At 62.0% G+C, this 57,671-nt stretch carries 51 protein-coding genes and 1 pseudogene (1 of these 52 running past the window's edge); 21 read left to right on the plus strand and 31 right to left on the minus strand.

The genetic code is table 11. The features are described 5' to 3' along the window. Window positions 1-114 precede the first annotated feature (114 nt). Both leuD and BX592_RS25945 read left to right on the plus strand, forming a co-directional pair. A complete protein-coding gene (gene leuD, locus BX592_RS25940) occupies window positions 115-768 on the plus strand; it encodes a 3-isopropylmalate dehydratase small subunit (protein WP_134196024.1) in 654 nt (217 codons plus the stop codon). Window positions 769-885: 117 nt separating this feature from the next. Further along, window positions 886-2,202, plus strand: a complete 1,317-nt coding sequence (locus BX592_RS25945) for an MFS transporter (protein ID WP_134196026.1) — start codon at window positions 886-888, stop codon at window positions 2,200-2,202. Here the strand turns inward: BX592_RS25945 and BX592_RS25950 are convergent, their stop codons facing one another. Together BX592_RS25950 and BX592_RS25955 are read right to left on the minus strand one after the other, a co-directional pair. Continuing rightward, complete coding sequence (locus BX592_RS25950; RefSeq protein ID WP_134196176.1) at window positions 2,203-2,661, minus strand: cupin domain-containing protein; 459 nt, start codon at window positions 2,659-2,661, stop codon at window positions 2,203-2,205. It abuts the gene before it with no gap. Window positions 2,662-2,670: 9 nt separating this feature from the next. Beyond that, a complete protein-coding gene (locus tag BX592_RS25955) occupies window positions 2,671-3,552 on the minus strand; it encodes a methyltransferase domain-containing protein (RefSeq protein ID WP_166676468.1) in 882 nt (293 codons plus the stop codon). Window positions 3,553-3,974: 422 nt separating this feature from the next. Between BX592_RS25955 and BX592_RS25960 the strand changes: the two genes are divergently transcribed. Together BX592_RS25960 and BX592_RS25965 are read left to right on the plus strand one after the other, a co-directional pair. Further along, window positions 3,975-4,994, plus strand: coding sequence for a GlxA family transcriptional regulator (locus tag BX592_RS25960; RefSeq protein WP_134196030.1), 1,020 nt, complete (start codon window positions 3,975-3,977; stop codon window positions 4,992-4,994). Between the two features lie 61 nt (window positions 4,995-5,055). Beyond that, complete coding sequence (locus BX592_RS25965) at window positions 5,056-5,688, plus strand: HD domain-containing protein (RefSeq protein ID WP_134196032.1); 633 nt, start codon at window positions 5,056-5,058, stop codon at window positions 5,686-5,688. Window positions 5,689-5,808: 120 nt separating this feature from the next. Here the strand turns inward: BX592_RS25965 and BX592_RS25970 are convergent. Further along, window positions 5,809-7,020 (minus strand): annotated as a pseudogene (locus BX592_RS25970) (glycosyltransferase family 4 protein); the annotation flags it as partial. Between the two features lie 457 nt (window positions 7,021-7,477). Here BX592_RS25970 and gmd point away from each other — a divergent pair. From gmd to BX592_RS25985, 3 genes are read left to right on the plus strand one after another with little or no spacing between them, the layout of a single operon-like run. Beyond that, on the plus strand, window positions 7,478-8,590 hold the full coding sequence (gmd, locus tag BX592_RS25975; RefSeq protein WP_134196036.1) for a GDP-mannose 4,6-dehydratase: 1,113 nt from the start codon (window positions 7,478-7,480) through the stop codon (window positions 8,588-8,590). A 4-nt stretch (window positions 8,591-8,594) separates the two neighbouring features. Next, window positions 8,595-9,572 (plus strand): GDP-L-fucose synthase, encoded by a 978-nt coding sequence (fcl, locus tag BX592_RS25980; RefSeq protein ID WP_134196038.1) that lies wholly within the window; start codon window positions 8,595-8,597, stop codon window positions 9,570-9,572. Continuing rightward, window positions 9,569-10,246: a putative colanic acid biosynthesis acetyltransferase gene (locus BX592_RS25985; protein ID WP_243849733.1), complete on the plus strand. Its 678-nt coding sequence runs from the start codon at window positions 9,569-9,571 to the stop codon at window positions 10,244-10,246. Before fcl ends, BX592_RS25985 begins: the two co-directional genes overlap by 4 nt. 7 nt (window positions 10,247-10,253) lie before the next feature. Here the strand turns inward: BX592_RS25985 and BX592_RS34920 are convergent, their stop codons facing one another. The 14 genes from BX592_RS34920 to BX592_RS26055 form a co-directional block, all read right to left on the minus strand. Next, on the minus strand, window positions 10,254-10,811 hold the full coding sequence (locus BX592_RS34920) for a hypothetical protein (RefSeq protein ID WP_134196040.1): 558 nt from the start codon (window positions 10,809-10,811) through the stop codon (window positions 10,254-10,256). Continuing rightward, entirely contained in the window at window positions 10,811-12,139 is a 1,329-nt protein-coding gene (locus tag BX592_RS25995; RefSeq protein ID WP_166676469.1) for a glycosyltransferase, read from the minus strand. Before BX592_RS25995 ends, BX592_RS34920 begins: the two co-directional genes overlap by 1 nt. Beyond that, on the minus strand, window positions 12,136-13,272 hold the full coding sequence (locus BX592_RS26000) for a glycosyltransferase (RefSeq protein ID WP_134196043.1): 1,137 nt from the start codon (window positions 13,270-13,272) through the stop codon (window positions 12,136-12,138). The genes BX592_RS25995 and BX592_RS26000 overlap by 4 nt, the downstream gene beginning before the upstream one ends. Next, window positions 13,269-13,784 (minus strand): acyltransferase, encoded by a 516-nt coding sequence (locus tag BX592_RS26005; RefSeq protein ID WP_134196046.1) that lies wholly within the window; start codon window positions 13,782-13,784, stop codon window positions 13,269-13,271. The genes BX592_RS26000 and BX592_RS26005 overlap by 4 nt, the downstream gene beginning before the upstream one ends. Further along, window positions 13,781-14,977 (minus strand): glycosyltransferase family protein, encoded by a 1,197-nt coding sequence (locus tag BX592_RS26010; protein ID WP_134196048.1) that lies wholly within the window; start codon window positions 14,975-14,977, stop codon window positions 13,781-13,783. The genes BX592_RS26005 and BX592_RS26010 overlap by 4 nt, the downstream gene beginning before the upstream one ends. 55 nt (window positions 14,978-15,032) lie before the next feature. Continuing rightward, entirely contained in the window at window positions 15,033-16,256 is a 1,224-nt protein-coding gene (locus BX592_RS26015) for a hypothetical protein (RefSeq protein ID WP_134196050.1), read from the minus strand. A 34-nt stretch (window positions 16,257-16,290) separates the two neighbouring features. Beyond that, window positions 16,291-17,247, minus strand: coding sequence for a glycosyltransferase family 2 protein (locus BX592_RS26020; protein WP_166676470.1), 957 nt, complete (start codon window positions 17,245-17,247; stop codon window positions 16,291-16,293). A gap of 17 nt (window positions 17,248-17,264) precedes the next feature. Further along, window positions 17,265-18,707 (minus strand): lipopolysaccharide biosynthesis protein, encoded by a 1,443-nt coding sequence (locus BX592_RS26025; protein WP_134196052.1) that lies wholly within the window; start codon window positions 18,705-18,707, stop codon window positions 17,265-17,267. A gap of 7 nt (window positions 18,708-18,714) precedes the next feature. After that, entirely contained in the window at window positions 18,715-20,685 is a 1,971-nt protein-coding gene (locus tag BX592_RS26030; protein ID WP_134196054.1) for an acyltransferase family protein, read from the minus strand. A gap of 75 nt (window positions 20,686-20,760) precedes the next feature. Then, entirely contained in the window at window positions 20,761-22,854 is a 2,094-nt protein-coding gene (locus BX592_RS26035) for a right-handed parallel beta-helix repeat-containing protein (RefSeq protein ID WP_134196056.1), read from the minus strand. 2 nt (window positions 22,855-22,856) lie between these two features. After that, the gene (locus tag BX592_RS26040) at window positions 22,857-25,145 is read right to left on the minus strand and encodes a polysaccharide biosynthesis tyrosine autokinase (RefSeq protein ID WP_134196058.1); all 2,289 of its coding nucleotides are present in this window, start codon (window positions 25,143-25,145) and stop codon (window positions 22,857-22,859) included. A 178-nt stretch (window positions 25,146-25,323) separates the two neighbouring features. Continuing rightward, a complete protein-coding gene (locus BX592_RS26045) occupies window positions 25,324-26,586 on the minus strand; it encodes a polysaccharide biosynthesis/export family protein (RefSeq protein WP_134196060.1) in 1,263 nt (420 codons plus the stop codon). 66 nt (window positions 26,587-26,652) lie between these two features. After that, the gene (locus BX592_RS26050; protein ID WP_134196062.1) at window positions 26,653-27,711 is read right to left on the minus strand and encodes a helix-turn-helix domain-containing protein; all 1,059 of its coding nucleotides are present in this window, start codon (window positions 27,709-27,711) and stop codon (window positions 26,653-26,655) included. Window positions 27,712-27,771: 60 nt separating this feature from the next. Continuing rightward, window positions 27,772-28,185: a GFA family protein gene (locus BX592_RS26055; protein WP_134196064.1), complete on the minus strand. Its 414-nt coding sequence runs from the start codon at window positions 28,183-28,185 to the stop codon at window positions 27,772-27,774. Window positions 28,186-28,542: 357 nt separating this feature from the next. On the opposite strand from BX592_RS26055, the gene BX592_RS26060 reads away from it, so the two are divergent. Together BX592_RS26060 and BX592_RS26065 are read left to right on the plus strand one after the other, a co-directional pair. Beyond that, window positions 28,543-29,823 carry a glycosyltransferase WbuB gene (locus tag BX592_RS26060; RefSeq protein WP_134196066.1) on the plus strand — a complete coding sequence of 427 codons (1,281 nt, stop codon included), beginning with the start codon at window positions 28,543-28,545 and terminating at the stop codon, window positions 29,821-29,823. Between the two features lie 122 nt (window positions 29,824-29,945). Beyond that, the gene (locus tag BX592_RS26065) at window positions 29,946-30,413 is read left to right on the plus strand and encodes a GDP-mannose mannosyl hydrolase (RefSeq protein WP_243849734.1); all 468 of its coding nucleotides are present in this window, start codon (window positions 29,946-29,948) and stop codon (window positions 30,411-30,413) included. Window positions 30,414-30,745: 332 nt separating this feature from the next. Here the strand turns inward: BX592_RS26065 and BX592_RS26070 are convergent, their stop codons facing one another. Next, window positions 30,746-31,636, minus strand: a complete 891-nt coding sequence (locus BX592_RS26070) for a LysR substrate-binding domain-containing protein (protein ID WP_134196070.1) — start codon at window positions 31,634-31,636, stop codon at window positions 30,746-30,748. 375 nt (window positions 31,637-32,011) lie between these two features. Here BX592_RS26070 and gstA point away from each other — a divergent pair, with 375 nt between their 5' ends. From gstA to BX592_RS26085, 3 genes are all read left to right on the plus strand, one after another. Next, window positions 32,012-32,632 carry a glutathione transferase GstA gene (gstA, locus tag BX592_RS26075; protein WP_134196072.1) on the plus strand — a complete coding sequence of 207 codons (621 nt, stop codon included), beginning with the start codon at window positions 32,012-32,014 and terminating at the stop codon, window positions 32,630-32,632. Between the two features lie 23 nt (window positions 32,633-32,655). Next, a complete protein-coding gene (locus tag BX592_RS26080; protein ID WP_134196074.1) occupies window positions 32,656-33,138 on the plus strand; it encodes a cupin domain-containing protein in 483 nt (160 codons plus the stop codon). Window positions 33,139-33,279: 141 nt separating this feature from the next. Beyond that, window positions 33,280-33,570: a hypothetical protein gene (locus tag BX592_RS26085; RefSeq protein WP_134196076.1), complete on the plus strand. Its 291-nt coding sequence runs from the start codon at window positions 33,280-33,282 to the stop codon at window positions 33,568-33,570. Between the two features lie 64 nt (window positions 33,571-33,634). On the opposite strand, the gene BX592_RS26090 is transcribed toward BX592_RS26085, so the two are convergent. The 3 genes from BX592_RS26090 to BX592_RS26100 form a co-directional block, all read right to left on the minus strand. Then, on the minus strand, window positions 33,635-34,123 hold the full coding sequence (locus tag BX592_RS26090) for an NUDIX domain-containing protein (protein ID WP_134196078.1): 489 nt from the start codon (window positions 34,121-34,123) through the stop codon (window positions 33,635-33,637). Between the two features lie 152 nt (window positions 34,124-34,275). After that, on the minus strand, window positions 34,276-35,193 hold the full coding sequence (locus tag BX592_RS26095; protein WP_134196080.1) for an MBL fold metallo-hydrolase: 918 nt from the start codon (window positions 35,191-35,193) through the stop codon (window positions 34,276-34,278). A gap of 106 nt (window positions 35,194-35,299) precedes the next feature. Next, complete coding sequence (locus BX592_RS26100; RefSeq protein WP_134196082.1) at window positions 35,300-35,512, minus strand: hypothetical protein; 213 nt, start codon at window positions 35,510-35,512, stop codon at window positions 35,300-35,302. Window positions 35,513-35,576: 64 nt separating this feature from the next. Between BX592_RS26100 and BX592_RS26105 the strand changes: the two genes are divergently transcribed. Beyond that, complete coding sequence (locus BX592_RS26105; protein WP_134196084.1) at window positions 35,577-35,939, plus strand: hypothetical protein; 363 nt, start codon at window positions 35,577-35,579, stop codon at window positions 35,937-35,939. Window positions 35,940-36,091: 152 nt separating this feature from the next. On the opposite strand, the gene BX592_RS26110 is transcribed toward BX592_RS26105, so the two are convergent. Then, a complete protein-coding gene (locus BX592_RS26110; protein ID WP_134196086.1) occupies window positions 36,092-37,024 on the minus strand; it encodes an MBL fold metallo-hydrolase in 933 nt (310 codons plus the stop codon). A gap of 879 nt (window positions 37,025-37,903) precedes the next feature. Here BX592_RS26110 and BX592_RS26115 point away from each other — a divergent pair. Then, window positions 37,904-38,692 (plus strand): N-acetylmuramidase domain-containing protein, encoded by a 789-nt coding sequence (locus BX592_RS26115; RefSeq protein WP_134196087.1) that lies wholly within the window; start codon window positions 37,904-37,906, stop codon window positions 38,690-38,692. Between the two features lie 223 nt (window positions 38,693-38,915). On the opposite strand, the gene BX592_RS26120 is transcribed toward BX592_RS26115, so the two are convergent. Further along, window positions 38,916-39,971: an alpha/beta hydrolase gene (locus BX592_RS26120; protein ID WP_134196089.1), complete on the minus strand. Its 1,056-nt coding sequence runs from the start codon at window positions 39,969-39,971 to the stop codon at window positions 38,916-38,918. 215 nt (window positions 39,972-40,186) lie between these two features. Between BX592_RS26120 and BX592_RS26125 the strand changes: the two genes are divergently transcribed. Next, the gene (locus BX592_RS26125) at window positions 40,187-41,173 is read left to right on the plus strand and encodes an arsenic resistance protein (protein ID WP_134196182.1); all 987 of its coding nucleotides are present in this window, start codon (window positions 40,187-40,189) and stop codon (window positions 41,171-41,173) included. A 30-nt stretch (window positions 41,174-41,203) separates the two neighbouring features. Here the strand turns inward: BX592_RS26125 and BX592_RS26130 are convergent, their stop codons facing one another. Beyond that, window positions 41,204-43,579: a DNA polymerase II gene (locus tag BX592_RS26130; protein ID WP_134196091.1), complete on the minus strand. Its 2,376-nt coding sequence runs from the start codon at window positions 43,577-43,579 to the stop codon at window positions 41,204-41,206. Between the two features lie 268 nt (window positions 43,580-43,847). Here BX592_RS26130 and BX592_RS26135 point away from each other — a divergent pair, with 268 nt between their 5' ends. Beyond that, the gene (locus BX592_RS26135; protein ID WP_134196093.1) at window positions 43,848-44,618 is read left to right on the plus strand and encodes a short-chain dehydrogenase/reductase; all 771 of its coding nucleotides are present in this window, start codon (window positions 43,848-43,850) and stop codon (window positions 44,616-44,618) included. Window positions 44,619-44,777: 159 nt separating this feature from the next. Here BX592_RS26135 and BX592_RS26140 read toward each other — a convergent pair whose 3' ends face one another. The 3 genes from BX592_RS26140 to BX592_RS26150 form a co-directional block, all read right to left on the minus strand. Further along, entirely contained in the window at window positions 44,778-45,254 is a 477-nt protein-coding gene (locus tag BX592_RS26140; protein ID WP_134196095.1) for a c-type cytochrome, read from the minus strand. Between the two features lie 25 nt (window positions 45,255-45,279). Next, window positions 45,280-47,076 carry an FAD-dependent oxidoreductase gene (locus BX592_RS26145; protein WP_208327978.1) on the minus strand — a complete coding sequence of 599 codons (1,797 nt, stop codon included), beginning with the start codon at window positions 47,074-47,076 and terminating at the stop codon, window positions 45,280-45,282. A 164-nt stretch (window positions 47,077-47,240) separates the two neighbouring features. Beyond that, window positions 47,241-47,930: a haloacid dehalogenase type II gene (locus tag BX592_RS26150; RefSeq protein ID WP_134196097.1), complete on the minus strand. Its 690-nt coding sequence runs from the start codon at window positions 47,928-47,930 to the stop codon at window positions 47,241-47,243. 519 nt (window positions 47,931-48,449) lie between these two features. On the opposite strand from BX592_RS26150, the gene BX592_RS26155 reads away from it, so the two are divergent. Beyond that, window positions 48,450-50,102 (plus strand): sigma-54 interaction domain-containing protein, encoded by a 1,653-nt coding sequence (locus tag BX592_RS26155; protein ID WP_134196099.1) that lies wholly within the window; start codon window positions 48,450-48,452, stop codon window positions 50,100-50,102. Between the two features lie 31 nt (window positions 50,103-50,133). Here the strand turns inward: BX592_RS26155 and BX592_RS26160 are convergent, their stop codons facing one another. Beyond that, window positions 50,134-52,248: a protein-disulfide reductase DsbD family protein gene (locus BX592_RS26160; protein WP_134196101.1), complete on the minus strand. Its 2,115-nt coding sequence runs from the start codon at window positions 52,246-52,248 to the stop codon at window positions 50,134-50,136. Window positions 52,249-52,300: 52 nt separating this feature from the next. Continuing rightward, window positions 52,301-52,993, minus strand: a complete 693-nt coding sequence (locus BX592_RS26165) for a DUF1223 domain-containing protein (protein WP_208327979.1) — start codon at window positions 52,991-52,993, stop codon at window positions 52,301-52,303. Window positions 52,994-53,454: 461 nt separating this feature from the next. On the opposite strand from BX592_RS26165, the gene BX592_RS26170 reads away from it, so the two are divergent. After that, window positions 53,455-54,054, plus strand: coding sequence for a cytochrome b/b6 domain-containing protein (locus BX592_RS26170; protein WP_134196188.1), 600 nt, complete (start codon window positions 53,455-53,457; stop codon window positions 54,052-54,054). Window positions 54,055-54,082: 28 nt separating this feature from the next. After that, entirely contained in the window at window positions 54,083-54,859 is a 777-nt protein-coding gene (locus BX592_RS26175; protein WP_134196103.1) for a molybdopterin-dependent oxidoreductase, read from the plus strand. 52 nt (window positions 54,860-54,911) lie between these two features. Here the strand turns inward: BX592_RS26175 and BX592_RS35280 are convergent, their stop codons facing one another. Beyond that, a complete protein-coding gene (locus BX592_RS35280) occupies window positions 54,912-55,352 on the minus strand; it encodes a hypothetical protein (protein ID WP_208327980.1) in 441 nt (146 codons plus the stop codon). A 332-nt stretch (window positions 55,353-55,684) separates the two neighbouring features. Here BX592_RS35280 and BX592_RS26185 point away from each other — a divergent pair, with 332 nt between their 5' ends. Together BX592_RS26185 and BX592_RS26190 are read left to right on the plus strand one after the other, a co-directional pair. Further along, window positions 55,685-56,884 (plus strand): porin, encoded by a 1,200-nt coding sequence (locus BX592_RS26185; protein WP_134196105.1) that lies wholly within the window; start codon window positions 55,685-55,687, stop codon window positions 56,882-56,884. A gap of 227 nt (window positions 56,885-57,111) precedes the next feature. Continuing rightward, window positions 57,112-57,417, plus strand: coding sequence for a hypothetical protein (locus tag BX592_RS26190; RefSeq protein ID WP_134196107.1), 306 nt, complete (start codon window positions 57,112-57,114; stop codon window positions 57,415-57,417). Between the two features lie 70 nt (window positions 57,418-57,487). Here BX592_RS26190 and BX592_RS26195 read toward each other — a convergent pair whose 3' ends face one another. Then, window positions 57,488-57,671: the 3' end of an efflux RND transporter permease subunit gene (locus BX592_RS26195; protein ID WP_134196109.1), read on the minus strand. Its footprint extends 2,906 nt past the window's final position; only the last 184 of its 3,090 coding nucleotides appear in the window; the start codon falls outside the window, past its right edge — the gene reads right to left on this strand; it ends in the stop codon at window positions 57,488-57,490.

Raw genomic sequence — 57,671 nt, forward strand, 5'->3', positions numbered from 1 at the left:
CGCCAGGGTGCGGGCGGTCGCACCCACCTCGTGAGTCCCGCGATGGCTGCCGCGGCTGCCATCGAAGGTCATTTCGTCGATATTCGCAAGCTGGGATAAAAGGCACAAAGCGTCATGGATAAATTCACTGTACACACCGGCCTCGTCGCACCGCTCGATCGCGAAAACGTCGATACGGATGCGATGATCCCGAAGCAGTTTCTGAAGTCGATCAAGCGCACCGGATTCGGTCCGAATGCATTCGACGAGTGGCGATATCTCGACCGCGGGGAACCGGGCATGGACCACTCGAAGCGCCCGCTGAACCAGGACTTCGTGCTGAACCAGCCGCGCTATCAGGGCGCGTCGATTCTGCTCGCACGCCAGAACTTCGGCTGCGGCAGCTCGCGCGAGCACGCGCCGTGGGCGTTGCAGCAGTACGGCTTTCGCGCGCTGATCGCGCCGAGCTTCGCCGATATCTTCTATAACAACTGCTTCAAGAACGGTCTGTTGCCGATCGTGCTGACCGAACAGCAGGTCGATCATCTGTTCAACGAAACCCACGCATTCAACGGTTTTCAGCTGACCATCGATCTCGACGCGCAGGTCGTGCGTAAGACCGACTGTAGCGCCGAATACGCGTTCGAAGTCGATGCGTTTCGCAAATACCGTCTGCTGAACGGTTTCGACGATATCGGCCTCACGCTGCGCCAGGCGGACAAGATTCGCCAGTTCGAAGCGGAACGGCTCACAAAGCAGCCTTGGCTGAATAACCGGCTGGTGCGTTAAGCCACCCGGATCACGCGATGCCGGTGTTATCGCCGGCCGAAACAGATCCGGCAGCCGGCGACTTGTCTCTCGACGGGTCGCCGGCCAAGCGATGGTGCGCACATTGGAGACGCCCAGATGGCCTCGAACACGACAATACCTGCGAAGGACCTGGCAAAGCAGCGCTGGTTAATCATCCTTCCAGCGGTCTTCGTGATGTACATGATCTCGTTCTTCGACAGGGTCAATGTCGGCATGGCACTGCCGTACATCGCGAAGGAATTCACACTAAACCCCGTGCAAGCGGGTTGGATTGGCGGCGCATTTGCGTGGGGTTACATCGTCACCCAGATGCTGGCCGGTTATCTCGCGCTCCGGCTCGGCCCGCGCCGGCTGATCGGTATCTGCCTGATCCTGTTTGGCAGCCTTTCGATGCTAACGGGTCTCGCCCGCAACTTTCAGGAACTACTCGCGATCCGCTTTGTTCTCGGTCTGACAGAAGGCCCGATCTATGCGGCTTCGTCGATGTTACTGGCCCAGTGGTTCATCAAGTCGGAACGCGGACGCGCTTTTGGTATCTCCAACCTTAGCGTCGCAGCCGGCGGGTTCCTCGCGGGACCGATTTCCGCCGCGGTGCTCGCGCATCACGACTGGCGCGTGATGATGATTGTCGAGGGGCTACCGGCATGGATATTCTGCGCCGTGTGGTTCTATGCGATCCCGCAACGGCTCGATGCCGCGCGCTGGTTGTCGACCGAAGATCGCGAAACGATCGAATATCACATCGCTGAAGAACAGGCTGCGCACAAGGACAAAAACGTCGACTCATGGCTGACGATCTTCATTGAACCGTTTGTCTGGGTACTGGTGCTGGGCTTTGCATGTAGCCAGGTGATCCTGTACGGCCTGACCCTGTGGCTTCCCACCATCTTCAAGGCAACCGATCAGATTAGCGGCATGATGATCGGTGTGCTGTCAGGCGCGCCGTTCATCATGTCGATGCTCGGCATCTACTACATCACGAACCGGTCGGACAAACATAACCAGGAACGCCGTTGGCACGCTGCGATCCCGATGATCGTATCGGGCGTGCTCCTGATCGTTCTTGCGCTTACAGCGACTCACCTGCTCTACCTGCAAATCGCGCTGATACTGGCCATCGGATTCTTGCTGAAGATGCCGACGCCGCTGATCTCGTCTTATCTGACGGAAATTTTGCCGCTCAGAAAGGCCGTGCCCGCGGTTGGCGTGGTGATCGGCGGCGGCAGCTTTCTGGGCCAGCTCCTTGGCCCATTGCTGGTCGGATACACAAAGTCGATGTCGACCAGCTTCGGACCTTCGTTCATCGCACTCGGCGTGGCCGGCATTTGCGGCGGCGCGGTCCTGCTCGCCGCGCGCCGCGGCGGCAATTCCGAACCGACCTTCCCGTCGACCGGTTTGGCAGAGGAGCCGTGACTAGTGTTCCAGCGGCTGTTTAACAGGCTCGTGTCCCGACGTCACCGCGAATATCAGCAGCTTGGCCGGTTCGCTTTTGCTAGCGTTGCGCGACACGACATGGTGTGCGCCGACAGGTTCATACCATGCGTCACCGGCACGGTAAATCTTCACCGGACCACCCTCGAGTTGCGACTCCACACTGCCTTCCAGAACGTACGCGAAGATTGAGCCCGGATGCTTGTGCGGACTCGAAGACTGACCCGGCTCATACGTGACAGTGGCGATAAGCACGGCCTTTCCGGGTGCCTCCGGAATCGCCTGCTGCGTCACCGGTGCAACCTTTTCCTTGTCCACTGCTTGCGCCATTGCATGTCGCGGAGCCGTCAGCGCTAGCAGGCCTAGCGCTATAGCGGCGAGAGAAAGGGCGCCACGGCCCGCCAAACGAGGTTTGCTCAATGGGTTGATTCGCGTTGTCATCATGTCGTCTCACTTGATCAGATTCTGCGCCGAGTCGTCACATTCTCGCGACTCGGTTCGGCGCCCGATATTCGTATAGAAGTTGCACGAAGCAAAAAATTCATTGCGCGCGGACGCGCGTTCGAGCTTGTCCGCGTAATCGTTTGCATCCGGATAGGACATCACGCCCGACTTCGGCAGCAGCGTACGGAATGTCGGCACACTGGACGCCCAGAAATCCGCCCGGCCGATATCGGCCGCCACATACGCGCGAGACCATTCGAGGCGAAAGCCGGTCTGTGTGAGCAACTGCGGCATCAAACGCATCACGCGTCCCTGCACATGCCCTGACACGCCGAGCAGTCGATCCGTTTCCGCTCCGCCATCCGGTGCGTCCGTCGCAAACGTGAGCGACTCGAAGTCGCCATCGAACACAACGATCCGGCCGCCGGGTCGAAGCAGGCGATACGCTTCGTGAAGCACCGCGGCCGGATCGACCACATGGCTCAGCAGTGTGTGCATGATGACCACGTCGAAGCGGCCTTGCGGCTCGACAATCGAATGCGCGTCGCCGACCAGAAAGTCGATCCTGTCGGCAACGCCTTCATCCGATGCAAGGCACCGCGCGACTTCAATCAGACGCGGACTGATATCGATTGCCGTGATGCGCCCTTTAACATCGCACCGCTTCGTCAGCGCTCTCGCGATGACGCCCGTGCCGCAGCCCAGATCCAGAATGGATTCGTTGCGGCTCAACAGCAGCGCGTCCATGTAGTGGCCGATGACCTGCGCGAAGAAGACGTGTCTTCCGCGCGCTTCCAGTCTTTCCGAGATCGCGCCAAGCGATTCCTCGTCGGCGTCGAAGGTGCGAGCGAAAACGTCTTTTCCTTCGAACTGTGTCTGTGTAACCATGATCTTCCGCTGAAAACAAAAAGAGAGCCGGGATTCCGATAACGGTTTTTCCCTGACATAGAGGATAGGGACGTTCAATGCCCTATCAAACGTCAGATATGCGGTCAATTCATGACATGCCGCTTCGTAAGCGATTCGATGACACCCCACCGTCGTCAGCGTTGGCGACGGTGCCGGCATGTCCTGAAATCATCGCAATTACGTCATGTCGGCGAGAGTTCGCGACAGATATGCTTTCGGCATCGCCAATGCTCGCCTGACTGACCAACCTTCCCAAGCCGTGCCGAACTCATCACCTCAGCCGTAAAGCAGGAACGAAAGCGCTTTGTCGCTTTACGCTGTGTACAAAGAACAATTGCTGTAGAGCAACACGTATATGCCACAGAAACAATCGATTTTTTGCAGTAACCCGGGAAAGGCCCATGCATAAAATTGGCCTCGTCGTCTTTCCCGATTTTTATCTGATGGGATTCTCGGCTATCACGGCATTCGAACTCGCAAACTTCGTCCTCGGCGAAACGGCGTACGACGTTACGGTCCTCTCCGAGGCCGGAGGATTGGTAACGGCGTCTGCCGGTGTGCGTGTCGAGTCACAGCCGCTCGGCGACGAAGTTTTCGACACGGTCATGTTTGCTTCAGGAGCAGCAACCGATACGGCCACGCCTGCTCTCAAGGACTTCATCAAGCGGTCCGTGCGGACTTCGCGGAGAATCGCCGCCCCGTGTACGGGCGCATTTCTGCTGGCCCATGCCGGCGTGCTTGACGGCCGTTGCGCCACGACTCACTGGCGCTTTGCGCGGGACCTGCAACGCCAGTTCCCGCAGATAACCGTCGCGGAAGACAGGATTTTTATCGTCGACGGTTCGATGTGGACGTCCGCCGGTATGGCCGCCACCATCGACATGGCGCTTGCGATGATCGAGAACGACTTCGGTCGCGAGGTTGCGCGGAAAGTTGCGCGCAACCTCGTTGTCTATCACAGACGCGCCGGAGGACACTCGCAGTTCTCCGCGATGCTTGAAATCGAGCCAAAGTCCGACAGAATCCAGAAGGCCGTCGATTACGCGAGTGCGAACCTGCGCAAAGGCCTGACCGTCGAGGAACTCGCCAACGTCGCGAGTCTGAGTCCACGCCAGTTCAGCAGGGCCTTTAGCGAGGAGACCGGTTACACGCCGGCGAAAGCGGTCGAGCTTCTGCGGGTGGAAGCGGCGCGGTTGATGCTCGAGCGGGGTCGGTATTCAATGGACGCCATTGCCGAGCACGTGGGCTTTCTGAGCAGAGACCGGATGAGAAGCGCGTTCGTGCGCGTGCTGGGTCAAACGCCACAGGACATCCGACGCTCCGCACGCGGATCGCGGGCTTCACAAGCGGATTCGTCAGAGGAAGCGCTCATCGGCCCTGTACGACAGGTAGCGCCGGCGTGGCCGAAAAGTGCCGGATAAACGACCTATGCTGGGTACATTGCACGCCTATGCTGAACATAGACGTCCGTGGAGACAGAACATGACAGCGAGAAAGAATGTGGGCCTATGGACTCCCGACAGTCAGCTGGCACGGGAGATAGCGGAATTTGTTCGCGATACGCAAAGCGATACGTTGTTCCACCACTCGGCTCGCGTCTACCTCTGGGGCGCGATGAAAGGACGCGCGCACAACTTGCGCTTCGATCCCGAACTGCTTTATGCGGCGGCGATGTTCCACGATATCGGGCTCACCGACGCATACCGCGAGAGCCAGTTGAGGTTCGAAGTAGATGGCGCGAATGCAGCGCGCGACTTTTTGCGCAGCCGTGGCCTATCCGAGCAGGACGTGTCGATCGTCTGGTCCGCGATCGCGCTTCATACGACCCCTGGCATTCCCGAGCATATGCATGCCGAGATTGCATTGACCCAGGCCGGCGCTGCGATAGATCTGGTCGGGGTGGGTGAAGATGACTTGACCGAAGAACAGCGCGTTGCGGTGCTAAGCGCTCATCCGCGTGGAGAGCGCTTCAGGCACGAGATGGTCGATGCGTTCTATGACGGGATGAAACACCGGCCTCACAGCACGTTCGGCACGTTCAACGACGATTTCCTGGCATACAAGGACCCGTCATTTCAAAGAACGAACGTCTGCTCGCTTATCCTGGGCGTGTAGTGCGCGATACGGTTCCCGGGCAGATACGCTGACGCAGCCGCAGCCGCAGCCGCACCGAAGCGCGGCGTGTCACGGTAATGTCGGTTCCGAGGCCGCGCCGACCCGCGGTGTTTCGAGCAGCGGCAACATCGAGTCTCGCAGCGCTGGAACTCTCGCGCGCACATGTGCGAAGAAACGCGCGCGAAACAGCGCAGGAGAAAAACGCTCGGCATTCGCGCGGCAATCGGCGGGTGAAAAATGCGCCGCGTTCACATCGAAGTCTTCGACCGCCGCGACGATCGCTTCCGCCGTCTGCGCGCCGAACACAATGCCGGTTGGGCGTGCATCGGCGAGGTCTCGCACCGTTTCAAGCGTACCGCCCTTGCCGAACGCGATCACCGGCGTGCCGCACGCCTGCGCCTTGACCACCGGAACGCTGAAGTCTTCGTGAGCGGCAAACACAAACGCCTTCGCACGTCGCATCCGCTCAAGCAGCACAGGCGCCGGCTGATCACCGAGCACCTCGACGTTCGGCGTCGCGTTCGCGCGCACCTTGCGCATCTCCGGACCGTCGCCGATCACCACGAGACGCCGCTCGGGCATCTGCGCGAACGCAGCGACGATCAGGTCGATTTTTTTGTCCGGCACGAGCCGCGACGCCGTCAGATAAAAGTCTTCCTTTTGCGTATCCAGCGCGAAGCCTTCGATATCGACCGGCGGAAAGATCACCGCCGCGTCGCGCTGATAGACCTTCCAGATGCGCCGCGCAGTGGCCGTCGAGTTCGCGATCAACGAGTCGGCCGAATTGACGGCGGGGATATCCCAGGTCCGGATGTAGTGCAGAACAAGCCGCGCGAACAGTGACCTGAGTCCGGATGTCCGCTTCGACCGGTTCAGATACTGTTGCTGCAAGTCCCACGCATGGCGAGTCGGCGAATGCACATAGCTGATATGCACCTGGTCGGGCCCGGTCAACACACCCTTCGCGATCGCGACACTGCTCGAGATCACGACGTCATAGGCGGACAAATCGAACTGCTCGATCGCAAGCGGCATCAGCGGCAGATACGCGCGATACTTCGCACGCGCAAACGGCAGCTTCTGGATAAAGGTCGTGGTAACCGGCTTGCCGCGAATGAACGAGCGGTCTTCAAGAAAGTCGACGATCGCGAACAGGTCCGCATCCGGGAAGCACGCGATGATCTGCTCGAGCACGCGTTCGGCGCCCGCATACGACACGAGCCAGTCGTGGACGATTGCGACACGCACCGTACTGGTAACCCGAATGGCCGCGCGCGCACTGCGCGCGTGCAACGCAGGCGAACTGCGCGTCCCGATGTGCCCATTGCTCATGCGCCCTTCCCGCTCTTCAACATGCCCTTATCCATGCGCAGTCGTTCACTTCAAGTGCTCGCCACGCGGTGAGCGCGACGCGCGAGGATAACCGTCTTCAGTCCCTGATCGCAACGCCGCGTTCGAAGATGCTCGCTCGACGGGTTGTCGCATCAGACATCGACATGATCGGTTGGCAGATCGATATAACGCCGCCAATCTAAAGCACGATGACGCTTTGCAAAAGTGCCCATGCCGATATGTTCGTAATTCCTTGCGCCAATTCGCGAGGTTATTGCGTGCGCATTAGCGAATATTTTTTGATCCGCCGCCGTCTGTCAACTCGGGTCTTCGAGCGGTTTTACAGCGCCAAACTACCGCCGCTAACCGCCAAAGTATTTAATGAGCTTGCCGTGTGTTTCGCCGGGGCGCTTTACTGCTGCTACGCACCCCCATCATTCACTTGCGAGATCTCTCCATGTCGAAAACCGCGTTGATCACGGGTATCACGGGCCAGGACGGTTCATATTTGGCGGAATTTCTTCTGTCAAAGGGTTATATCGTTCACGGTATCAAGCGGCGCACTTCGCTGTTCAATACAGAACGCATCGATCATCTGTATCAGGCCCCGCACGAGACGGATCGCCGTTTCATCCTGCACCACGGCGACATGACGGATTCGTCGAGCCTGATCCACATCATCCAGTCCGTCCAGCCCGACGAGATCTACAACCTCGCGGCGCAAAGCCACGTAGCCGTTTCGTTCGAGGAACCCGAGTACACGGGCAACGCGGACGGCCTCGGCACGCTGCGCATTCTCGAAGCGATCCGCCTGCTCGGCCTCGCGAAGAAAACGCGCTTCTATCAGGCGTCGACATCCGAGCTGTACGGCAAGGTCCAGGAAATTCCGCAGAAAGAAACCACGCCGTTTTATCCACGCAGCCCGTATGCGGTCGCCAAGATGTACGCGTACTGGATGACGGTCAACTATCGCGAAGCGTATGGCATCTACGCGTGCAACGGCATTCTGTTCAACCACGAATCGCCGCTGCGCGGCGAGACCTTCGTCACGCGCAAGATCACGCGCGCACTGGCGCGCATCTCGCTCGGCCTGCAGGACAAGCTCTATCTCGGCAATCTCGATTCGCTGCGCGACTGGGGTCATGCGCGCGACTACGTCGAGATGCAATGGATGATGCTGCAGCAGGATAAACCGGAAGACTTCGTGATCGCGACCGGCAAGCAGCACAGCGTGCGTGAGTTCGTCGACCTCGCGGCTCGCCACGTCGGCATCGAAATCCGGTGGGAAGGCAAAGGCGACAAGGAACGCGGCATTGTGTCGGACGTCACGCTCGATCCGCGCGTGAAGGTCGGCGATGTGATCGTCGAAGTCGACCCGCGCTACTACCGCCCGACCGAAGTCGAGACGCTGCTTGGCGATCCGACCAAGGCGAAGGAAAAGCTCGGCTGGGAGCCGCGCATCACCTTCGAACAGCTCGTGCACGAAATGACCATCAGCGACCTGACCGAAGCCCGCAAGGACACGCTGGTCCAGCAACACGGCTTCCCCGTCTTCGAACGCCAGGAGTAAGGTCATGGTCCTATCCAAACGCAAGCGCGTTTTTGTCGCGGGGCACCGCGGCATGGTCGGCTCGGCCATCGTGCGTCGGCTCGAGGCTGACGGCAACGTCGACGTGGTCAAGCGCAGCTCGTCGGAACTCGATCTGACGAACCAGTCGGCGGTGCGCGACTTCTTCAGCACGCAGCGCATCGACCATGTGTACGTGGCCGCGGCGCGCGTCGGCGGCATTCATGCGAACGATACCTATCCGGGCCAATTCATCTACCGCAACCTGATGATCGAATCCAATGTGATTCACCAGGCTGCGCAGACGGGTATCGAACACCTGTTGTTCCTCGGCTCGTCGTGCATCTATCCGAAGCACGCACCGCAGCCGATCGTCGAAGAGGCGCTGCTGACCGGCCCGCTCGAGGAAACCAATGAGCCGTACGCGCTCGCGAAAATCGCGGGGATCAAGCTGTGCGAGTCGTATAACCGCCAGTACGGCGTCGACTACCGCAGCCTGATGCCGACCAACCTGTATGGGCCGGGCGACAACTACCATCCGACCAAAAGCCACGTGATTCCCGCGCTGATCCGCCGCTTCCACGAGGCGAAGGAAAGCGGCGCGGAAAGCACGGTGATGTGGGGCACCGGGCAAGTGCGCCGTGAGTTCCTGCATGTCGACGATCTCGCGGCGGCCTGCGTGCTCGCGATGAATGTGCCGAAGAACGTTTACTACTCGGTCGCATCGCCGCGCTGCTCGCATCTGAACGTCGGCTCGTCGACGGACTTCACCGTGCTCGAGATCGCGCAGATGGTGGCGCGCGTGGTCGGCTACACGGGCCGCATCGAGCACGATCTGTCGAAGCCGGACGGTACGCCGCGCAAGCTGATGAGCAGCGAGCGGCTGGCTTCGCTCGGCTGGGAGCCGCGGATCGGTCTTGAGGAAGGGCTGCGTGGCGCGTACGAGGCCTTTCTCGAGTCCGAGGCATTGGCAGTCGCGGCATGAGCGCACGGGGACAGGCGGCGGAACGCGGCGGCAACATGCGTGCCGCGCCCGCGTTGCGCGGCGCTGCGCACGCGCCGCCTCCGCCGGCGGGTGGCGATGTGGAGGCGATCACGGAACCCGGTCGCTATCAGGACCTGTCTCTGTTCAAGGTGCCGGCCGGCTTCCGCGGCCGGCCGGGCTGGTATGTGCAACTCTGGTGGGTCGTGCAGGCGCTGCTGTTCCGGCCTTCGCCGCAAATCGCCTACGGCTGGCGGCGCATGCTGCTGCGTTGCTTCGGCGCGCAGGTCGGCGTCGGCGCAATCATCCGGCCGACGGTGCGCGTGACTTATCCGTGGAAAGTGACGATCGGCGATCACGCATGGATCGGCGACGACGTCACGCTGTATTCGCTCGGACCGATCGATATCGGCGCGCATTCGGTCGTTTCGCAGAAGTCGTATATCTGCGCGGGCGACCATGACTACCAGACCGTCGACTTCGCGATTCGCGGCCGGCCGGTTCGGATCGGCACGCAGGTTTGGGTCGCATCGGATGTGTTTATCGCGCCGGGTGTGACGATCGCCGATGGTGTGGTGGTGGGCGCGCGCAGCACGGTGATCCGCTCGTTGCAGAAAGGGTTTGTGTACGTCGGCAACCCGGCGCGCGCGGTGAAGCCGCGCGACGCGAATGGATGAGAGAGGTTTAGCGATAGTCCGTCGCGCCGAACTTGTAGTTATCCGTCGGCGCGACCGCATCGCGTGATTTATAGATCGCATCTGCATTACGTCCGGTGGCTTCCGCGCCGTACGTGTAGTCGTAGATGCTGTGTCCCGACGAGCCTGCGGATGCTTCACTTGCCGGCTTGAGCTTCAACTTCGGCACCTTGTGGCCCGTCGATCCGATGCGCGAACCCGACGCTCCTGCCCGGCTGCCTGCAAGACCACCGCTGCCCGCGCCGCCACCCCCACCGAATCCCTTCATCGAACTACCGGAACTGCGCTGCCCGATTCCACCGGACGCACCACCGAAGCTGCTGCTGCCGTGCGACGACAGCCCCGCACCGCCAGAAGAACCCATACCCGGCGAAGCAGAAGACATCCCCCCCATACCCGTCACACCGCTCTTATGGTTTTGACCACCGCTCATGCTTTGCGCAATCGCAGTCACCGGCACGAGTGATACCCAGGCAGCCGCCGTACAAGCGAACCCGACACCGGAAATCGCAGCCAGCGTGGTTCGAAGCGTTATCGCTTTCATCATTAGCGCTTCCTTGAAGAAGACACGAGGCTCACGCTGCTCACCAGATGTCGCGCGGCGGTCTCGATCCGGAAATGACGTTCATAGCAGGCAAGCGCGGTATCGCGCATCGCATCGCGTGCATCGGCCGTCGTGTCGAGCGCCCAGCGCCGCAGCGCGTCGGCCACGCTTTCACGCGTATCGTCGCAAACCCAGCCACCACCCGACGCTTCGATCTCGCGCCAGATATTGACCTTGTTCGTGATGATCACCGGCGTACGCGACGCCATCGCCTCGACGACCGCGATGCCGAAATTCTCCTGATGCGACGGCAGCACGAACACTTCGGCCGTGCGCAGTGCGCTCCACTTGAGCGCGCCGCCCAGCATGCCAGTCCACACGATGCGCTCAGCAATACCACGCGACGCCGCGAGGCTCTTCAGCCGCTCGAGCAACGCGGGTTCGCCGGGCCCCGCGATCGCGAGGCACAGATCGCGATCAAGCGCCGCGACATCGGCGAACGCATCGATCAGCAAGTCGCATCCCTTCTTCTCGTGGATACGCGACAGAAACAGCATCACGCGCTTGTTCCGTACCTCGGGAAACGCGTCGCTAAACGCATGCGCCGGGACTTCGTCGTCATTGGGTACCGAGTCGATGCCAAAGCCGTTAACCGCGAGCCGGTGCCTTTGACCCAGAAACGGCCGGCGCGCAAGCTCGAGCTCGGTCTCGCACGTGAACAGCACACGGTCGGCGCGATTGAACACCCACTGTTCAAGCAGAGCCCAGTAAATGCGCTTCTTCAGGTGCTTTTTCGGGTAGGTGTACTGGAACCATGGGTCGAGCATTCCGTGCGGGAACACGAACAACGGCGTACGCGAACCGATCACACCGGACCACGCCGCGAAGCTATGAAACTGCCAGATGCCATGAACCACGAACGCATCGAAGCGCGCGCGATTCGCGCGCAGCCAGCGCACGAGCGGCAAACTCAAACCATAGAAACCGCGGCCCGGTCCGAGGCGATGCACGGGCGCATCGACACGGTCGAAAGCGGGACCATCTGGTGCATCGAGCGTCGCGACTTCGCTCGTGCAGCCGAACGGCGTCATATGCCGGACCAGTTGCACGACCGCTTCGGCGACGCCGCCCATGCGCGGATCGAGCGACGGCAAAATATGCAGCACGCGCAGCGGGTCGCGCGTTGCCGCTGCTGACGCAGTCGCAAGCGACGCGGCAGAAGTCAATGACGCCCCATGAGACAGGGACGCCCCGCGATACGGGCGCACGCCATCCGCATCGCCCATTTGACGCTGCCGGTCGTGCAGGGCCGGCGAATTGATTCGATTCACAGATAGAACTCCTTCGGCCGCGGCGCATTGCCCACCCGGTGCCGGACGATCTGTTCGAAATACGAAGCGCCCGCATGCGCGGTCAATCGTTCGAGTGCCCATTTCCTGCGAGTCCGACGCGAGCGCGACGATAGCGCGCCGGTCCGTTCCAGATCGGTGATCGCGGCCGCAATCGCTGAACTGTCGCCCGGGCGCACCACGCGCCCGTTGCGCGGACTGTCGAGCAGGATCGATGCGCCCGCGCAATTCGACGCGACGACCGCCGTGCCAGCCATCAACGCTTCGCTGACGACCGCGCCCCAGCCGTCGTCCTTGCTGATCGACGGCAGCACCAGCACATCGAAATCGGGCATGCGGCGCTGCACCTGTTCGATCGGCAGCACGCCGCAGAACTCGGTCTCGACACCGAACTCTTTAGCCTGCGCAACAAGGCGCTCGCGCAATTCGCCATCGCCAATCAACGTAAGCCGCGCGCGCTGCCCGAGCTCGCGCATCGCCGGCAGCAGAAACTGCACGCCCTTCTTTTCGATCAACCGGCCGACGTACGCGATACGCAACTGCGCGGCGCTTTGGCGCGGCGTGTCGACCTCGGTCGCCGGTGGCGGCAGAAAATACGCAAACGGAAACACCCGCTCGCGCCGGTAGCCGACCGAACGGAACCACGGCGGACCGTGCCGTCCGATCGCGAGCACGAACTGCACGTGGCGGCGCAGCGCGGCTTCGGTGATCCACGACTGCAGGTAGCGAACCGCGCCCGCGACGCCCGCGTTATCGCGCGGCTCCGACATGATCGCGAACGCACGCCCGTCGCGCTGCACGATCGCGAGCGCGGTGGTCAGCGTGCGAAACCAGCGAACCCCCGAGAACACATGCAGGCAGCGCTCGCCGCCGCGTTGTATCAGCGCGGCGATCTCTTCATCGGACGGCGCGACGACGGTCGGCGGCAACGCGACCGAACCATCGCCCCAGCCAAGCGCCTGGCGTGACTCGGGCACGCCCTCGTGCGCGACGCAGCTCACTTCGACAGCCGACCCGAAGCGCGCGGCGACCGCATTGATAAACGCCGACTTATGCGGCGACACGCAGGGCTCCCAGAACACGATGCGCGAGTACGAAGTCGAGCGCGCGTTCATGTGAGCGCCCGCTTGATTGTCGCCGGAATGCCGGCAAGCAGCGAGTCGGCCGGATAGTCTCCGGCCAGCACCATCGCACCGGCCGCGAGAATCGACGAGCGGCCGACCGACGTGCCGCCCAGCAGCACCGAGCCCGTGCCGACCCAACTGCCGTCCGCGACCGTGATCGGCAGCGAATAGCCTTCGCCGGCCCGCCGGCGGTGGTCGCCGATCCGGTGCGAGCCGGTGTGAAAGATTACGCGCGGTGCGATATCGCAGCGCGCGCCGATCACGATGGCCGCATCCGGCGCGACGATAAACAGGGTGCCCAATCCGATCCAGGTGTCCTCGCCGATCGCGATGCGGCCACGGCCATAAAACTTGACGCCGCCGGTCACTTTGCCGCCGACCCCGATCTCGAAGCCGAGCGCATTGAGCAATGCGCGCTTGAACGTGAAGCAGCCGGTTGCCGGCAGAATCGCGAGCGCGAAGTTCGCGACCGGGTTGCGTAACGCGCCGAGGATGCGTTTCATCTTGTGCTGAGCTCCGGGGTGACACCGAGGAATTCAACAAGCCGCCGGCCAACCGAGCGGCGGCTGCACTGCTCGACAATCCTGCGCTGGCCGGCGGCGGCAATCGGCGCATACCGCTTCGGATCGTCCGCGATCGCGGCGAACTGGTTCGCGAGCGTGGCTGCTTCCGCATCGGGCAAGATCGCCGCCGTATCGCGATCGAACAGCAGCGGGATATCACTGATGTCCGTGGTCAGCACGAGCAGACCATGGCTCGCGAATTCGATGACTTTCGACGGGAACGTCGTCGCATTGAGCTCGCTATCCGGCAGCTTCAGCGACAGCCCGACATCGGCGCGCGCGAGGATCTTCTTGTACTCATCGGGACCGGTGTCCTGGCGCACGTCGAGCGTGAAGCCGGTCGGCTTGAGTTCTTGCGCGAGCGCGGTAAGCGCATCGCCGCCGCCGAAACCGGTGACGACAAAATGCGTGCGCGCGGCGAGTTCCGGGCGTGTGCGTGCAAGCGTGCGCAGCGCGGACGCAAACAGTTCGAGGCCGGTGCCGGTATTGATCGAGCCGCCATAGAGAAACGTCACGCGCGCGCCGAACGCCGGGCGTCCCGGCTCGATATCGGGCGACACGCCGTTGACCACGCACGCGTCGTCAATCTTCATCACGTCCGCGAGCTGCCGCGATACGACAATCGCCCGCGGGCTGCAGACGCGCGACATCAGCCGCAGGCTGAACCGGTTCATATAGCCACGCAGGTTTTTTTCGTCGCCGCGCGGGCCGTCCTCGAGATCCATCACGACCTTGTCGCGGCCCAGCCGCCAGCGCAGGAAGCTCGCGACCGGCACATACTCGGGAAAGTAGTTATAGAACACCACGCCGTCGCCGCGCCGGATGTGCCGCATCGCGAAGGCCAGATACGCGAACGCGGCGAACACGCGGTTCAGCCCGCGCACGCTGATCGCCGGCAGATACGTGCACGCGAGTTGCTGGTCGCGGCACACGTAACTGCCAAAGTAACGCTGGCGCCGGCTCGCGGTGACGATCGGCGAACTGACGATCAGCGACGGGCTCGCCTGGCTGCGGACCCCGGCCGCCATTCCCATAACCTTGTTCGAGGCCGCGTTGACAGGAAACGCCGTGCCATTGCGGTGGTTATAGCGGGACAGGACAACCGGCGCGAAGAAGAATTGGCGTGGGTTCATGGGGTTCCAGAAAAATAGCGGGACGAAGGATCGTCAGTGGCGCGCGATTTGCCTTTCATGCGAAGCGGCGCCGCGGCGCGATGATTCGCGTCAGCGTATGCGGGTCCGTCGTCGCGCGAACATGCCGCGCGACGTGAATCGCGAAGATCGCCATCACGAGCTTGTCGAAGTCGAACGGCGCGCCGTTCTGGCAAAACAGCAGCATCAGGAACAACGCGCAGATGCCGCCGCCCGCCGCGCGCAGAAACATCGCGAGCACCGCGAAGCCGAGCCAGCCGAACGCGAACAGTGTGTTGAACGCACCGTTCTGGAACGGTGCATCCTCGAAGCGATGGACCATGCCGACGCGGATGAAGTATTCGAGCGACACCGTCTGCGGCACGCCGAACGGCATCTCCCACAACACGTGGTTCAGCACCTCGAACGGCTGGAACACGCGCAAGCCCGCCGACACGTCATTACCCGACAGAATCCGCTCGATCCGGCTCGGTTCGGCCGCGAAGATCGGCAGCGCGATGGTCGCGAGCCCAAGCGCCGCGAGACAGATCAGCACGCTCTTGTTGATATGCCGGTGATAGAACGCGAACATGATCGCCAGATTGGCAACCAGCCCGAACATCGTCTGCGAGACCACGCACGCGAGCACCGCCGACGCATTCGCAACGAGCCGCGGGCGGCCGCGCAGCATATGCAGACAGATGAAGTTCAGGAACAGGCTGATGCCGCCGAGATACGACGGCTCGGAAAAGCTCGCGGAAGGGCGGATTTTGAAGTCGTAGCCGTGTTCGCGCGCATGCTCGGCCCAGGCGGCCGCCAGCGACACGTCGTTGCTGTTGATAAAGAACCTGGTCGGCACATAAAGCGAAATGCCCTTGCGGCCCGCGATGGATTGCAGCAGCGCCGCACCGGTCAGCGCGAGCAGCATCAGCAGCGGCCACCAGCCGTTGAACTTCGCGATGTCGTGACGCGGCACACCGCTCATCCCCCACGCGAGCAGCAGCATGCCGACCGCAAGCCGCGCCTCGCGCTCCAGATTGGGTATCTCGGGCAGATAAATCGCGGTCCAGACCAGGCTCAGCGAGACCGCGATCACGATAACGCCGGTCGTCAGCGGCGTGATGCGCATGCGCATATGCCACGCGAGCGCGATAAACAGCAGCGCGGCCACCGACGCGAAATAGTTGAGCCCGAACTGCATCGCGGGCAGCAGCAGAATCAGCCCGTGCGCGAACGGGTTCGCACGCAAATCGGCGATCATGCGCAACGCGATGCGTTTCATGGCGATACTCTGGTTGACCGATCGATGGCCGTTTTCATGCGGCGACCTCGACCGTTTCGACGTGCCGCATGCCGAGCAGCCGGCCATACAGCGCCTTGCCGCCGCGCGCGCCAACCAGGCCGATCGCGAGCCAGAACGCAGTGCGCCGCGAACCGCGGTCGGCTATCAGCGCGCGCACGAAAAAATCGATCGCGGCGAAATAGCTGGAACCCAGCCGCGCCTTGCCGTTCGCGATCAGCGCGTCGACCTTGATGCGCCGCCGGAACACCGCGAAGTCGGTGCGCGTATTCATTTCGGCGCCCCACTTCTTCTCGATTGCGGCGAGCCCGGCCATACGCCGCTTCAGGTTCACGCTGGTGCGGTCGCCGCCGTGCTGCACGAAGGTCACCAGCGCGTCGTCGACATAGCCGAAGTCGCCGAACGCGAGGCAGCGCAGCCACATGTCGAAGTCCTGGAAGCTCGGCAGCGATTCGTCGAACAGGCCTGCGTCGACCAGCACGGCCTTCTTGACCAGCACGAGGCTGGTCGAAGTCGGGCACTCGCCGCCGAGCGCCTGCGTGCGCGTGAACACCGGTGCGCTCGGGCGGCAGCGCCGCGCGTGATTGAATTCGACATCGACGTCGATGTAATGGCACAGCGCAGCGACATAGTTCGTCCGTTCGAGCAGCGCCACCTGCTCGCGGATCTTGCTCGGCATCCACAGATCGTCGTCGTCGAGAAACGCGATGCATTCGCCGCGCGCACGCAGAATGCCGGTGTTGCGCGCGCCGCATGCGCCTTTGCTGCGCGTATTCGGAATCACGATCACGTTGTCGCCGAGGTCCGCGAGCGCGTCGCGGACCGCTTGCTGCTCGGCCGGTTCGGTGTTGTCGTCGACGACAATCACCTCGAGCGCCGGGTAGTCCTGCGCGAGCACGGCTTCGACGGCGCGGCGCACCATCGTCGAGCGGCGGTAGGTCGGGATCACGGCGGTCACCAGGGGCGAATTCATCGATAAGTCCTCACGGTTCAGGCAAAGCGCAGCGCACGGCGCAGCGCGAACATCTGGTCGGGATTGAAACGGCTGATATGCCACAGGCCGTAGGCAGCGCCGACGACGCCCGGGACGATCAACCGCACCAGCGCCGGCCAGTCGAGCGAGCTGATCGCGCGGCTCGCGAGCATCGCGACCAGGCACACGCCTACGCCGAGCACGACCTGCCAGCGCAATGCGCGATACAGCGCGCTGAACGGCATTTCGAGCAAACGCGCAGTCACGCCGAGGTGGATCGGCGCGCTCGTCAGCGTCGCGACCAGATAACCGGCGGCGATCCCCTGCAACCCGAAATGCGCGCCGATCAACCAGCACGCGATATGCAGCAGCGCGACGCCGAAGTTGAGCATCAGCAGCCAGTCGGTGCGGCCCTTGACCATAAACACCGCGGGCGCCGTGCTCAACACCGATTGCACGAAGCCGACCGGCGCGAGCCAGACCAGCAGTGTCGCGACGCTCGCCCATTTGGGGCCGAGCGCGACCGCGATAAACGGCTCGCGCAGCGCGACGAGGCCGCCCATCAGCGGCGCGGTGATCAGCGCGACGAACGACACACTCTGCAGATAGCTCGTGCGCTGCTTGTCGGGCTCGGTCTGCTGCGCGCTGAGCACCGGGTACAACGCCTTCGACGCGACGAACGCGATACTCTGCAGCGGGTACAGCATGATCTTGAACGCGAGCGAGTACGGCCCAAGCGCGATCGCGCCGAGCACTTTGCCGACGATCATCGAGTCCGCGTTGCGGTTCAGGTAGATCACCAGATTCGACAACGTGAGATTCGACGAGAAGCCGAAGATGTTGCGCACTTCCTTCGCGTCCCAGCGCAGCTTCGGGCGGAATGACGATGCAAGAAACATCTGCAGCGACGACATGCTCGAATGCACGAGCGCCTGCACGACGAGACTCGTGAGCCCGAGACCGAAACGCGCGGCAATGATCGCCGCGCACATGCCGCTCGTGTAAGACACCACGTCCGAGCGCGCGACTGTACGGAACTGCGACGCGCGCTCGAGCAGCGCCTGGTGCGCGGCGCCAAACGCCATGATCGGGAACATCAGCGCGAGCCAGCACAGCACGTGACTCAGCGACGCCGAGTTGAACAGCCGCGCGAGCGGCACCGAGAACACCACGATGACGAGCGCGATCGCCGCGCCGGCGCTGATATTGACCCAGAACACCGAGTTCGCGAGGGTCGGCGACATGTCGCGGCTGCGGATCAGCGCGGGGCCTGTGCCCATGTCGCGCAGCAGGCCCGCGAAGTTGGTCACGACCGTCGCGAGCGCCATCACGCCGAAGTCAGCAGGAGTCAGCAGATGCGACAGGATCGACAGGCCGACGAGCTGAACCACGCTCTTGGCGATCTGCGCGGTCGCAAGCCAGCGCGCGTTGCGTCCGACCGAGGGTTGTTGAATGGACATGGCCGGTCTAGCTCCCGTCGAAGATCGGGCGGTACAACGGGCTCAGCCGACGGCTGCCGCGTGCGCTCAGGTGATCGCCGTCTATATAGAGCGGAATCAGCGCCTGCGAACCGTAGCAGCGGCCATCGCGGCACAGATACGGCAGCGGATCGAGCGTCTTCACACCGCAACTGGTCGCGGCGTTTTCGATCGCGGCCCGCGCGACCGCATTGCGCTTGTAGTACGCCGCTTCGGTGACCGACACGTCTTGCGGATGCTTGCCGAGAATCAGCGACTTCGCGAGCACCGCCGGCACATCCTCGCCCATCTCGGGGATCGGCATCAGCACATAGACAGGCCGGTTTTTCGCGAGCGAGCAGAGGTCCTGAGTCAGGAAGCTCGAATAGCGCGTGCGCCGCTCCTCAGGATCGGCGAGCGGCCGTTCGCCGTTGTAGCCGATCAGGATGGTCGGGTCCGGGCTGTCGTTCTTGCCGTCGACGTACGCGGAGAAACGCGCGACGACGATAATCGGCACGCTCGGCGGGTATTGCTTGAGGTCTTCGGCAACCCGCTTCGCGAAGAAACGGCACGGCTCCTCGGTGTGCTTGCCGAACCGGCTCGCGCCGACGAACGGCGGGCAACCGGAGGTGCCGTAAAACATCACGCTGTCGTTGGCCGCGGTGGCTGCCGCGACGATGCCGGGAATCACTGCGTTGCCGTGACTGTCGCCCCAAACGATTGCGCCGATCTTCGGCGAATCGCCGTATTTGCAGCCGATCTGGCCCGAGCCTTCGATCATCCGCTTGACGCTATTGGTCAGGCATTCGGTGCGGCGCGGATCGACATCGGTGCTCTCGGCGGACACGAGTCTGATCTGGCTTGGCAGCCGCGCGGCCGCGCCGTTCGCAAAGGTGACGCCCGCGCACGCGAGCACCACCGCCACCGGCGCGAGCGCGAGCGTGCCGAGACCGCGCAGGCCGAAGCGCTCGCGCAGCCCCGCGGCGCGACGTTCGACGAGTTCGTACGACAGGAAGCCGAGCAGCACCGACAACGCGAGTCCGATCACGATGACCTTCGGATCGTGGCTCGGCAGATCGAGGTAGTGGATCAGCACGGTCAGCGGCCAATGCCACAGATAGATCGAATACGACCAGCGGCCGAGCAGTTGCAGCGGCTTGAAGGTTGAGAACACGCTGTCGTTCGCGGCCACGAGAATCACGAGCGCTGCGCCGAACGCCGGCAGCAGCGTCATCACGCCGGGCCAGTCGTACGCGTCGGTATAGAACAAGCCCGCATAGACGATTGCGGCGAGACCGATCGCCTGCAGCGTCGCGGCGGCGCGGGGCGCAAGCGTGAAGCGCTCGGCGTTAAGCATCACGAGACCGCCGAGCACCATTTCCCACGCGCGCGTCGGCAGCAGAAAGAAGTTCGCTTCGGGGTGGTTGCGCGCGATCACCGGATCGAGCGCGAACGACACGACGCCGATCAGCAGCAGCAGCACCTGATAGACGCCGCGCTTGTTACCGAGCACGCGCGCGCCGAGCATCAGGATGATCGGGTACACCATATAGAACTGCCACTCGACGCCGAGCGACCACGTATGCAGCAGCCACTTGGTCTGCGACGACACGTCGAAATAGCCGGCCTCGCGCCAGAACACGAAGTTCGAGATAAACGTCAGCGCCGCGCCCGCATGTTCGGCGAGCACCTTGTACGCATGCTGGTCGAGATAGAACCAGCCGAACACCATCAGCACCGCGGCCAGCGCCGCCAGCGCGGGCACGATCCGCGTAAAGCGCGCGACATAGAAGTCCCACAGGCTGAAACGCCCTTTATCGAGTCGGCCGACGACGATCGCCGTCATCAGATAGCCGGATATCACGAAAAACACGTCGACGCCGATAAAGCCGCCGTTAAAGCCTGGGGTCTGAAAGTGAAACAGCGCGACGAGCGCGACCGCCACTCCTCTTAAGGCATTGATGTCCTGTCTGAAGCGCATGATGTTCCGTGTCCCGTGTGAAGGCCCCTGGCGGATCCGGTGCCGGCGATGCGTGTTACGCGTACGTGCTGCGTGCTACTCGTTAGCTGCTGCGGGTGGCTTGCCGGCGCCCGACGCGTCGATCGGGTGGAACGGCGACAGCTGGAATCCCTCGTGAAGCGCACGCGAAGATGGTGCGATCTGAAAATCGGCGAACGTGCTGCGCTGTGCGTCGGGCTTCGCGTTGACGAAGCTCACGTCGCTCGCGCCGAACATCGGTCCGATATCGACATACGACGCCGCGCGCAAATCGATCGAGGTCGCCTTGCCGCCGATCACCGCATTGCGACGCAAGACATTGCCCTTCGGCGCGCCGGGCGCGTCGGCGAGCACGCTCGCGAGGCTCGGGTAACGCGTCGAGTACGGCGGGCGGTTGAAGTTGACGACTGCGAGCTGACGCCGCAGTTGCCCGTTCGGATCGTCGGCGAGGCCTTTCTGCCACGAGAGTCCGCGCGAATCGATATAGATCGCCGGCGTGCAGTTGACGAACAGATTGTCCTCAACGACGTTGTCGCGGCCGCCGCCGATAAAGATCGCCTGATTGACCTTCGAGAACACATTGCGGCGGATCGTCGTGCCGCCGGCCTGGTCGTCAAGATAAATGCCCATCGTCGCCTGCGGCTGCGCGGCGCTGCCGATGTCGTGCAGGAAGTTGCCTTCGATCATGGTGCCGCGCGCGGTCCAGTCGCGGCCGGTGTAAAGCGCGCCGGTATCGCCGGCCTCGCGCGCGACGTGGTCGACTTCGTTGCCGCTGATCACATGGTCGTTGCCGTTGAAGATGATCGCCGCGTGCGGGCCATTGTAGATATGGTTGCGCTCGATCCGGTCGCCGACGCCCGACAGGCTGATCGCGGGCCGGTACGCACGCGACCGAAGCGCGTAGTCGTGGATCACGCTGTCTTCGATCGACACGTCGCCGGCCGCGAGCGTCTGCCGGTTGCCCGCGAACACCACGAAGCCGCCCTCGCCGGTGTTCGACACGTTCATAAAACGGTAGTGGCTGTTGCTCGCAGTCGACCAGACCGCGACGCTGCCCGCGTTGCGCACCGTCGCGTGCTCGATCACGACGTTCAGGCCGCTGTGAATCTCGATCGCGTTGCCGCGCGTGTCTTCGAAACCGAGGTCGTGAATGGTCAGGTTCGACGCGATGGTCGCGACGAGCAACTGGTTGCTGACCGACGCTTCGACATCGCCGTCGTGCAGTGGCGCGGGCGGCCAGAAATAGAGCGTCATCGACGCGCGGTCCAGATACCACTCGCCGGGTTGGTCGAGTTGCGACAGCGCGTTCTCGAAGCGCATGCGCTGGCCGGTCTTCATGCCGAAGGTCGGCGCCGGCGCGGCGAGCGTGACGGTGCTCGACGATGGATCGACCGCTTCGACAGGCAGCGTGGTATCGGCCCAGTCGCGCGCCCAGTACCCCATCGCGCGTAATTCCGGTTCAGCCTTCAGCGCATCGAGCGGCGCGCCCGCGACCGTGAAGCGCGTGCCCTTCTCGCCGTCGGGCAGCGACGCGATTGTCGCGAAACCCTGGTTCGGCCAGCGCGCGAGCGTCTGCGGTTCGCCCCGGTAGAACAGTTCGAGCGGCGCGGGCGTCACGCGGATGCCGAAGCCCTGACGCTCGAACGTACCCGCATCGTCGATGCCGCTGTCCGCCAGTTTCGCGACCAGCACATGACCGCGCGCGGCCGCCGGCAGACGCGCGGCCGCTGTGTCGTTCGCACCCGGCGCGTGAAATCCGCGCACGATTTTCGCGCCCGACAGAATCGTGCGACTCGCGCCCGCGCCCGACAAGGTCACTGGCGTACCGCGCCAGCTCGGATCGAACTGCAGTTGAAGCGGTTGCGCAAGCCGATAGGTGCCCGCGCCCAGCACGATGTCGAGACGATCGACGTGGCCGCCCGCGAAACGCGACTTGCTCGCGGCGAGCACCGCGACTGCCGCGCGCAAACCGACATCCCCTTTCGCCTGGGTCGGCGCGGTCACGGCGCTCGCTTGCGCATCGGCTGGCGTATCGGTCGCCGCGGCGCTCACGTGCAACGTCAACGCGCTCGCGAAAGCCGGCAGCAGGCACGCGCCGAGCGCGAGCCAGCGTGCCGCGCGGCGTGCCGGGTGAGAGTGGCGCAGCGTCATGGTCAGGCCTTCGACGCCTTCGCACGCGGACCCGGATAGCTGTACATCCCGTATCCGTACGTCTTGTCGCCGGGTCGCGCCTTCACGTCGTTGAGCACCAGCCCGTCGAGCGTGACGCCGACGTGCGCCAGACGCTTCGCCGATTCCTTGATCTGCGCGAGGGTCGTCGCGCCCTGGCGCACCACGAGGAACGCGGAACCGACGATCTGGCCGAGCGAGCCGACGTCGGCGACCGCGAGCACCGGGGGGGTGTCGATCAGCACGACGTCGTACTGCGCCGCGATCTCGCTGACGAAGTGCGTAAAGCGCTTGCTCATCAGCAATTCCGACGGATTGCTCGGCGCAATGCCGCGTGCGACCAGATCGAGGCACGGCAACACCGCGCGATGCACGACATCGTCGAACGGCTTCTCGTGCTCGATCAGATCGGCGAGACCCGGCCCTGCGTGCTTGCCGAAATGGCGGTGCAGGTCGCCGTCGCGCATGTCGGCGTCGATCAGCAGCACACGCTGGTGCGAGTTCGCCAGCACCGCGGCGAGGTTGGCCGATGTGAACGATTTGCCGACGCCTGGCGTCGGCCCGGTCATCAACACAATATTGTTGCTCGCTTCGAGCAGCACGAACTGGAGCGCGGTGCGGAAGCTGCGCAGCGCTTCGATCGGCAGGCTGTCGCTGTCGAGATGCGCGAGCAGAGTGATCCGGTTGGCCTGCGACGGCGACCACGAGCGCGTGTCGCGCGCCTGCTGCAGTTTGCTGTGCGGCACGCTCGCGTAGACGGCGAGGCCCGTATCGCGCTCGATCTCGCGCGCATGCATCACGCCCTGCGACAGTTGCCGGCGGAACCACGCGAGCAGGCAGCCGCCGAACAGGCCGACCGCTGCGCCGAGCACGACCACGAGCTTGCGATTCGGCTTGACCGGGTTACCCGACACCACCGCCGTATCGACCAGACGCGCATTGCCGGTCTTGCCCGCGCGCGCGAGCCGCAGTTGCTCCGCACTGTTGAGCAGGCCCGTGTACAAATCCGTGTTGACCTGCACGTCGCGTTGCAGGCGCAGCTCGGTCTGTTCGAGTTGCGGCAGCCGGCGCGTCTTCGAATCGATCTGGCTAAGCCGCTGTTTAAGCACGCTCTCCTGATTCAGAATCGCGATCACCGCAGGGTGGTCGTCGGTGAAGCGCGCGGTCAGCTCGTTGCGCTTCTGCTCGAGATCGGCGAGCTTGTTCTGCGCGTCGACCGTCTGCTGAAGCACGGCCGAGCCCTCCTCGCTGAGATCGATCAGCGCATTGGTTGCGCGGAAGTGGTTATACGCGTCTTCCGATTCCTCGAGCTGACGCTTGAGTTGCGGCAACTGCTCGTTCAGGAACGCCAGCGACTTCTCCGCCTCGGCCGACTTGCGCTCGATATTCTGCGCGATGTACTGCCGGCCGATTTCGGTGAGCACCGCACTCGTCTTGTTCGCGTCGATGCCTTGCAGGCTCGCCTGGATCACGTCGGAATCTTTAGTGGTCTGCGCGATGCGCATCGCCTTTTGCAGCGACTCGACGGCCGCGACTTCGGACACGCGCGTGAGCATGAAGGTGCCGCCGGGTTGCGCGTACAGACTCGTCACATTCGCCGTCAGCGGACCGTCGCCGGTCTGCACCGTGAGCGGCTCGCCGACGTGGCCGGTCACGCGAATGCCCGCGCGCTCGTTCTCGATCGTGTACTGGCCATTCGGACCCGCGACCAGCTTGAACGGCTTGCCATACAGCGTGACTGGCGGATCGAAGGTCGCGACCGTCGCATGCTCCTGCGCCCACACATAGCCGCCATGGCCGAAGATGCCCGGCGTCGACAGGCCTTTCTGCAGCGTCGACCACCAGCGGCCGAACACCGGGAAGCGGCGCGGCTGCACATCGATTGTCAGACCCTCGTTGCGCACTGCGGGCGTGAGCACGAGCCGCGACTGCAAAATCTCGATCTCGTCCGACGCTTCGGACTTGATGTCGAACCGCTGCGACAGACTCGACAGCGCATCGGTCGGCGAGTTCGGGTTGTCCTCGACCTGGATCAGGATGTCGGACTGATAGACCGGCGCGGCCAGCACCGCATAGCCGACCGCGATGACCGTCGTCAGCAGCGTGAGTCCCGCGATCAGCCAGCGGTTGTCGTAGAACGTATCGACGAACGCGCTCGCATCGATGGGGCCGGCCGCCGGTTCGGCGACGGGCGCCGGATTGATGCTCGCGACCCGCAGGCCACGCCCTTCGTTACCGGGTTGCTTGTTAGACGGATTAGACGATCGATCCAAGTTACGGCTCCTGCTTCAATGAGTTGCAATGCCAGCGAGACTTGCGGGCGCGCCGGCCACACGCGCCCGCCCGGCAGTGCGCGACACGCGCGAGGCGGCAGCCATTGGACTGCCGCTCAAGGTGCCGACGTTGCCGGCACACAGCATGACGATCGCGTTCATCGCTCGAGCGCGGCGGTTAATTGCCGTACGCGGTGCGGCTGAAGTACGCGGCTTCCGCGCTCGGCACGATGTTGTTGATGACCCGGCTCCAGCGCACGACTGCCGCCGTATCGACGAATACGACGTCCTTCGCCTTCAGCTCGAAGTTCTCCGCGAGCGCGAGCGCGGTCGGATTCGATGCATCGAGATGGAAGACCTGGTGCTGATCGGCCGAGATACTGCGCACGACATAAACCTGCTTGCCGTCGCCGGTGTTCTGGCTGACGCCGCCTGCGTCGCCGAGCGCTTCGTTCAGCGAGAGTTCGCCATTGCGCAGGAACAGCGTGCTCGGCCGCGTGACTTCGCCCATCACGAACACCTTGCTGTCCTCGCGCGCGAACACGCGGACCATGTCGTTGTTGTGCAGCATCACCTCCGACGGGTTGATGCCCATCGACACCATTTCGGGGATGTCGACGATCACCCGCTTGCCGTTGCGGATCACCGCGATGTTCGCGCGGTCGCCGACCGCCGTGAAGCCGCCCGCGCGATTGATCGCTTCGGTCAGCGACATCGGCACGTCGTTGAAGATCTGCAGGCCCGGCGTGCGCACCTCGCCATCCATATAGACACGCTTGCTCCGGTACGACTGCACACGCAATGTGACCTGAGGGTCGCGCACGTATTTCCCGAGTTGCGTGGCAAGCGCATCGCGCGCCTGCATCTCGGTGAGTCCGCCGACGCGGACCGCGCCCGCATACGCAAACTGGATCAAGCCGTTGGTATCGACGGTATAGCCGGTCGATACCGACGCCGAACCCGTGAAGTCGATGCCGACGGTCTGCACCGTGGAAGTGGGCAGGTTCAGCTCGGGATGGTCCCAGACCATGATGTTGAGCACGTCGCCGGGGCCGATCGTATAAGGCGTCGGTGGCGCCAGCAGGCTCTGCACATCGTGTGGGATATGGGTCGGCTCCGCGAGCCGCTCGGCCTTGATCAGCGCGGGTGTGATTTCGGTCAGCGCGCCCGGCGGCGGCTGGTCGTTGTCAGCGGCGCCCGAGGCCGAATCCGTGCGTTGCGCGCCAGGCACGCCTGTCACGCTTGTGCCATAACGGTCCTGACTCATGCTGCTGTAATGCTGGCCAGGGTCGATGCCGCAAGCGCCGAGTGTCAACAGCAGCGACAGCGCGCCGCCGAGCCCGAGCGCGCGCATCGCACGTGATGCGCGCCGCGACGGCCGCGGCGACGCGTGAACCGGCGCGAGCGCCGGGACAAAAACGGTATTTCCGATCTGATTCATCTATCTCGTAGCCGAACGACTGGAACGCCGGCAGAGTTCATCTGCCGGAGGAGCCACTGGGGGAAATCACCGGCCGATCAGGATGGAGTCCGGGGCCTGGCGATGTTGTGAGCGATATTCGGTTGGCGAGACGAGCATCCGCTTGCGGAAAATCTTGGCGAGGCGGTCGCCGTTGGCCATGCCGATGCGGCGCGCGATCTTGTCGACCGGCAAGTCCGTTTCGATCAGCAGGCGGCACACCATGTCGAGGCGTGCACGCAGCAGATAGTCGGACGGCGTCATGCCGATTTCGTCCTTGAAGCGGCGCTGATAGTTGCGCTCGCTCATCGCCGCGACCTGCGCGGCATCGGCCACCGAGATGGGCCGCTCGCAGTTGTCCTTGAGCCAGCGAGCCGACGCGCGGACCTTGTCCTGCACGCTGGTCACGCCGCCTTCGGCGAGTAGCAACGCGAGCTTGACGCGGGCACCTGGCAACAGCTGTTCGCCGACTTCGCGCGCGACGTCATGACCGAGGTCGTACTTGACGAGCATCAGCGCGCTCGCCATCGACGAAAAGCAATCGTCGTCGCTGTCGACGGTGCGCTGGCCGCCGAAGCCGGACCGGTCAGCGGCACGCATCGAGCCGGACGCAGCCGCGGCGGCGCGCGACAACGGCGCACCGGCGAACAGTTTGTCGGTGTAGCCAAAGCGCGTACGGCCCAGCAACATTTTCTCGAGCGATGGATGAGGCGCGCCCTCACCGCCTACGACGAACAGCGCGTCGTAGTTCTGGTACTGGCGCACGTCGAACGGGTCGGTCCACAGTTGCACCGACGACGAACACGGCACGCTGCCGCCCGCGATCGACAGCATCCTGATCGTGTAGATCGAACCCGCCGCGCCTTTGGCGACGCTCAGCTGGTTTGCGTCCTTTGCGGCGGCCAGCTGGTTCGCCTTGTTGAATACCGCGGCGACGATGCCCGCGCGCAACAGCGAGAAGCCTTCGAACAAAACAATACCGATCTGGCGGGCGGGACGCCGCGTCACCGTTTCCGGATCGATGCTATCGGCTGAAATCGTTTCCGCTTCTTTTACAAAGTGGCCAACAATGCTGTCTGACTGTTCAGGTTGTGCAACATACGGCATTTCGTTTCCTCAGAAACGTTTCCCCGGAATGTCATCAGTTTTTTTAATGGTTGCTCTGCTTCACACCTGGCCGAGTCGCCTTTGCCTGTCATCGGGCGGACTCATTGCCTTTGTTTGTCCGTTGCTCGCACGGCCGTAGGCCGCCGGCTTCAACCGTGCAGGGTCGATATTGTCGATACAGCGCGCGTTGACTGCAACCATCTCCGCACCGTCCGGCATCTCGCTATAAAAAAAAGTCTCGTCACCGCAGACCGCGCAGACCTGGTACTTGCTCGCCCGCTTGTAGAACGGGTACCCGTGCGTACCGCCGTCGCCCGCGGTCAGTTGAAACCGCTCGAGCGGCGCGAACCAGAAAATCAGTCCGCGCTTCCTGCAGGTCGAGCAGTTGCACGCGATCGTCTGGTCCAGATCGAGATCGATGGTGAAGCGCACGGCGCCACAACGACAACCGCCCGCGTAGTGTTGCTGTGCCATTCCTCTCTTCCTTATTGCATGAACGCGCCGCGCGTCACGGACGATGCGGTAACCGGTGAGTGCCGCCGCAACGTCGAGCCCGGCTCGATATCCAGGACAAACAGCGCACTCATTCGCCGTGTGACGCGATGCCGTTCTTCCGCGCCATCTACGCTTCCGGTTCCTAAGCACGCGCAGTATCGGGAATAACAAATTGCACACGGCGGGACAGCACGAACTTACGCAATGAATCCCGAAGGGTATATGGCTAGCATAAAGATTGGCGGCGCACGGCGATATCCTGTCGGGTCGCGGTGAGATGGGCCGGGCAAGATGCCGTTCGCACAATGCGTCTTGCGTCGCACATCGCGAGGTCCGATGAAGATTCTTGTTTATGGCATCAACTACGCGCCTGAACTCACAGGGATCGGCCGCTATACCGGCGACATGGCTGCATCGCTCGCAGCTGCCGGCCACGATGTGCGCGTGGTGTGCGCGCCGCCCTATTACCCCGCATGGAAGGTCTCGCCCGGCTTTTCGTCGTCGCGCTACGCGAAGGAGCACAGTGAAGGCGTGCGCGTGTGGCGTGCTCCGCTGTGGGTGCCGGCCCGGCCCAAGGGCGCGCGCCGCCTGCTGCACCTCGCGAGCTTCGCACTCTCCAGCTTTCCGGTCATGCTGCGCCACGTGTTCTGGCGGCCGAAGGCCGTGCTCTGTATCGCGCCGAGCCTGCTGAACGCACCGGCCGGCTGGCTCGTCGCACAGCTTACCGGCGCCCACGCGTGGCTTCACGTACAGGACTACGAAGTCGACGCGGCGTTCAAGCTCGGCATGCTCAAGGGCAACTGGCGCAAGCGCATGGCCCTTGCGATTGAACGCGGTCTGCTGCGTCGCTTCGATACCGTCTCGACAATTTCGGCCAAGATGATCGAACACGCGCTGAACAAAGGCGTCGCCCGCGACAAGGTCGTCCATTTCGCGAACTGGGTCGATACGTCGGCGATCCATCCGCTCAACATCCAGGACAGAGCGAAGGTGCCGCTCAGGGATGAACTCGAGATTCCCGCCGATGCGACCGTCGTGTTGTACTCCGGCAATATGGGCGCCAAGCAGGGACTCGAGGTGCTCGCGACCGCGGCGGCCACGCTTGCCGCGCGCCGCGACCTGGTCTTCGTGTTCTGCGGCGCAGGTCCGGCTAAAGATGGCCTGACTGCCATTTGCGGCGATCTGCCGAACACGCGCTTCATTCCATTGCAGCCGATGGAGAGGCTCAACGAACTGCTGAACCTCGCCGACATACACGCGCTGCCGCAGCGCGCCGATGCTGCCGACCTCGTGATGCCGTCCAAGCTGACCGGCATGCTCGCAAGCGGCCGTCCGGTGATCGCGATGGCTCACGAGGGCACCGAGCTGTTCGACACGGTTGCGCCACGCGGCGTGGTCGTGCCGCCCGAAGCGCTCGAACCGCTGGTTGCCGCAATCGAAGCGCTCGCGGCTGATCCGGCACGGCGCGAACAGCTGGGCCGCGCCGGTCGCGACTATGCGCTCGCGGTGCTGTCGCGCGAAAGCGTGCTCGGCGAGTTCGAGTCGACGCTGCGCCTGCGCTGCGCGGATACCGAACCGGTGAGTAGCGCGCTCGGACTGCGTCAGCGCGATCTCTGATTCACCGCTTCACCGCCCCATTCACGATCGCGATGAACTTCACGATCGCCGGTGTTGACGATCCCGGACTCTTTACCGGAGACCGGGGTTGCGCCACGCCCCGCCCCCAACAAGGAGCCCCTGTGGCAAAACTAGACAATACGGAATTCCTGAGCGTCGTCTCGAACACACCGCTGATCGCACTGGATCTGATCCTACATGACGAGCAAGACTGCTATCTGCTGGGACGACGCGTGAACCGGCCTGCACGCGGTGTCTGGTTTGTGCCCGGTGGCCGGGTACGCAAGGACGAACGTCTCGACGACGCGTTCGCTCGCCTGACGCAAGAAGAGCTGGGCCTGCACGGCGTGGATCGCTCGGAGGCGGAACTGATCGGCGTCTATGAGCACTTCTACGACGACAACTTCAGTGGCAAGGACGGCATATCGACGCACTATGTGGTGCTCGGCTACCGCATCCGCTTGACGCAGCGCCTCGCGCACCTGCCGCTCGACCAGCACTCGGACTACCGCTGGGCGAGTGCCGAGGATATTGCGCTCGACGAATCGGTTCATCACAACAGCCGCGCCTACTTTGTGACGGGAAGTTGACCATATTGAAGCGCATGGCCGAATTCGGACGGAAGTCCGAATTGGCGGGTGAGCTCCGGCGGGTGACCTCTTTACGGATGCGCTTTCCGGTCGCTGCGATGGTTTGCCATCCGACGCTCACGTCGCTCGAATGGCGTCGATGGTTGCACTCGCAATTGCTTGATCGCTAATCGATGTTTGACCGCCGGCGTGCAGGCCAATGGCACAAGTTTTTGCGACTATCGATAACGGCAAAAAAAATAAAGCGCAAAAAATTAATCCGGCTATAGATAAAAAATCGATAATAAAAAATTAATCAGTGAATTTTCGCGCAAACACAGATTGGCGCGAATTCACGATGCCTTCGCCACTGCCGCAAATGCGGCCGCCTGCGCGGAGTGCTGACGCGTCCACAACACCAGCCACAACGCAGATCGCGCGCCTTTTTCCTTGATGGGTCTGTACACGACGCCATTCGCGCCGACACTGCGTAGCGATTCCGGCACGACCGCGACACCGAGCCCCGCTGCGACCAGTCCGAGGATGGTCGCCATCGCGTGCGCTTCCTGCGCAACGGTCGGCGCAAACCCCGCCTGTCGGCACAGCGTGATGATCTGGTCATACACGCCTGTCCCGCTTTCGCGCGGGTACATCACAAATGGTTCTTCCGCGAGCGTGCTGATCGGCAGCGGCCTCGCGACGCCGGCCAGCCGATGCTGGGCAGGCAAGGCGACGACCAGCGAGTCCTCGAGCAGACACGTTGCGCGTAAAGTGGGAGGGAGATCGGGGGCCAGCACGCTGCGCACAATCGCGACGTCGAGCCGCTGTTCGAGCAGTGCCGCGAGTTGCTCTCGTGTGGTGAGTTCCTCGATACGCAGCCGCACGCCGGGAAAACGCTGCCGGTACGAGAGGATTAAACGCGGTATCACCACGGTGAATGCGGCCGACCCGGTCAATCCGACGCGCAGTTCGCCAATTTCCCCGCGTTGTGCTCGTGCCGCCACGGTCGACGTCCGCTCGGCTTGTGCGAGTAGCGCACGTGCTTCGGGCAGTAGCGCCTTGCCGGCCGGCGTCAGTTCCACACGCCGGTTGCTGCGCTCGAACAGTCGCGCGCCCAACTCCTGTTCGAGTACGCGGATTTGCTGGCTCAGCGGCGGCTGCGCGATGTTCAGAGCCAACGCGGCGCGGCCGAAATGCAGTGTTTCGGCAAGCACGACAAAGTAGCGAATGCGGCGCAAATCCATGATACGCATTATGTACCAGTTACGGCCGGATCAATATGGGATGTGCATCGTCCCCACCTGCGCATTTGACGGATATGCCGTCGCGACGCAAAGCCTTTTCACTTGCGCATCGGGAGTGTCCGAGCCCGCGATTCGACTTTCTCGGGCGGACAATATCCGCGAAGCCATCCGATGAAGATGTCCAGCGTCTCCCGATTGATCGGCTCGACGTTATTGGAAATGAAATAACCGTTGTCGTTTTGCAGACCATGCGGCATCGGCACCACCAGCCGTTTGCTGGCCAGTTCGTCGGGGTACTATCCGGTGCGCGCATGCGCCGGTCCCGCTCATGATTCGGAGCGGCGCACAATCACGTAAAACCTTTGAGGACGCTCGATGAAGCTCTATTACTCCCCTGGCGCCTGCTCGCTGGCACCGCACATCGTCGCGCGAGAAGCGGGTATCGCGCTGGAACTGGAACAGGTCAACATCAAAACCAAACGCACCGGGCATGATGCGGATTTCTGGCAGATCAATCCGAAGGGCAGCGTGCCGGTTCTTGAACTGGACACCGGCGAGGTGCTAACCGAAGGACCCGCGATCATGCAGTACCTTGCCGACCTGAAGCCGGAGTGCAAACTGGCGCCCGCTAACGGCACGTTGCCGCGCTACCGTCTGCAGGCGTGGCTCGGCTTTATCAACTCCGAGGTGCACAAGAGCTACTCGCCGCTGTTTCAGCTTTCGACGCCAGAGGGCACCCGCTCGGAGCGACGCGCGGCATTGCACAAACACTATGCGTTGCTGGAACGGCAACTCGCGGTGCAGCCGTGGTTGAACGGCGATGACTTCTCCGCCGCGGACGCGTATTTGTTTACCGTGACCAATTGGGCAAGCTACGTCCACCTGGACATATCGCCGTACAGTGCGATCGTGGCGTTCCAGCAACGTGTGGCCGAACGGCCGCACGTTCAGGCTGCGATGGACGCAGAAGGTCTCACGCACAAACCGGCCGCCTGACATCGCGGCCAAGGAGAGCAACGATGAACCGACCCGACTTCATCAAACACTGGACTGAACTGGAAGAACCAGAAGCGAATTCGTACCCGGGCGATACCGAGCCGATGGGGTTGGACGCGCCGCTTTCCGCCGCACTCGGCATTACAAGAATCGGTATACATCACGTGAGGCTGCTGCCTGGCCGCAGGACGTCCTATCCGCATGCGGAAAGCACCGAGCAGGAATTTGTGTACGTGCTCGCCGGCACGCCCGATGTCTGGATTGACGGCGTGCTCCATCCGCTTGCCGAAGGCGAGTGTGTCGCGTTTCCGTCCGGCACCGGCATTTGCCATACGTTCATCAACAACACCAGGAACGAAGTCCGGCTGATGGTGATCGGCGAGCGTCCGCGCGACGACAATCGTATTCGCTATCCGCGCAACGAAGCGTACGAACTGACCCGTGCGGATCGTTGGGCGGACTGGCCCGCGAGGCCGCTCGGCGACCACGATGGAAAGCCTGACTGACGCCAGCCGGTGACGCAAAGGTTGTCCGCGGCCGCGCATCGCCCCGACTCACGCGACTGCGCGCCGACGGCGAAAATCTGAATGGCCGCGTGCACTACGTACAATACGGCCTCACTTATTGAAACCACGGGACTCCGTCATATGGCAATGAAAAAAACCGACCTTGAAAAGAACAAGGCCCTCAAGCTGACTCACTCGTTGAACCAATCGCGCTCCGAGCGCTTCGGCAAAGGCGTGGCTGAAACGCCCGTCGATCGGCGCGAGCAGCGCAAGCTGGATCAGGCCAAAGGTCTCGTGCCGTTTGCGTGCAAGCTCAACGGCGAACTGGTGAAGGAGCTCAATGCGCGCGCGGCCACCCACCCCGAGGGTATGACCGGACTACTCGACGAGTTGCTGCGACGCGGCCTCGCGGAACATGCCCGCGACGCGTGAAGGCCAGCGCTTGCCGTAACCGATACGACGGCCCTGTTGAAATGTCCCGAAAGGAAAAGCGCAACTAGGAACGGGACCGCCTGTCGAGATACGCGGCGACCGCCTCAGTCAGCGCGATGTCGTGCAATTCCTCTGGCGCAGCAAGACGCGCGGCGACAATCTCACGATGATCAAGCCGCAGTTCAGGCGGGCGATCGAGGTGCAGTTCGAAGAAATGCACGCGGTCTTTTCGTCCGTCCCAGATGCCGGAGAGGCTGCCCGCGGGAAGTAACGCATGCGAAGACAGGCCGATCTCCTCCTCCATTTCGCGCTGCGCCGCTACATCGGGTGTCTCTCCGGGGTGCACGCCGCCGCCGGGAAAATTCCACTCGGCCCGGTACGATGACTTCACCAGCAACAACGCACGCCCGACGTAGATCGCGACTAGCGCACCCTCATGGCTTGGCCGCCGGATGGTCCACCAGATGCGAGCGCAACGGAATGCGACGCGAAATGCCACGCGCCACACGGAGTCGATAAGCCTAGCCAGTCGCGCTCGCTCAAGGTTCTGCATGAGTTCTCTTCTTACTTTCTGATGGCCAGAGGATAGTCCAGGTCGCCGCCGTAGTGCGATTTGCGACATGCAACGTCTGTCGCTACTGCCCGGCAACCGTAGTCTAGCCAGACTCAGCTGGCAATGAGACGTAGCCGTTTCAACACGCTCTGTTACATCCCCGCATAGACCATCCTGGTGAATTTCGGGCCGTCGAACACGAGCTTCCCATACTTTTCGTCGAACGCGGCCGTCGGCCTGGCAGCGACGATTTCGTCAAGCGATTTCCCTTGCTGCTTGAGCGCCGCGATGTTATCGCGGATGGTAACCAGCATGTCACGGAATTCGATCAGGTCCGTTCTCGTGCCGACCGGGCCATGACCGGGGATAACAATCGTATGGTCGGTCGTACGCGCGACTGCTTCATTCGCCCAATGGATCGCGCCATCGATACTGCCACCGCCCTCATTATCGATGTACGGATAAATGCCATTCCAGAACGTGTCGCCCAGTTCCAGCACGTCGGCATCCTTGAAATACACCCACAGGTCGCCATCCGTGTGGCCACCACCGAGATATTCCACTTCGATCTCGGTTCCGGCGAAAGAAAATGTCGTCTTGTCTTCGACCAGCAGCGTCGGGCGTGCGCCTTCGGGCACGGGGTCGAACGTCCAGTTCCACGCATTGACGTGGGTCGTTTCAGTCAAATGCCGGAAGGTTTTCTGGTGCGCGATGATCGTCGCGCCGGCATCATGCATCCACGCATTGCCGTCGGTATGGTCCCAATGCCAATGCGTATTGACCAGATATTTCAGGGGTCCCGGACCAATCTTATCGAGTGCCGCTTGCATCTTTTCCTGCGACTTGCTGATGCCCGCGTCGACGAGGAATTTGCCTTCCTTGCCCGACAGCACCGCGATGTTGCCGCCGGATCCCATCAGCACCGTGATATTGCCGCGTAGCGGCACCACCACGAGATCCTCGTCGGCGCGGCGCAGATATCGCGCACCCGCACCGGTATGGAAATAATCGTCTGGAGTAACGTCCTCGCCCGTGACCGCTTCAGGCGGGAAAGAGGAAAGGTGTTCCATGGTGAGCTCCTTGCAATGATTGCCATCGGCGACGGCATGACTAGACATTAATTAGCCGCGGCGCGGATGTGAATGCTCGTCATTGTCTTGCTCATGCTCCGGCGGCTCAAAAGGATGTGAATCGACGCGAGCTATAGACCATATAGCCGGCGGGCGTTTTGCGATGAATGAAGTGAAGTAAAAAAGCCCGTTCGGGCAGGATGCACTGCTCGAGCGCGAAGTCGGCATCGAACTGCATATCTGCACGCGGCCTCTTGTCGAACGCGTTGTGCGCCACTGCGTGCGCGACTTCGTGGAAATCGTGCTGCTCGACAGACATCGTGTAATCGAACTTCTGTCGTCGGGGGACAACTGTGCGGTAACCGGCGTGCGATCCGAGACACGTGAAGGAGAATCGACGGCGGCATTCCGGCCGGGTTCACGCATGGCCACTCGGTCTGATTCCGATTGCCGATGCGGTTTGCCGTTTCAATCCGGTGTACGAACAAGGTATGACGGTAGCGGCAAAAGAGGCCGTCATCTTGCGAGACATTCTGGCCGACCGTCGTGGCTCGCCCTATCCGCTCGACCGCTTGATGGAAGAACCGATGGCCGCGATCGACCCGGTGATCGACAACGTATGGGGGCTGGCTTCGGTGCCTGACCTCTCGTATCCGGATGCGCGTGGCCAGCGGCCGCACGACCTGAATGGCGCTTTGGCATACCAGAGTCAGGTCAATCAGGCGGCGCTACTGGTGACCAGGTGAGGGACCTGGCCACGCGGTATGCAAGGTCGCGCGAGGCCAATGCGCCACTGCCTTTGATAGGAGCAGGCCGCCGCGAGTCTCGTGAACTTGTGGCGGTTTTCTATCCATCGTCAGCGCAGTCTATACGCCGATAATCGGTCGACGAACATCGATCAGTAGTCCCACAACACCGGCACAAAACGGAAGCCTTCGCCGTTCTTCGCAATGTGACCGATGGACGGGAATGCAATATGTGCCGCGGCCAGCAGTGCGCCCGTTTGAGCGGCTTCGTTAAGCAGCGCGAGACGCACGTCCACCGCCCCTTCAGGATCGTGCTCGAAGCCATTTTGCCATGCCGGATTGTCGAATCCGACTTCGAAAATCGCGTCGCCTACGAAGGTCAGCTTCTCGCCGTTCGATGCGACATCCACGACGCAGTGCCCCGGCGTGTGCCCGCCCGTCACACGCGCCGACACACCCGTTGCGACTTCCACGGTCTGACCGAACTGCACGATGTTTTTGCTGTAGAGTTCCACGAACGTTGCAGCCGCCTTGCGAAGCGCGGGAGGGACGGTTTCCGGCATCACCGTCTTGCTGAAGTCCGGATTTTTCCAGAACACCACTTCCGCGGCCGACACGTGAATGCGCACGTCGGGACGCAGCTTGGCCTTGACGCCATCCACGTTCAGCCCGCCGACGTGATCCATGTGCATATGCGTAATCACGATATCGGTGATCGCGGCCAGGTCGATGCCAGCCGATTCCAGCCGCATCACCGACCGACCGGCGCGCGTGAAGTATTCGAAACCGTCGCCCACGCCCGAGTCGATCAGGATCAGGCGATCGCCGCTGCGCACGAGCGCGACATTCAGCGCCCAGTCGAACATGTCACGTTGCAGGAAACGACCATCGAACCATTCGTTGCGGTCGGCTTCGCTCACATTGGTCGACATGGTGGAGGTCGGTAGCGGCAGAATGCCATCGCTGATCAGCACGACATCGACGTCACCCACACGTACCGCGTAGCGGGAAGCCACCAGTTCGCCTGAACCCTCTTTGCCAAGGCAGGTGGTAACCGGCCGCGCATTGCGCGTTGTTTCGGTCATTTTCAATAGTCCTGTTCGTTAAGTGGGGTAAGCCGGATGGGCGGCGCGGTGCGCGAGCCTGACCACGCAATTCGCGGCCTTCGCTTGCTCGCGTTTCGACCGACCGTGTGACCGATTGTAGTAACGCGGCGCAAATGCCAGTAGCCTCGCGAAGGCGTCAGCATGTTGTCTGAACGGCAACAATCGACGGCAGGCAGGCAATGAAAGGTGAACGGCAAGTGACTGGCTGAGAGAGCGACCGCGCGAAACGGGGTTCACCGATTGGTCGCGGTGTCCGCCGTCGTCACATGCCGATCCTCCTGCAAGATCCTGCTCTCACATCGATAACAATCGTCGCCGCCCGGCACTATTCTCAATCCGGACACACCGGCGAAGTTGAAAACGCGCTCAAGCTAATCGTTTAACCAGCACGATCCCCTTCTCTTACCCGAGGGTTGGTATCGATGATTCAGGACACGAGCGAGGCACGCGATTTACCGGACTCTGCAACTTCGAAGGATTCGCCCATTCGCTGCGCGATAGCAACGGCTGTCTAACAAGTGTTGAAGTGCGCCAGGAAATCGTGAATGAGACGCCGGCAGTTGTCGTGAGCCGTGCCAGAACGGATCCCGACCCGAACTACTGCCCCAACCACAGCACTGGGCACAACGTCGGCGGCCTGGATCCGATCATGGTTCGCCCTGCTTATGGCGGAAAGGAACCACTCGCATGTACCAGAACAGTGCTGCCCTGGCCATAACCGAACGCATCTTCGCTGCTGGCAAATGGAGCGATGAACGTGCGCAAGCGCACATTCGTTTTCTCCGCCTCATCGATTTCTGACTAAGCTGCGATTCGTATGGACGACGACGCACTTCGCGATGTTGGAGGATGATCATCATGAGCGATGAATTCACCGGTCACGGCACGCCGCTGGACAGTGCCGGCATGGCTAAAGCACTTGACGTTCTGCGCGTCGGCGCCGCCGAGCTTTGGGCGGTCCTGTCGGTCGAAACATCGGGCGTCGGCTTCTTCGCCGACCGGCGCCCAAAGATTCTTTACGAGCGTCACGTATTCAGCAGGCTGACCAACAGGCAGTTCGACGCCGATCATCCGGATATCAGCAGCCCGACGCCCGGGAATTACGGTCCTACGGGAGCACATCAATACGACCGTCTCAACGCCGCGATCGCGCTGGACCGTGAAGCCGCGCTCAAAAGTACGTCGTGGGGACTCGGCCAGGTCATGGGCTTCAACTTCAATCAGACCGGGTCGGCAACCGTCGACGATATGGTCAAGCGCATGACCGCATCGGAAAGCGAGCAACTTCTGTGTGCGGCCGGAGAGCTCGATGGCGGCGCGGTGGCTGCATTGCGTGCGAAAGACTGGACAAATTTCGCGCGGATCTATAACGGCAGCAACTTCTCAATCAACAATTACGACAAGCGTCTAAGCGCGGCTTTCCAGAGTTATTCATTCGGCGGCACACCCGACCTGATGATTCGTGCCGCGCAAAACTATCTGATCTATCTGGGCTTTCATCCCGGTCCTGTCGACGGCGTGCTCGGCAAGATGACCCGCGACGCACTGAATCTCTTCGAACAGCAGGAAGACCTGCCCGTCGCCCCTCTGCTCGACGACGCGACGTTGGCCAGGCTGCAGCTGCGCGCCGATGCGTTGCCGATATAGTTAATGCCGGCGCCTTCATTGACACGCGCGTCAATCGACGTCTTCCGCAAAGAAGCGGCGCCGCGCAGCTTCGTCGCTGGGAGTATCGGGCCCGACAACCGGCGTCCCCACGCTGGGTCGCTGGCGGCGGCCGCATCGCCGACGACGGATCAAGGATAGGCACCCGCCCGCATCTTGCGGTGTTTTTCAACCCCGCGACAAGACCGGACAGGACAGGACACGCTTAACGCGGCGCGGGCTGCTCAAGGAAGTTTTGCACGGCGTTAAACAGTTGCAGCCGGTTTTTCTCCATCATCACGGTGTGTGTCCCTTCGCCGATCAGATCGTATTGCTTCCACGGCGCACCAGTCAGCAGCGGAAACAATGCCTGCGACATGTAAGGCGGTGTGTCCTGGTCCCATTGCGCCTGGATCATCAGCGTCGGCGCAGTGATCTTGCCCGGGTCGTAGGTCGCCTTACCGGACATGTAGTAACCGCGAATGTCCTGTGTCACGCCGTTCGGTGCACGCAGCGCCGGCGGTTTTGCGGACGCGGCATCCGGATCCGTCGCCCAGGTCGCCTGCTGCCACTTGTCGAACCAGCCGGAAGGAATCAGGTCGGCGCGCTTATCCTCCGGTACGCCCTTGTACCAGCGCTCCTTCGCCATCTCCGCCGTGACCGTGCGATAGGCGCCCAGTTTGGCAGCGTCGCCCGTCGGCGGCGCATCGTGTGAGAGCCAAACCGGCGCGTACAGCACCAGGCGATTCACCTTATCCGGCTGCGCGGCCGCGAATCCGCCCGCGATCGTTGTGCCCCACGACCATCCCATGACATCCAGCTTGCTCAGGTGTTGGCGTGCCAGCACCCAATCTACAACGGCCGCATAGTCCTGCACCGCTTGTGCCGTTGTTTCAACAGGCTGCCCGGCGTCAGCCGGCTGGTCCATCGACGATGGACGCGTGGAACGCCCGTAGCCGGGAAGATCGAGCAGGTAGACATCGAACCCGCGTCTCGCGATGTAATCCATCCACGACATGCCATTCAGTTCGAGGTCGAATGCCGTGCTGGCCGGATAGGTGGCGCCGTGGACGAACACAAGCGTGTGAGCGGCGTCGAAATGCGTCCGGTTGGCCAGACGCTTGTTACGAACATAGATCTTGATGCCCGGCTGAGGCGATGCCACCATCGCCTCTTCTGTGACCAGCTTCGCGGGCTCCGCGGCGTATGCAGATGTTGTCCCGGTCATAGCAGAAAGAAAAGTAAGGATGACTGATGGTAAAAGGCGTTTTGAAATCTTCATTTACGTCTCCGTAAGCCGTGTCACCGGCGGTTTTTTTAGAATAGAGGCGTCACTGTACCAAGACTTCGAACCAGATGTAAGTGCATGCTGAACAACTGACGGAGAGCGCTCTCCAGGGTCGTTGTTCGATAGCAGGTTGAAAGGCATCGTCAGCAACACGCCGCGGTGTGTGGCACGATGAGATGATGAATCGTCAAACCGGGAAATCTGTGAGCATTCAGGGTCTACGCGAAACACTCGAGGGTCGCCAGATCACAATCTATTTCAGCGCGGTGGTGCTCGCGGCGGGCTTAGCCACACTGGTGAGCGGAACCACGGCACTTGCCGACTGGATCAACCCGGCACTCGCGCTGATGCTGTTTGTGACATTCCTGCAGGTACCGCTTGCCGCTCTGGCGAAGGCTTTCTCGCAAGTCCGCTTTCTGGCGGCGCTGTTTGCCGCCAATTTCGTGGTCGTGCCGATTGTCGTCGCGGGACTTGTCCAGTTTCTGCCGGCCAATCCGATGGTTCGTCTTGGCGTGTTGATTGTGCTGCTTACGCCATGCATCGACTATGTCGTCACATTTTCGCAGTTGGGCCGCGCGGACGCCCGTTTGCTGCTGGCCGCGACACCCGCGTTGCTCGTCGCGCAGATGCTACTGCTGCCCGTCTATCTGCGAGTCTTCCTCGGCGACAGCTCATCCGGGCTGATCCAGGCCGGTCCTTTCGTGCATGCGTTCATCTGGTTGATCGCCGTTCCGCTCATCCTTGCCGTCGCGGTACAGCTATGGGCCGCGCGACACCGCACCGGCGAGCGTGTTACCTCGGTCCTGGGCGTGCTGCCGGTACCGTCAACTGCTTTGGTGTTGTTCGTGGTTATCGCAGCAGTGGTGCCGCGGCTCGCACCTGCCGTTGGGACGGCGCTGATCGTTGCGCCAATCTACGTCGCTTTTGCGATTGCGATGCCGTTGCTGGGATGGGGCGTCGCCCGGGTTTTCCGGCTTGACGCAGCCGCGGCGCGAGCGGTTGCTTTTAGCGCGTCGACCCGCAACTCGCTTGTGGTGCTGGCCCTTGCGTTCGCGGTCCCTGGCGCGATTCCGGTGCTACCAGCGATTATCGTTACCCAAACGCTCGTGGAATTGCTCAGCGAGCTGGCCTACATTCGCTTGCTTCCGAAGCTTGGCGCTAGAGCGACGCTATCGGCTTCTCAACTCTCCCAGTGAGAAGCCGAAGCGCGGCATTGATTTACCGCGTCAAAAAAGCTTCTGCTGACCACTCGTTAGCGTCTCGAAGTCATCACTCAGCAACGGCAGTATCGCGTCTGCCACAGGCTGCAACTGATTGCTCACATAGTGCTGGTAATCGAGCCCGGACCGCCATGTTTCTAGCGGCTCCGGTCCTGCGCTGGTCATCACGTAACTGATCCACCCGCCGCTTTGATACTGCAACGGCCGCCCCTGCTGCCGGTTGAATTCATCCGCCATACGGGCTGCCCGCACGTGGGGCGGCACGTTGCGCTCATATGCAGCAAGCGGACGGCGCAGCCGCTTGCGATAGATGAGCAGTTCATCGAACTCTCCGCTCAATGTCCTGCGCACATAGTCGCGCACATAATCCTGATAGGGTTCGCGCCTGAACACGCGCAGATACAGCTCCTGCTGGAACTTTTGGGCGAGCGGCGTCCAGTCTGTGCGGACCGTTTCCAGCCCCTTGTAGACCACGTCCTCGCTGCCATCGTCACGCAGCGTGAGACCGGCATAACGTTTCTTGCTGCCTTCTTCAGTGCCGCGGATGGTCGGCATAAAGAAGCGCCGATAGTGCCGCTCGAACTGCAATTCCAATGCACTGTCGATGCCAAAGCGTTCCCGAAGCTCCTGCCGCCACCAGTCGTTGACAGTCCCGACCAGCGCGTGGCCGATCTGCGCGGCCTCTTCTTCGGTGCGCGCGTGGTTTAGCCAGACGAACGTCGAATCCGTGTCCCCGTATATGACCTCGTAGCCCTGTGCCTCGATCAGATCGCGCGTCGCGCGCATGATCTCGTGTCCGCGCATTGTGATTGACGACGCAAGGCGCGGGTCGAAGAAGCGGCATCCGGTCGAACCCAGCACCCCGTAGAACGAGTTCATGATGATCTTCAGCGCCTGCGATAGCGGCTTGTTGTGCTCGCGTTTGGCCGCCTCGCGCGCTTCCCAGATCTGCGCGACGATGGACGGCAGGCCATGCCGGGTACGCGAAAAGCGCGCGCCCAGAAAGCCGGGAACCGAGTCCGCGTCATCCGGATTGCGGATCCCTTCGACGAGTCCAACCGGATCGATCAGAAAGGTGCGAATAATCGACGGGTACAGACTTTTGTAATCGAGCACCAGCACCGAGTCATAGAGGCCTGGCCGCGAGTTCATCACAAAGCCGCCCGGGCTCGGCGCTCCCGCGACATCTCCGAGATTCGGCGCGACGTAGCCAAGACGATGCATGAGCGGCATGTAGCGATGCGTGAAGGCGGCCACCGAGCCTCCGCTTCGATCCGCCGGCAAGCCCGTCACGGTCGCGCGCTCAAGCAGGAACGCCAGCAACTCGGTCTTCGCGAAGATGCGCGTCACCAGTTCGCAATCTTTCAGGTTGTAGCGCGCGAGCGCCGGCTTGTCCTCATCGAAGCGGCGCTGGATTTCGTCCATGCGCTGGTACGCGTTGTCGATGGCCTTGCCCTCGCCCAGCACGGCCTGCGAAACGAACTCGAGGCTAAACGACGCGAAGCTCCAGGTCGCCGAGCGCAGCGCTTCGATGCCGTCGATGATCAGCCGGCCAGCGGCGCCGGCGAAGAAATGCCCCTGCGTAAGGCCGTGTTCTCGCCATTCCATCACGCTACCGTCGCGGCCCAGACGCAACGGAACGCGATATTGCTCCGCGTGCTGATGCAGGATACGCAGATCGAACTGCACCAGATTCCAGCCGATAATCGCATCGGGGTCGTGCCGCGCGATCCATTCGTTCAGGCGCTCAAGCAGCAGCGGACGGCTTTCGCAGTATTCGAGGTCGAAGTCGACTGCCCCGCTATCGCCATTTGCCGGGCCGAGCATGTAAACCTGACGCTGCCCGCAGCCTTCAAGCGCGATCGAGTAGAGCTCGCCTTGGGCACTGGTCTCGATGTCCAGCGACACCATCCGCAACCGCGGCCGATAGCCCGATGCGGGCTTCATGTCACCGTCCAGCAGCGGACCGCTGCCGTTAGGCCGGCCGCTGAACCACACGGGCGCCGTGATGAATCGCTCCATCATGTACCGGTCGGGCGGAAACACGTCCGCCTCGTAGACGTCGATGCCGGTCTGCTTCAAACGCTTTTCGACGCGGGTCAGTTGCCGGTACTGCCGGCTGTACAGCCCCAGCACCGGGCGATGATGAAAGTCATACAGTTGCAGCGGACGCAGTTCGACCCCGGCCGACGGCGATTCGCGTCGCAGGATCAGCTCGACCTGCTCGCGTTGCGCGGCGGGGATGAACGCAACGGATTCCTGCGGGCGCAGGCACACCTGGCGCGGCCCGTCGTTGGTCGCCAGCCAGAACACCACCTCCGTACCAGCGGGCGAGTCGCGCCAGTGACGGGTCAAAATGAAGCCTTGCTTCTGCGCTGTCAAACACCTGCTCCAATACGACGGGATGTACTCCGGATTTTAACGTCTATGCGATCGCACTGACGCCGCGCCAGTTCGACGACAACGCGACACGCGTCAGCTCGCCGACCAGCGCACCATCGGTGCCGTAGCATCGGCGGCGAACGTGAAACTCGCGCGGTGCGCGCCGACTTCGCCGCGATACATGCGCAAACGACTCGATGGGGCGACAATGACGCGCCGCTTCAGACGGCGCCTCGAGCCGGCTACTGATCTTCATGCAAGGAACGACATGGAACTCGAACTGACCGACAAATCGGTATTGATCACAGGCGGGTCGCGTGGCATCGGCCTCGCGTGCGCGCGTGCTTTTGCAAAGGAGGGCTGCGCGCTGCATCTGGTGTCGTCTAACGCGCAGGCGCTCGACACGGCACGCCGCGAGCTCGAAGCAAGCGGGATCACCGCGGTCCGCACAACCGCCGCCGACCTCGCCGACCCGCACGCGCGCGCCGCGCTGATCGATGCAGCCGGCCCGCTTGACGTGCTTGTCAATAATGCCGGCGCGATTCCCGGCGGTACCGTCGACGCCGTCGACGAAGCCGTGTGGCGCGCGAGCTGGGAACTGAAGCTATTCGGGTACATCGACCTTGCGAAGCGCGTGCTACCCGCGATGATGGAGCGCGGCAGCGGCGTAATCGTCAATGTCATCGGCATTGCCGGTGTGATGCCGCGTGCGGACTATATCTACGGTGCGACTGCGAACGCCGCGCTGAACGCGTTCACGCAGGCAGCAGGCGTACAGGCGACGTTTCATGGCGTGCGCATCGTCGGCGTCAATCCTGGTCCGTGCGCGACCGAACGCCTCGAACGCATGACCCGCGCTCGCGCGCAAGCTACGCTCGGCGATCCAGCGCGCTGGAAGGAAATGCTAGTCAGGCTGCCGTTCGGTCGCCCATCCGAGCCGGAGGAAATGGCCGACCTCGTGGTGTTCTTGTCGTCCGCGCGGGCGTCGTACCTGAGCGGTGTCGTGATTGACGCGGACGGGGGCACACGCTACCGATAAGATCAGCACACTATTCTCATAACCATGCACGATCGGTTGGCGGCTGTTTCCAACGGACCCGCGGCCATAGCAGGCCCGACTGCAAACCGATGCATCGCGTGGCGACGGAACGCGATGCATACGTGCTTGCAGCACCTGGATCAGAATCTCCCGTACGGTTCAGTTAATCGAATTCAAATACGCGGCCACCGCACGCGCGTCGTGTTCGTTCATCCGGTATCCCGGCATCGGCGGATTTGCCATCGTGCCGCGAGGCGTCCGGCCGGTTCGCAAGAAAGTCGTGAGCTGCGCCTGCGTGTAGCCCGCGGGTAGCCCGGCCAGTTTCACCGCATACGGCGTCCAGCCGGGTATCGGATGATCGGGTGTGAAAGGCAATGACGCGCCGTGGAGATCCTGGCCCGCGACCGGCTGACCATGCGCGTCCTTCGGCGTATGGCAATCGGAGCACATGCCGACCCCGTGCACGATGTACTTGCCATATGCAATGAGCTCCGCCTTGTCGGCAACCGGTGCGGCAACCGCTAGCATCGGCATCAGCAACGTGACTGCGCATAGAGCATTGCGCGCACGGATGGCGAGCGATGCGCGTAGCGAATGCGACGCAGCGAACGCCGTGCGCGTGACATCTTTGTTCATCAGCATTTTCCATCTCCAGTCGCCATCAATCCGCGATCGACTTCTCACCTGTCCGGCGACTCATGCACAAATTCCCGAGGATCAGGCCCAACGCGTCGCTCAGACGGCTTTCGGCCGAGCCCACATCGTCGGCCGGATCGGGTGAGCGCCAGCCGACATAACCATCCGGACGAACCAGCAAACAGCCCGCTTCATTGATCTCGCGCAACAGCGCCCATTCGCCATACAGGTCGGTGAGTTCGCAACCGGGACCGATGCGGTGAAAGTCGACCGGAATGCCGAAACGCTCCGCCGCTGCCGCCGCCGCAAATCTCCACCTATCGCCGCCGATGCCGGTCAAGACGGAGAACCGCCCTTTTCCAACGAGATCGAGCGTCGAAATGGGCAACCCGTCCCGTTGCAACCACACGTGCGGTAGACGCGCACCCGCGGCAGTCGTCGGAATATAGTGAAGCTGCGGATCGCGGCCGCAGACCGTAGACGCCGTCCCGTCCGATATCACGGCCGACGATGCGTAGCGCTGGTTCATCTCCACGCCGTGCACGTTGTATTCGCAATTTTTCGCCGCGACCGCCTCACGCAACGCTTCGCGCTGTTTGCTTGCCCGCCCGGTCGCGTCCTTGCGGGACTCCATGTTTGCGATGCCTTCAGCGGCGTCCTTAACATCCAGCAAGCCCAACGCCTGAAAGATCCCGCCATACGACTCGATGCTGTCGTTCGCGCGACGCACAACCTGCCGTCCAACCGGAACCCGCTCGGCGTTATAGCTTTCCAGAAGCGCTGGCGACGCCTTGCCCTTCACGACCAGCGCAAGCTTCCACGCCAGATTGTAGGCATCCTGAATTGACGTGTTCGAGCCGAGGCCATTCGTCGGCGGATGCCGATGCACTGCATCACCCATGCAAAAGACCCGGCCGGCGCTATAGCGCGTTGCACACAGGTTATTGACGGTCCACAGCGAAGTCGATTTTATCCGCACCGGTATACCCGGGTCGCCGATCAGATCGCGAACCATCTGGATTGCTTCGGCTTCTGTCAAATCCGGCGCGGGTCGACTCAGGTCATAGCCTCTGATGGCCATCCATTCCTTCCACGGACGCACCATACGGATTACCCCGACGCCGACACCGTCAGCGTCCAGCCCGGTCTGGACGACCAGATACAGCACGGCAGGCCGGTGTACCACGTATTCGGAAAGATCGGCTTCGAAGATGATGTTGATACTGCCGGCAAGCGCCATGCTGCCTTCCATCGGCAACCCGACGTCTTGCGCAACCTTGCTGCGTCCGCCGTCCGCGCCGATAAGGTATCTCGCCTTGACCTGATAGGTGCGATCGTCCAGCCTGTCGCGCACCGTCGCGACGACGCAGTCAGCACTTTGCTCAAGCGAAAGATACTCGGTGTCGAACCGGACATGCGTGCCACGCGCCGCGGCGTTGCCGAGCAGCACCGGTTCAAGCAGATTCTGTGGCAGATCGCCCATCTCACAGGGGCTTGCCGCCACGTAGTCCCCTAGACGGGACGGATGACTGCCGAAGGTATGGATGCGTGCCAGCTCCTCTCCCGCAAGCGATGTACAGAACACCGAATTCCCGACGTTCTTAAGCGGAACCGCGAGCGCTTTCGCCTCCGACTCGATACCGAAATCCCGCAATATTTCAAAGGTTCGTTGATTCGTGATGTGAGCGCGCGGCGTGTCCGCTAGCCAACGGTACTTGGTTACCGTCATATTTCGGATGCCGTAGCTACTGAGTGCGAGTGCCGAAGCCGATCCGGCTGGACCGCTGCCTACAATGAGAACGTCGGTTTCAATCATTTTCATGAATTTTTCTTCACTTCAAAAGTGGTTAAAAGCTCCGCCGCGACGACTGCGCCGATCCATAAGAATTCGAAAGGCCGGACCCGGAGTCAGGTTCCGCACGTTTGTCGAATGGCTCAGACGGTTATGACAGTCGTGTCGAGAATCTTTGAAGTTGAGACGCTCCCTTAAAGACGCACCTTTAGCGCCGACATCAGCTCAGGCAAATCCTGCAAACCCGACACCGTGTAATGCGGTTCTTGACCGAGCTGATCGAACGTGTTGCCGAACCGGTTCACCCAGCAAACCTGATAGCCGAATTTGCGCGCGCCGCAAGCGTCCCATGAGTTCGACGAAACAAACAATGTTTCGTCCCGTGCGAACTTCATCGTCTGCTCCGCGAGTGTGTAGACCAGGTCGTGCGGCTTGAACACCTGGACGCTTTCCACGCTGATCAGATGGTCGAAATGACGCGCGAGACGGGAGTGTTCGACGACTGCATCGATCGAAAATGCCGAACCATTTGACAGGATCGCGAGAGGCACGCCACGCGCGCGCAGCGTGCCTAGCGCCTGGTCGACTTCCGGATACGGCTGCAGCCGCAGGTACTCTTCGCAAAGCTCGGCACGTGCATCGTTTTGCAGGTCAAGTTTCAGGTAGGCGCCGACATAGTTCAGCGCATCTTCCGTCACCCGTTCGAACGCAACGTACTGGTTCATCAGGCTTCGCAGCCAGGTATATTCAAGCTGCTTTTGACGCCACAATGTGCTCATCTCCAGGCCGCGGCCCGGGTAGTGCTCATCGCATTTGCGCGCGACCGAATGAACGTTGCACAGGGTTCCGTAAAGATCAAAGACCACCGCGTTGATAGTTTTCATAACGATACTTTTCCAGTTAGAGGAGGACGACTGAGGATGCCGGCCCAGTGGAGCGAAACGGTGACGCCGCGTTCGACTCGTTAGCGTGGGGAAAGACCCGGAGAACGAAATCCCGGTGCAAGACGGTGTTGTGACATCGTAATTTGCAGGCGACGCGACGCCTTCACCCAGCATCGATCGCGCGAGTTCAATCATTGCCGGCTCCATTGGTCCTTAAGCGAGTCATCTCGCAACGCGCCTTGCGTGCTATCGCCGGCGTGAACACTTCAAGGCAAGGTTCGGGCCAACCGCGCCAACGCGACCAGCGCCCGGCCGACGGTGCATCCCACACCGCTTTAGCAAGTACGATCGTCAAGGTGCATAGCTAAGCGGTGGCTTCGAATCGCGACAGTCACCCATCAGTGAACCGATTTCGCTGCGTGCTGAGTCAGATTTAAATCAACACCGGCCTGTGAAAATCGTAAGCCGTTGTGTAGGGGTACTGGTGTATCTTTCCAGCAACCCGGGAGGCTTTGAACGATGATGGACGTTGCGATAACCGCGGTGCTGGACGAACATCCAGTTGGAATGGTGTGGCGCAGGAGCGAGAAGGTCGTCTGGATAAATGCGCTCGCGCGGCGACTGTGGGACATCGATGCGCGAAGTCTCTCGAGACTGTGTGCGGACGGATCCCCTGATGAACAGGGCGAACCGGCGCTCGACATGCTACGCATTGACGGACAGACATACGCCATTGGCGTGCATCGACATCACGCGGATCAGATTGTGATGCTCGTGCCGGTGGGAGACGGCACAGGTCTGTTTTCGAGCATCAACCGGCTACAGCAGTCGGCGCTCGATTTCGAAGAGATCTTCCGTCATTCTTTCGACGGGATCTTCGTCGCCGATGGTGCGGGATATACGTTGATGGTCAACGAGGGTTGCGAACGAAATTACGATCTCAAGGCGGCAGACATGGTAGGCCGCCACGTGTCCGACTTCGAGAAAGCAGGATGGATCCGGCCGGTGGTCGCCGCACAGGTTGCGCGCACCGGCCAGCGGATATCGACCACGCAACACACCCATGCCGGAAAGACCATCCTGGTGACAGGCATGCCTTTGCTCGACGCAGCAGGTAAGGTCCGCAAAGTCGTCATCAATTCCCGCGACACGACCGAACTAAGCCAGCTTCAGGACGCGCTCGCGCAAACGCGCGAGAAGTTGCGCCAGGTCGATGAAGAAAACGAGGTTTTGCGTCTGCAGAATCTGCATGTGCCTGGCGCGATACTACGCAGCGAGCCCATGAAGCGTGTCGCCGATCTGGCGGCTCGCGTCGCGCGCGTTGACGCAACCGTGCTGATCACCGGCCAATCGGGCGTCGGAAAAGACGTGATCGCCAACCTGATACACCGCCGCAGCCAGCGCGCTGACGGGCCTTTGATCAAAATCAATTGCGGTGCGCTTCCGCACGACCTGCTTGAGTCCGAGCTGTTCGGTTATGAACCCGGTGCGTTCACCGGCGCGCAGCGAAGTGGAAAAAGCGGCCTGATCGAGCTTGCCGATCGCGGCACGCTTTTTCTCGATGAGATCGGCGACATGCCGCTCGATATACAGGTGAAATTGCTGCAGGTCCTTCAGGATCGCACGATCACCAAACTAGGTGGAACGCGTACCAGGACAATCAGCGTGCGGGTCATTGCGGCTACCAATCGCGACCTGAGGGCAATGGTCGAAGCGCGCACGTTTCGCGACGATCTGTTTTACCGTTTGAACGTCGTGCCGATCACAATTGCGCCGCTCTCCGAGCGTAGAGACGACATCGCACCTCTGGTTCTGCATTTCATGAACGAGTTCAACGAACGCTACGCGTGCCGGCGAACGATGTCAGAGCAGGCGATGGCCTTATTGCTGGGCTATCACTGGCCCGGTAATGTCCGCGAGTTGCGCAATGTGGTCGAACGCCTGATGGTGACTTGCGAGAGTGACGTCATTACCGCCGAGTTTTTGGACGGCGTTTTACCCAACGAAGTATTAGAGGGCGAACCTAACTCATTTCGTCAGCGTGTCGAGCGTTTCGAACAGCGCCTCGTGGAAGAAGCAGTGAGGAAACAGGGCAATACGAGAGATGCTGCGCGATTGCTAGGTCTAAGCCAATCAAGCGTGGTGAGAAAGCTGCGACGGCGAGTGGAGTAAGCCGTCGCACTTATGTTCAACAAAAGCGATTTCACGAGCCGGCCTGCGCGGGATGCGCTGCATCCGGCGGGGTGCTGGTTTGCGCGCTGTGCAGCGCGGCGAACAGCGTCGACGGTTGCAGCACCTCGGGAAGCAACTGCCCTTGCGGCTTGCCGGGGCCATATACGACGTCGAGCGGAATGCCGAAGCGGCCGAAGCCCTGCACGTATTGTGCGATCTTCGGGTCGTAGCGGCTCCAGTCCGCTCGCATCAACACGACGTCGCCGCGCCCGAGGCGCTCGCGGACGGCTGCCGTATTCAATACCGTAAGCTCATTGACCTTGCAGGTCAGGCACCAGCTTGCGGTGACGTCGACCAGCACCGTCTTGCCGCCTGCTACGGCCGTGTCGATCGCTTTCGGGTCGAACGCCTGCCACCCGGCATCGCCACCCTGACGAGTCTGCCCATTCGTCAACGGTATGCCGGCAAGACCGACTGCAACCGCGCACAGCAGCGCGGTGACGAGGCCCGGCCAGCGCGCCGTGCCAACGCGGCGCCGAATCGAAACGATCGCGCGGATGGCAAGCACGGCTAGCAGCAAGCCGGCCACAACCACGGCAACGGTTGCACCCGCAACGTTCCACAACGACGCGAGCAGCCAGACCGACGTAGCGAGCAGCAGCAAGCCCATCGCCTTGCGCAGGTGGATCATCCATTGGCCGGGGCGCGGCAGACGCGCCGCAAGCGACGGCAACAGCGCAAGCGTGATGAACGGCAGCGCCATGCCCGCTCCCAGCGCCAACAGCACGGCAAAAATATCCGCCGGGTTGCGCGCCAGCGCAAATCCAACCGCCGTCCCGACAAATGGCGCGGAACACGGCGTTGCGAGTAGCGTCGACAGCATTCCGGCGACGAACGCTTCGATCAGCGGACCCCGCGAAGGCGCACCGCCGCCGAACCGCGCGAGCGCCTGCGGAAGACCGATCGGCAGCCAGTCGAAAAAGCTTGCCGCAAAAAGCGTCGTGACGACCGCCATGCCGGCAAGAAACCACGGCTGCTGGAACTGGATGCCCCAGCCAAGCGACGCCCCGGTCAGCTTCAGTATGGACAGCGCGGTCGCGAGCAGCAGAAACGATGTGACGATACCGGCGGCCGTCGCAAACGCCACGCGGCGCGCGGTGGTGCGCTCCGCACCGGCGGCTTTGACCACCGAGAACACCTTGAGTGAAAGCACTGGCAGTACGCAGGGCATGAAGTTGAGGATCAGCCCGCCGGCCAGCGCCAGCAGGAGAATCACGCCGATGCCGCGCGAGTTGTTCCGGTCACGCGCAACAGCCTCGATATGAGGGCCGTCGAATTCCGCAGACCGTTGACCGTCGACTACGGTGAGCCGCAACGGCGCGGACACGCCAGTTGTCGACGGCAGTGCGACTTCGAGAATCGCGCGCTTGCCGCTGTCGAGAAGCTCTACCTGAGGCGCGCGAGGCAAACCGGCGCCCGCGCCTTCGACGAAAAGGTCGGGCGCACGAAACGGTATGCCGGAACTACGCAGATCGACACGCAGACGCGCCCCTTTCGACGTCTTGTCGATACTGCTGTGCGCGATCCGTATGCCGGCGCTATCAGGCGTCCCCGGCACCGCATGCAACGCCGCCGCGATCGCCGTTGCCTCGCCGGACGCTTGCCCAGCACCTGGCGGCAGTGTCAGATGCAATTCCGCATGCTCCGGCACGCACACGTTCGAACACGTCGCGTAGTCGAGCGTCAATGCGAGCTGCGCCGCTTTATGCGGATCTTTGACGCTGAACTTCACGGGCAGAATGAAGTCGCCGGTGTAGACGCTGTTCTGCAGACCCGAGATCACGAGGCGCGATGGCGACGGCCACGACACCGACGCGCCCGTCAGGTTCGACGACGCGGACCAGTCGAATATCGGCGCAATGCCCGCGTCTCCCGGTGTGCGCCAGTAGCCGTGCCAACCGCTTGGGTAGCGAAACTCGACACCGGCTTGCAGCGAATCACCGGTGACGCCGTCCGTAGCCGTCACCAGACGGACCTGCGCGCGTTGATCGCCGGCCCATGAGGACGCTGCCGCATAGGCGCCGGGACAAGCCGCGAGCGCGGCTAAAGCAACTGCGGCGAATGTGATGCGAGCGAACCACGACATCGCCAGCTCCTTGTTCTGTTATTTCGAAGGGTCTTTACCGTTCGGCAAAGCGTTATGACGCGTTGCCAACGCGAGCTGCGCCGACGATGCTGCCATCCGGCGCCTGGAGCAGCACCGCATCCTGTTCACCCGCGGGCACCGCGGAACTGAACTCGGATGCTTTGCCCGACCATTCGCCGATCGGCTGGAACGAGCGCACGATGTTCGCTTCTTTCAGCGTGCGTCCGCTGTTCTCGCCGCGCCCGACCGGGGTCACGTGTTGTGGGTCGTAGCCGACCAGCAGCACCCGCGCGTTGCCGGTGCCGGCGCCCACCGTCACGTTAATCACATTGCCGTTGCGCACGGCGCTGACTGTCGCCGCGGTCGACGCTTTGGCGGCCGCATCGCGAATCGCCGCTTCCGCCGCCCCCCGATCGGATCCGACCAGGTCCTTCGCGCCGTCGACGACGAGTTCAGGGGTATAGGAGCCGTCGCCGAAGCGACTGGCATAGTCGGCCTGGCGTTGGGTAGCGATATCCAGAGAATACGGATCCTTCCAGCCGAGATTATTCCAGTAAGTCACGTGAAAGGCGAGCGGCAGCACGTCACTACGCGTTTGGCTCAGCTCGGACAGGTACGCATCCGCGGGCGGACATGACGAACAGCCTTCAGATGTGAAGAGTTCCAGCACCACCGGCCGCGCCGGGGCTGCGGCGACAGGCAGTGCAACAGCAAGAATGAGCGACGCAAACAGTGAACGGATCATGATTGGACTCCAGTGGTGGAAGATTCGTCGCTTGGTCGTCGGCGACGCGCCGAAAATGACAGCCGATCACACACAATTTTGTTGCGGACTCGTCGTGCGTCGAACACCGTGCCCGCTGTGCCCGCTGTGCCATTCCCGACTGGGGTTCAAGGTCCGCGAAAGGACAACCGGCCACGATCTGTTCGATACCAACGCACGCGGGTGCCTGCTTGCTCGCAAAGAAGCCGCACGCGGCCTTACTCTAAAGTATGTATCGGGTGACCTTCGGAATAATCGAGGTTTCCGTATGCAGCGGCTACTATCTCGCTTGGCACTACAGATGTTCCTGGCTTAACGGACTCTTGTAATCCGTTGGCGTGCACACGGAAAGCTAACCGTCAGAAAACGCGCGGCGGCTCTCCAATTTTCCAGCATGAAGAACGGAGGAATTCCACGTGAGCACGCTACTGCCCGCGAGTCACATGTCTGGTCCCGCGAAGACGATTCAGCCCGCGTGGGTGCGAATTTCACATTGGCTCAATGCGCTAGCCGTGATTTTGATGGTCCTTTCCGGATGGCGGATCTACGACGCGTCGCCGGTCTTCAAGGGTTTCGTGATTCCGGCGAATTTCACGCTCGGCGGCTGGCTGGGCGGCGCGCTGCAATGGCATTTCGCCGCGATGTGGCTGCTGTTCTTCAACGGTCTCTTCTACCTCGCGATGAATCTGGTCACCGGCCGGTTCAAGCGCAAGTTCTTCCCGCTCTCGTTGCGCGCGATCTTTCATGATCTGCTCGATGCACTAAAGGGTCGCCTGTCACACGCCGATCACAGCAAATACAACGCGGTGCAGAAATTCGCGTACTTGTTCGTGATGCTTGATATTGCCGTACTCATGCTGTCCGGCCTCGCCGTGTGGAAATCGGTGCAGTTCCCGTTGCTGCGCGATCTGTTCGGTGGCTACGATTTCGCGCGTGTCGTTCACTTCAGCGCGATGTCGCTGGTTTGCGCGTTCATCGTTGTGCATGTGGCGATGGTGGCGCTCGTGCCGCGCTCGCTGCTCACGATGATTCGCGGGCGCTGAGCGAGCGCACTCACAGGAACGTTCGATCATGCAACCTATCAAGCCAAAACGCCCGAACATCGATCGCGAATCGCTGCTCATCGATGTGCGCCGCGAGCTCGACATGCCCGCGCGGCGTCTGTTCGGCAAGCGGATTCTCACGCTTGGCGGCCTCGCAATGCTGACCGGCTGCAGTCTTTCCGACAACACGTCCGTGGAGAATTTCCTCGTCAAGGTCTCGCGCATCAACGACAGCGTGCAGGCGTGGCTGTTCGATCCGACGCGTCTTGCGCCCACGTATACCGAAGCGCAGATCACGCGGCCATTTCCATTCAACGGGTTCTACGACGAGGACGAAGCGCCGATAGTCGATGGCTCTGACTTTCGCCTGAAGGTAAGCGGACTCGTGCAAAACAAACGCCCGTGGACCTTGCCCGAATTGTCTGCGCTGCCGAAAGCGGAGCAGATCACAAGGCATATCTGCGTAGAAGGATGGAGTGCGATTGGACGCTGGGGCGGCACACCTTTTTCGGAGTTCCTCAAGCGCGTGGGCGCGGATACGTCGGCCAGGTACGTGGGTTTCAAGTGCGCGGACAACTACTACGAAAGCATCGACATGCCCACCGCGTTGCATCCGCAGACGCTACTTACGTTCACCTACGACGGCCAGCAATTGCCGACGAAGTACGGTTACCCGATGAAGCTCAGGATGCCAACCAAACTCGGATACAAGAATCCGAAGTACGTGACGGAAATCTTCGTCACCAACACTTACCCTGGCGGCTATTGGGTCGATCAGGGGTACAACTGGTTCGGAGGTTCCTGACGTCGTCAAAGCACGCCGCTTGTATTCGGATTTATTTGCTCACACTGCGGCGTCAGGCATTCCGATTCACGCCGGCAAGACCGGAATTTTCCATATACCAGGAGGTTGACTTGAAATTTTTTACCGCTGCAGTGCTCGCGGCAACATTGGCTTTGAGCGGATCGATGGCATTCGCCCAGTCGGGTGGCGCGATGTCGCACGATTCGATGGCTAAGACTTCGATGTCGAAGGACTCCATGTCGAAAGATGCGATGTCGCACGACTCGATGAAGAAAGGCGACGGTATGAAAAAGCACGACGCGATGGGCCATGCCGCTTCGGGTGCAATGGCACAGTGAGTCTGCATAAGCAGGGTGGAAGCGAAACCGCGCCGTCGGTTCGTTCTCCCTGCTGCGATCCGCCATTGCGGATCCGCACACCGGCGGTCCGACCGAACTTCTTCCGGGCTTGTGGCCGGATAACTGGTGTGCGCATTCCATCTTTTGGTTTGCATTCTGCAGGCCGCCCCTCCGCTTCCATCTCCACCGTCCCCACGCGTTATAACGACCCGCGCTGCATTTGACCCGATTCCGGGACAACGTCGACGATAGCAACAAGCGTCGCGTTTTTGCAACGATCTAAGTTATGCAAACGAAATTGATTGCCCAAGGGGCATACCCCGCGCGATTCTAATGTCGCGCATTTTTGTTGAAAGTACTGACCGAAGCGAAATCCCGTCTATTCGTCGAAGCATGACGGGCGCTCGCCTGCTCCGGTTTTCCCCGCCCGTACATCAATCACACAAATCATTTAATGGAACCGCATCTTCTATGACGGAGGTGTTTCATGAAATGCCCACGTATTGCCCTCGCAATATCGATGCTGGTTGCCAGCGCCGCGCACGCGCAAAGCAGTGTGACCCTGTACGGGCTGATCGACACAAGCCTGCTCTATAGCAGTAGCGCTCGTGTCAACGCCGCCAATCCGGCGGCCGGTGGCGGCACTCAGTGGCAAGAGTTCGCGGGAAGCCTGTCCACGCCGCGCTGGGGCATGCGTGGGGCCGAGGATCTCGGCGGCGGATTGAGCGCCGAGTTCCTGTTGGAAAGCGGCTTTAACTCAACGAACGGTACGCTGAAGAACGGCGGCGACCTCTTCGGTCGCCAGGCATGGGTGGGGCTGAATGCAAGCCAATACGGCACGGTAACACTGGGCCGCCAATACGACTTCGTGGTGACTTACCTCGCACCGCTCGGCGCGACAGGTTCGGGCTTTGGCGGTAACCTCGCGCAGCACCCGTACGACAACGACAACCTGAACAACAACATGCGGCTGAACAACGCGGTCAAGTTCAGCAGTGTCGAGTTCCACGGCGTGAAGGTCGGCGCGATGTATGCATTCTCGAACGAAGCCGGCCGCATCTCCAACAACAACGCATACAGCGCGGGCATCAACTATGCGTTAGGTCCAATCAAACTCTCGGGTGCGTATCTGCAGATCAACCGGGACGCGAACGCGCAGAATGCGACCGGCGCGGTGAGCACAGGCGACGGCGATGCTTTGACGATTGGCGGTCTGCAACGCATATACGGGTTAGGCGCGCAGTATATGTTCGGCAAATCGTCGGTCGGCCTGCTCTGGACACATTCGTCTACCGAGAGCCCGTCGAACCTTCTGTTCGGCGGAAGCACGAGCAATGGCGCGTTGCCCGGTCCGTCGAACGGCGCCGGCAACTACATCAAGTTCGACAACTTCGAAATCAACGGCCGTTATTTTCTGAAACCCAACTTCAGCCTCGGGGCGTCCTATACGTACACGATGGCTTCGTTCAATTCATCGACCGGTAACGCGTTCCCGCACTGGAATCAGGTCATGGCGCAAGCCGACTACCTGCTGTCGCAGCGTACGGATGTGTACCTTGCAGGCGTGTATCAGCGCGTCGGCGGCGGCAATGGCATCCCCGTTTTCGACGCGGGTGTCTATACGCTAACTCCGGCAACGGGCAACCAGCAGGTAGTCGTCGCTGCCGGTCTAAGGCACCGTTTCTAGCGCGCGCGTTGCCGCTTTTTCCCGAAGCCGTAGAGCACGGTTACGAGGCGCCGCACACTACGATGACGGCGCGAGCGACATCGATCGGGCAACCTTCTCCTCGCGTGTTCGTCTAACTACGCTGGGTTACACTGAAGTGGCCGCCAGCGTCTGCGACGATTTCACGCACCGTGTCTTGTCGCAACGCATCGTCAAACCGCAGTAGCGGCGGCGCCGGGAGAAGATCGATGCAGAACGACAGACCGCCGCGGCGGCCCGTAATAGGTGGGAAACGAATCCAGGTCGGCGGCTCCGGCTGGTTCGGCCGATTGCTGGCCGTCGTCCTGAGCGCGATCGTGCTTGTGGTGGCCGCAATGCTGTCGCTGGTGCTGCTCGCCGTGCTGTTCGCGGTGGGTACGATCATTGCCGGCTATCTCTGGTGGAAAACACGCGCGCTGCGCAAGCACCCGCGCGCATTCGGCGACGACGGCCGGACCATCGACGTCGAGGTCGTCCATAAAGACTCGCCCGACGACGATTCCGCGAAACACTAATGATCCATTAAGCGAGGCCGTGGCGGTGGTCTTGCGGCGTGGCGTTCGCAAACTTCGGAACAGCGCGGTCTCACCGTATGGTTTTGCTGAACCGGCCATAGCGAATGGCCAGTGCCGGCAGCACCAACAGATTCAAAGCCGTCGATGTAATCAGCCCGCCGAGAATCACGACCGCCATCGGCCCCTCGAGTTCGTTGCCCGCCGCGCCGCCTGTTAGCGCCAGCGGCAGCAACGCCAGCGCGGTGACACACGCG

This window comes from Paraburkholderia rhizosphaerae (genome assembly GCF_004366595.1).
GTDB classification, from domain to species: Bacteria; Pseudomonadota; Gammaproteobacteria; order Burkholderiales; family Burkholderiaceae; genus Paraburkholderia; species Paraburkholderia rhizosphaerae.

What these genes read in the sequence shown, in the direction of transcription:
- BX592_RS26100 (WP_134196082.1), bottom strand. Translation starts at nt 35,512, where the DNA reads ATGTCTGTCGAGCAGCACGATTTCCACGAAGTCGCGCACGCAGTGGCG.
- BX592_RS26005 (WP_134196046.1), bottom strand. Translation starts at nt 13,784, where the DNA reads ATGAAACGCATCCTCGGCGCGTTACGCAACCCGGTCGCGAACTTCGCG.
- BX592_RS26015 (WP_134196050.1), bottom strand. Translation starts at nt 16,256, where the DNA reads ATGAAACGCATCGCGTTGCGCATGATCGCCGATTTGCGTGCGAACCCG.
- BX592_RS25985 (WP_243849733.1), top strand. Translation starts at nt 9,569, where the DNA reads ATGAGCGCACGGGGACAGGCGGCGGAACGCGGCGGCAACATGCGTGCC.
- BX592_RS26070 (WP_134196070.1), bottom strand. Translation starts at nt 31,636, where the DNA reads ATGGATTTGCGCCGCATTCGCTACTTTGTCGTGCTTGCCGAAACACTG.
- BX592_RS26080 (WP_134196074.1), top strand. Translation starts at nt 32,656, where the DNA reads ATGAACCGACCCGACTTCATCAAACACTGGACTGAACTGGAAGAACCA.
- BX592_RS25945 (WP_134196026.1), top strand. Translation starts at nt 886, where the DNA reads ATGGCCTCGAACACGACAATACCTGCGAAGGACCTGGCAAAGCAGCGC.
- BX592_RS26020 (WP_166676470.1), bottom strand. Translation starts at nt 17,247, where the DNA reads ATGAATTCGCCCCTGGTGACCGCCGTGATCCCGACCTACCGCCGCTCG.
- BX592_RS26045 (WP_134196060.1), bottom strand. Translation starts at nt 26,586, where the DNA reads ATGAATCAGATCGGAAATACCGTTTTTGTCCCGGCGCTCGCGCCGGTT.
- BX592_RS35280 (WP_208327980.1), bottom strand. Translation starts at nt 55,352, where the DNA reads ATGCAAACCAAAAGATGGAATGCGCACACCAGTTATCCGGCCACAAGC.
- BX592_RS26175 (WP_134196103.1), top strand. Translation starts at nt 54,083, where the DNA reads ATGCAACCTATCAAGCCAAAACGCCCGAACATCGATCGCGAATCGCTG.
- BX592_RS26170 (WP_134196188.1), top strand. Translation starts at nt 53,455, where the DNA reads ATGTCTGGTCCCGCGAAGACGATTCAGCCCGCGTGGGTGCGAATTTCA.
- BX592_RS26185 (WP_134196105.1), top strand. Translation starts at nt 55,685, where the DNA reads ATGAAATGCCCACGTATTGCCCTCGCAATATCGATGCTGGTTGCCAGC.
- BX592_RS26160 (WP_134196101.1), bottom strand. Translation starts at nt 52,248, where the DNA reads ATGTCGTGGTTCGCTCGCATCACATTCGCCGCAGTTGCTTTAGCCGCG.
- BX592_RS26095 (WP_134196080.1), bottom strand. Translation starts at nt 35,193, where the DNA reads ATGGAACACCTTTCCTCTTTCCCGCCTGAAGCGGTCACGGGCGAGGAC.
- BX592_RS26050 (WP_134196062.1), bottom strand. Translation starts at nt 27,711, where the DNA reads ATGCCGTATGTTGCACAACCTGAACAGTCAGACAGCATTGTTGGCCAC.
- BX592_RS26090 (WP_134196078.1), bottom strand. Translation starts at nt 34,123, where the DNA reads ATGCAGAACCTTGAGCGAGCGCGACTGGCTAGGCTTATCGACTCCGTG.
- BX592_RS26145 (WP_208327978.1), bottom strand. Translation starts at nt 47,076, where the DNA reads ATGAAAATGATTGAAACCGACGTTCTCATTGTAGGCAGCGGTCCAGCC.
- BX592_RS26150 (WP_134196097.1), bottom strand. Translation starts at nt 47,930, where the DNA reads ATGAAAACTATCAACGCGGTGGTCTTTGATCTTTACGGAACCCTGTGC.
- BX592_RS26010 (WP_134196048.1), bottom strand. Translation starts at nt 14,977, where the DNA reads ATGAACCCACGCCAATTCTTCTTCGCGCCGGTTGTCCTGTCCCGCTAT.
- BX592_RS26060 (WP_134196066.1), top strand. Translation starts at nt 28,543, where the DNA reads ATGAAGATTCTTGTTTATGGCATCAACTACGCGCCTGAACTCACAGGG.
- gmd (WP_134196036.1), top strand. Translation starts at nt 7,478, where the DNA reads ATGTCGAAAACCGCGTTGATCACGGGTATCACGGGCCAGGACGGTTCA.
- BX592_RS26165 (WP_208327979.1), bottom strand. Translation starts at nt 52,993, where the DNA reads ATGATCCGTTCACTGTTTGCGTCGCTCATTCTTGCTGTTGCACTGCCT.
- BX592_RS26155 (WP_134196099.1), top strand. Translation starts at nt 48,450, where the DNA reads ATGATGGACGTTGCGATAACCGCGGTGCTGGACGAACATCCAGTTGGA.
- gstA (WP_134196072.1), top strand. Translation starts at nt 32,012, where the DNA reads ATGAAGCTCTATTACTCCCCTGGCGCCTGCTCGCTGGCACCGCACATC.
- BX592_RS26135 (WP_134196093.1), top strand. Translation starts at nt 43,848, where the DNA reads ATGGAACTCGAACTGACCGACAAATCGGTATTGATCACAGGCGGGTCG.
- BX592_RS26030 (WP_134196054.1), bottom strand. Translation starts at nt 20,685, where the DNA reads ATGCGCTTCAGACAGGACATCAATGCCTTAAGAGGAGTGGCGGTCGCG.
- BX592_RS25965 (WP_134196032.1), top strand. Translation starts at nt 5,056, where the DNA reads ATGACAGCGAGAAAGAATGTGGGCCTATGGACTCCCGACAGTCAGCTG.
- BX592_RS26000 (WP_134196043.1), bottom strand. Translation starts at nt 13,272, where the DNA reads ATGAACGCGCGCTCGACTTCGTACTCGCGCATCGTGTTCTGGGAGCCC.
- leuD (WP_134196024.1), top strand. Translation starts at nt 115, where the DNA reads ATGGATAAATTCACTGTACACACCGGCCTCGTCGCACCGCTCGATCGC.
- BX592_RS34920 (WP_134196040.1), bottom strand. Translation starts at nt 10,811, where the DNA reads ATGATGAAAGCGATAACGCTTCGAACCACGCTGGCTGCGATTTCCGGT.
- BX592_RS26115 (WP_134196087.1), top strand. Translation starts at nt 37,904, where the DNA reads ATGAGCGATGAATTCACCGGTCACGGCACGCCGCTGGACAGTGCCGGC.
- BX592_RS25950 (WP_134196176.1), bottom strand. Translation starts at nt 2,661, where the DNA reads ATGACAACGCGAATCAACCCATTGAGCAAACCTCGTTTGGCGGGCCGT.
- BX592_RS26190 (WP_134196107.1), top strand. Translation starts at nt 57,112, where the DNA reads ATGCAGAACGACAGACCGCCGCGGCGGCCCGTAATAGGTGGGAAACGA.
- BX592_RS26110 (WP_134196086.1), bottom strand. Translation starts at nt 37,024, where the DNA reads ATGACCGAAACAACGCGCAATGCGCGGCCGGTTACCACCTGCCTTGGC.
- fcl (WP_134196038.1), top strand. Translation starts at nt 8,595, where the DNA reads ATGGTCCTATCCAAACGCAAGCGCGTTTTTGTCGCGGGGCACCGCGGC.
- BX592_RS26025 (WP_134196052.1), bottom strand. Translation starts at nt 18,707, where the DNA reads ATGTCCATTCAACAACCCTCGGTCGGACGCAACGCGCGCTGGCTTGCG.
- BX592_RS25955 (WP_166676468.1), bottom strand. Translation starts at nt 3,552, where the DNA reads ATGGTTACACAGACACAGTTCGAAGGAAAAGACGTTTTCGCTCGCACC.
- BX592_RS26085 (WP_134196076.1), top strand. Translation starts at nt 33,280, where the DNA reads ATGGCAATGAAAAAAACCGACCTTGAAAAGAACAAGGCCCTCAAGCTG.
- BX592_RS26035 (WP_134196056.1), bottom strand. Translation starts at nt 22,854, where the DNA reads ATGACGCTGCGCCACTCTCACCCGGCACGCCGCGCGGCACGCTGGCTC.
- BX592_RS26120 (WP_134196089.1), bottom strand. Translation starts at nt 39,971, where the DNA reads ATGAAGATTTCAAAACGCCTTTTACCATCAGTCATCCTTACTTTTCTT.
- BX592_RS26055 (WP_134196064.1), bottom strand. Translation starts at nt 28,185, where the DNA reads ATGGCACAGCAACACTACGCGGGCGGTTGTCGTTGTGGCGCCGTGCGC.
- BX592_RS26140 (WP_134196095.1), bottom strand. Translation starts at nt 45,254, where the DNA reads ATGAACAAAGATGTCACGCGCACGGCGTTCGCTGCGTCGCATTCGCTA.
- BX592_RS25960 (WP_134196030.1), top strand. Translation starts at nt 3,975, where the DNA reads ATGCATAAAATTGGCCTCGTCGTCTTTCCCGATTTTTATCTGATGGGA.